The organism is Streptomyces sp. NPDC001927 (assembly GCF_053594455.1).
Window position 1 is genome coordinate 222,652 of sequence record NZ_JBSFEN010000014.1, and the last position, 43,300, is coordinate 265,951.

The window sequence follows — 43,300 nt, forward strand, 5'->3', positions numbered from 1 at the left end:
ACCCGCAACGGGAAGCCCTACAACATCTCCGTCGCCCGCAAAGCCTCCGTCGCCCTCATGGACCTCCGCGTCGGGCCCAAGTCCTGAACGAGGGTCAGGGTGTGCGGGTGACCGGGTCGCCGATGTGGTGGACGTGGACCAGGTTCGTGGAGCCGGGGACGCCGGGCGGGGAGCCGGCGGTGATGACGACCGTGTCGCCCTTCTTGCAGCGGCCGATGCGGAGGAGTTCCTCGTCGACCTGGGCGACCATCGCGTCCGTGGAGTCGACGTGCGGGCCCAGGAAGGTCTCCACGCCCCACGTCAGGGTGAGCTGGGCGTGGGTCGCCGGGTCGGGGGTGAAGGCGAGGAGGGGGATGGGTGAGCGGTAGCGGGAGAGGCGCTTGACGGTGTCGCCGGACTGGGTGAAGGCGACGAGGAACTTCGCGCCGAGGAAGTCGCCGATCTCGGCGGCGGCGCGGGCCACGGCTCCGCCCTGGGTGCGGGGCTTGTTGCGTTCGGTGAGGGGCGGGAGGCCCTTGGCCAGGATGTCTTCCTCCGCGGCTTCCACGATGCGGCCCATCGTGCGGACCGTTTCGATGGGGTAGCGGCCGACGCTCGTCTCGCCGGAGAGCATGACCGCGTCGGTGCCGTCGATGACCGCGTTGGCGACGTCGCTGGCTTCCGCGCGCGTGGGGCGGGAGTTCTCGATCATGGAGTCGAGCATCTGGGTGGCGACGATGACCGGCTTGGCGTTTCGCTTGGCGAGTTTGATCGCGCGCTTCTGGACGATCGGGACCTGTTCGAGGGGCATTTCGACGCCGAGGTCGCCGCGGGCGACCATGATGCCGTCGAAGGCGGCGACGATGTCGTCGATGGCGTCGACGGCCTGGGGCTTCTCGACCTTGGCGATGACGGGGAGGCGGCGGCCTTCCTCGTCCATGATGCGGTGGACGTCTTCGATGTCGCGGCCGCTGCGGACGAAGGAGAGGGCGATGATGTCGGCGCCGGTGCGCAGGGCCCAGCGGAGGTCGTCGATGTCCTTTTCGGAGAGGGCGGGGACGGAGACGGCGACGCCGGGGAGGTTGAGGCCCTTGTGGTCGGAGACCATGCCGCCTTCGACGACGCGGGTGTGGACGCGGGGGCCGTCGACTGCGGTGACTTCGAGGGTGACGCGGCCGTCGTCGACGAGGATGCGTTCGCCGGTGGTGACGTCGGCGGCGAGGCCCTTGTAGGTGGTGCCGCAGGTGGTGCGGTCGCCCTCGTGGTCTTCCACGGTGATCGTGAAGTCGTCGCCGCGTTCAAGGAGTACGGGGCCTTCGCGGAAGCGGCCGAGGCGAATCTTCGGGCCTTGAAGGTCGGCGAGGATGCCGATGCTGCGGCCGGTCTCGTCGGCGGCCTTGCGTACGCGGTGGTAGCGCTCCTCGTGTTCGGCGTAGGTGCCGTGGCTGAGGTTGAAGCGGGCGACGTCCATTCCGGCTTCGACCAGTGCCTTGATCTGGTCGTACGAGTCGGTGGCGGGCCCCAGGGTGCAAACGATTTTCGCTCGGCGCATGGTTCGAGCCTAGGCCTTACCGGCGGGTAGTTGAGGGGCCGGGCATGGCCGTTCAACAACCTTTGCGTGAAAGGTTATTGACAAGTCTTGAATCTGTGCGGGTGGGTGCTCCGATGAGCATGTCGAGGGGGGCCTGAAGCCCCCCGGGTGCCTCCTGTTACAGCTTCGGTGGGGCCATCGTGAAGCGGGCGATGACTTCTGCGGTGACGGTCTGGCGTTGGGGTTCGAGGTCGAGGGGTGGGGGTGTGTCGGCGGATTCGGCGAAGGCGGCCATGCGCATGCCTCGGCCTCCGAGGGGTGGGGGTGGGGTGAGTTCGGTGTCGGAGAGTTCCAGGAGGGCCGTGAGGGTGGTGCCGAGGGCCTCCGCGTAGGCGCGGGCACGCTGGACCGCCTCGCCGACTGCCGTGCGGCGGGCTTCGGCGTAGGCCGGGGAGTCGGGGCGCAGGGCCCACCAGGGGCCGTCGACGCGGGTGAGGTCGAGGTCGGCGAGGCGGGTGGTGAGTTCGCCGAGGGCGGTGAAGTCGGCGAGTTCGACGGTGAGGTGGACGTGGCCCTGGTAGGCGCGGACGCGTTCGCCGCGGCCGTGTTTGCTGGGTTCGGGGGTGATGGAGAAGGCGCCGGTCTCCAGTTTTTCGATGGCTTCGCCGTAGGTCTTGATGAGGTCGAGGGTGTGGGTGTTGCGGCGGGTGAGGTCGGCGAGGGTGGCGGCGCGGTCGGTGCCGCGGGCGCTGAGGGTGACGGAGATGTGGGCGATCTCGGGGTCGACGTCGAGTCGGGCTTCGCCGCGGACGGCGACCTGGGGTGCCTCCGAGGTCGGGTGGGGGGTTGTCATGGCTGGCTCCCTGGTGCGGGGGTCGGCTGGTGGGGGTGTGCGTTGTTGTGGTCCCTGCCACTTTCGCACTTCGGGGCCGTAAACCTCTGTTGCCGGTGGGGTGGGTGGGGCCAGAATCTACGCGCGTTGTGCGCCCGTGCTTCTGCCACCCCCACTGGATCTTGGAGATCGCATGTCGTTGAACCGTCGGACGTTTCTGGAGAGTTCCGTCGCCGTGGGGGCGGGTGCCGCGCTCGCCACGGGGGTGGCCGCCGGCCCCGCTCAAGCCCACGGACCGGCGGCTCGGCGGTATTCGTTCACGGTGATGGGGACGACGGATCTGCACGGCAATGTCTTCAACTGGGACTACTTCACGGACAAGGAGTTCGACGACAAGGCGCACAACGATGTCGGCCTCGCGAAGATCTCCACGCTGGTCGATCAGGTGCGTGCGGAGAAGGGGCGGCGCAACACGCTCCTCATCGACGCGGGTGACACGATCCAGGGCACTCAGTTGTCGTACTACTACGCGAAGGTCGACCCGATCACCGCGCGCCGGGGTCCGGTCCATCCGATGGCTCAGGCGATGAACGCGATCGGGTACGACGCGGCGGCGCTGGGCAATCACGAGTTCAACTACGGCATTCCCGTGCTGCGGAAGTTCGAGGAGCAGTGCGATTTCCCGCTGCTGGGTGCGAACGCGCTCGATGCGAAGACGCTGCGGCCGGCGTTTGCGCCGTACAGCATGCATCGGCTGCGGACGCCGTGCGGGCGGGATGTGCGGGTGGCGGTGCTCGGGCTGACGAATCCGGGGATCGCGATCTGGGACAAGGCCAATGTCAGCGGGCGGATGGTCTTCCCGGGTCTGGAGGAGCAGGCCGCGAAGTGGGTGCCGAAGCTGCGGTCGATGGGTGCCGATGTGGTCGTGGTGTCGGCGCATTCGGGGTCCAGTGGGACGTCGTCGTACGGTGATCAGCTTCCGTACGTGGAGAACGCGGCCGGTCTGGTGGCGGAGCAGGTTCCGGGGATCGACGCGATCCTGGTGGGGCATGCGCACACGGAGATTCCCGAGTACCGGGTGAGGAACAAGGTGTCGGGGAAGGACGTGGTGCTGTCGGAGCCGTTGAAGTGGGGGCAGCGGCTGACGCTCTTCGATTTCGACCTGGTGTGGTCGAAGGGCCGCTGGGTGGTGGAGAAGGTCGGTGCGCGGGTTCTGAACTCCAACGCGGTGGAGGAGGACCCGGAGATCGTGGGGCTGCTCGCGGACGAGCACAAGAAGGTCGTCGCGTACGTCAATCAGGTGATCGGTTCGTCCAGCGCGACGATGGCGACGGTGGAGGCGCCGTGGAAGGACGAGCCGATCATCGATCTGATCAACCATGTCCAGGCGGAGACGGTGCGGGCGGCGCTCGCGGGTGGTGAGTACGGTTCGCTGCCGGTGCTGTCGCAGGCGTCGTGCTTCTCGCGTACGGCGGCGATTCCGGCCGGCCGGGTGACGATCCGGGACGCGGCGGGGCTGTATGTCTTCGAGAACACGCTGGAGGCGCGGCTGCTGACGGGGGCGCAGCTCAGGGACTATCTGGAGTTCTCGGCGCGGTACTACGTGCGGACCGCGGCGGGGGCGCCGGTGGACACGGCGAAGCTGACGAACGCGGACGGGATCCCGGACTACAACTACGACGCCGTGTACGGGGTGACGTACGAGATCGACATAGCGAAGCCGGCGGGTGAGCGGATCGTGAATCTGTCGTACGACGGGCGGCCGGTGGATCCGGCGGCGCGGTTCGTCTTCGCGGTGAACAACTACCGGGCGAGTGGTGGCGGGGCGTTTCCGCATGTGGCGGGGGCGCCGCAGTTGTGGGCGAATTCGGACGAGATCCGTAACACGATCATTCAGTGGGTGAAGGCGAAGGGGGCGATCGACCCGGGTCAGTTCGCTTCGGTGGGCTGGAGGCTGACCCGGGACGGTGTGCCGGTGTTCTGATCGGCCGCCTGCGGTTTCAGTTCTGTGTGAGGGGCGTCAGCGCCTGGCTCTGGGCCGGGATGCGTGGCGCCTCTCGCTGTTCGAGGCCGAAGGTGGTGAAGGCGGTGCGGCGGGGCAGGGGGTAGGGGTCTTTGCCGGTGAGGGTGTTGAGGATGGTGGCGCTGCGCCAGGCGGCGAGGCCGAGGTCGGGGGCGCCGACGCCGTGGGTGTGTTTTTCGGCGTTCTGTACGTAGACGGAGCCGGTGACGGAGGCGTCGAGGACGAGGCGGTACTCGGTGTCGATGCGGGCGCGGCCGGCGGAGTCGTGGCGGAGGTAGGGGTCGAGTCCGGCGAGCATGCGGTCGACGGGGCGTTCGCGGTAGCCGGTGGCGAGGACGACGGCGTCGGTGGTGAGGCGGGAGCGGGTGGCCTGCTGGAGGTGTTCGAGGTGGAGTTCGACCTTGGTGGTGGCGACGCGGCCGGCGGTGCGGACGCGGACTCCGGGGGTGAGGACGGCGTCGGGCCAGCCGCCGTGGAGGGTGCGGCGGTAGAGCTCGTCGTGGATGGCGGTGAGGGTGTCGGTGTCGATGCCTTTGTGGAGTTGCCATTGGCGGGGCAGGAGTTCGTTGCGGGTGGGTTCGGCCAGGGCGTGGAAGTAGCGGGTGTAGTCGGGGGTGAAGTGTTCGAGGCCGAGCTTGGAGTACTCCATGGGGGCGAAGGCTTCGGTGCGGGTGAGCCAGTGGATCTTCTCGGCTCCTGCGGGGCGGGCGCGGAGGAGGTCGAGGAAGATTTCGGCGCCTGATTGTCCTGAGCCGATGACGGTGACGTGGTCGGCGGCGATGAGTCGGGCGCGGTGGTCGAGGTAGTCGGCGGAGTGGATGACGGGGACGTGGGGGGCGTCGGCGAGGGGTTTGAGGGGTTCGGGTACGTACGGTTCGGTGCCGACGCCGAGGGCGACGTTGCGGGTGTAGGTGCGGCCGAGGGCTTCGGCCTGGCCGTCGGCGTCGAGTTGGGTGAAGTCGACTTCGAAGAGGGAGCGTTCGGGGTTCCAGCGGACGGAGTCGACCTGGTGGCCGAAGTGGAGGCCGGGGAGTTGGTCGCTGACCCAGCGGCAGTAGGCGTCGTACTCGGCGCGCTGGATGTGGAATCTCTCGGCGAAGTAGAAGGGGAAGAGGCGTTCGCGGCTGCGGAGGTAGTTGAGGAAGGTCCAGGGGCTGGCGGGGTCGGCGAGGGTCACCAGGTCGGCGAGGAAGGGGACTTGGAGGGTGGCGCCTTCGATGAGGAGGCCGGGGTGCCAGTGGAAGGCGGGGCTCTGTTCGTAGAAGGCGGTGGCGAGGCCGCCGGGGACGCCGTGGGCGAGGGCGGCGAGGGAGAGGTTGAAGGGGCCGATGCCGATGCCGACCAGGTCGTGGGGCTGGTCGGGGTCGTGGGGGGACTGCTGGGGGTGGGGGTGGTGTGGGGTGCTGCCGGTCATCGGTCGGTGCTGCCTTCCACGAGGTCCAGGAGGTGTTGGAGGTCGCCGGGGGTGGCGTGGGGGTTGAGGAGGGTGGCTTTGAGCCAGAGCCGGCCGTCTTCGTGGGCGCGGCCGAGGACGGCGCGGCCTTCGGTGAGGAGGGTGCGGCGGATGGCGGCGACGGTGGTGTCGTCGGCGTCGGTGGGGCGGAAGAGGACGGTGGTGAGGGTGGGGCGTTCGTAGAGCTGGAGGCCGGGGGTCTTGTCGATGAGGTCGGCGAGGTGGTGGGCGAGGGCGTGGACCTGGTCGACGAGGGCGCCGAGTCCGCTGCGGCCGAGGGCGCGGAGGGTGACGGCGATCTTGAGGATGTCGGGGCGGCGGGTGGTGCGCAGGGAGCGGCCGAGGAGGTCGGGGAGGCCGGCTTCGGTGTCGTCGGCGGCGTTGAGGTAGTCGGCGGTGTGGGTGAGGGCGGTGAGGTCGGTCTTGTCGCGTACGGCGAGGAGTCCGGCGGCGACGGGTTGCCAGCCGAGTTTGTGCAGGTCGAGGGTGACGGTGCGGGCGCGGTCGAGGCCGGCGAGGAGGGGGCGGTGGGTGTCGCTGAAGAGGAGGGGGCCTCCGTAGGCGGCGTCGATGTGGAGGTCGGCGCGGTGGGCGTCGCAGAGGTCGGCGATCTCGGGGAGGGGATCGATGCGGCCGGTGTCGGTGGTGCCTGCGGTGGCGGCGACGAGGAGGGGGCCGTGGAGGTCGGTGAGGGCTTCGTCGAGGGCGACGGGGTCGAGGGTGCCGTTGGGGGTGGGGACGGTGACGGGTTCGGGGAGGCCGAGGAGCCAGGCGGCGCGGTGGAAGGAGTGGTGGGCGTTGGCGCCGACGACGGTCTGGAGGGCGTGGCCGGGGTGGAGGCGCTGCTGCCGCTCGCGGGCGAGGAGGAGGGCGAGTTGGTTGGCCTCGGTGCCGCCGGTGGTGACGAGGGCGTCGGGGGTGGGGGCGTCAGGGGTGGCGCGGGTGCCGGCCGGGGCCTCGCGGGTGGCCGCTCCCGGGTAGACGGTCGCCGCGAGGACTTCGGTGAGGAGGGCTTCGAGGGCTGAGGCGGCGGGGGCCTGGTCCCAGGAGTCCATGGAGGGGTTGAGGACGGAGGCGGCGAGGTCGGCGGCGGCGGCGAGCGCGAGGGGCGGGGTGTGGAGGTGGGCGGCGCAGAGGGGGTGCGCGGGGTCGGCGGCGCCTTCGGCGAGGGCGCGGGTGAGGGCGTGCAGGGCGGCGGTGGGGTCGGTGCCGTGGGGTGGGAGCGGGTCCCCGAGCGCTTCGCGTACGCGGGCGGTGACCTGGTCGGGGCCGCCGGGCGGGAGGGGGCCGCCGCGTGCCGCGGTGCCCTCGTGGAGGGCGGTGAGGACGGTGTCCAGGAGGGGGCGCAGGGCGGTGGTGTCGCTCGCGAGGGGCGGCGTGGTCGGGGTGGTCGCGGCACACATGGCACCACCCTGCCGGGGGTTTTGTGGGTTTGTCCGGTGAGTGTGCCGGGGTAACCCGAACGGGGGATGGCGGCCGGAGCGCGGGGGCTACCGGGGCCGGCGCCCCCGCGCTCCCGCGCCTACTCGTCGTAGACGATGTCCTCGACCGGGTGGGTCCAGCGGACCTTGCCGTCGTCGACCTCGATGATCAGGTCGAGGCCGGTGCTGAAGTGTCCGGTGGAGAGGATGGTGAACCGGTCGGCCTTGCGGCGGAGGTAGTCGAGGAAGCCGCCCAGTGCCGGGTTCCCGTCGTTCTCGAGCACGTACTCGCCGAGCCGGCGGAAGAACTTGGGGTAGATGACGTCCTTGTCGACCTCGGGCGGCTCGACCACGAGCGTGTTGCTGTGGGTCTTGTCCAGCGGCCACACGCCCTCGCCGTCCGTGCGGGCCTTCGTGGCCGTCGCGGTGAGTTCGGCGCGGAGGTCGGGGAAGAGCGTGCGGTAGAAGATCGGGTAGGCGAAGCCCTTGGCGAGCAGCTGGTGGTTGACCGTGTCGCGCACCATCTCGGGGGTGACGAAGACTTCGCCGTTCGGGCCCGCCTGGGGCCCGTCGCCGGGGCCGGTGAAGGCGATGCAGCGGCCGGGCTTGTCGGCTCCTCGGGTGAGGACGTAGCCGCGGACCGCGGTCGGGTTGGTGGGGGCCTTGACCGTTCCGTTGGGTGTGCGCTGGACGGGGTCGAAGCCGAGGAGGCGGAGCAGCTCGGCGGCGGCCGCGTCGGCGGGGATCTTGGGCTGGTGCAGCTCGGGTCCGCTGACGAAGGGCGGTTTGAAGTGCGTTTCGAGGGCGTCGATGCCCTCCAGGCGCAGATTGGCGCCGCCGGGGCCGCGGATCACGATGGGGTGGGGGCCGGGGACGGTGCTCCAGACGGCCGGGTCGTCCGGGTAGAAGCGGACCGTGTCGCCGTCCGGGCGGGTCCCGACGACGCTGCCGTCCGGGCGCGTGTCCACGAGCCGGAATTCGCCTTTGATGCTGAGGTACGGCATGAGGGCCTCGCAGACGCCTGCGGGAGTGGGTGGGTGAGCAGGGTGCCCCTTCTCCCACTATGCGTCCGTGCCGTCGGCGGGTCCTGTTGGCGGTTCAACCTCTCCGGTGGGTGAGGTCGAACCGCCGTCCCGTGTACGGGCTCGGTCAGGCATCGCGGACTTTCAGGGCTCGGCGGAGGTCGGCGAGTTGGTCGACGAGTTTGCGGTGGAGGGCGGGGGTGAGGTTCTCGTCCGTGAGGTGGGCCTCCCCCAGGGCGAGGGAGTCGGCGTCGATCGCGTGGGCCGGGAAGGCGTGGCGGCCGGCGGCTTCCGCGATGGCGGCGCCTCGGCGGGCGCCGAGTGCGGTGGCGGCCGGGTAGTAGCGGGGGATGTACTCCCGTACCAGGTCGGCCTGTTCGGGCTGCCAGAAGCCTTGGGCGGTGGCGGTGAAGAGGTAGTTGGAGAGGTCGTCGGTGTCGAAGAGGGCCGACCAGGCTGCGGCCTTGGCCTCGGGGGTGGGGAGGGCGGCGCGGCAGCGGGCGGCGCCTTCCTGGCCGGTGGCGCTGGGGTCGCGGGCCAGTTCCGAGTCGATGGTGGCGTTGTCGAGGGCGCCGAGGACGGCGAGGCGGGCGAGGATGCGCCAGCGCAGTTCGGGGTCGATCTCGGGGCCGCCGGGGACGCTGCCGTCGGCGAGCCAGCCGGCGATGGTGTCGGGCTGGGTGGCGCTGCTGATGTACGTACGGACGGCGGTGAGGCGCAGTCCGGGGTTGTCGCCGTCCTCGGTGCGGCGCAGGAGGTCGCGGGCGAGGCCGCTGAGGAGGGCGAGCGCGGCGGGGCGGTCGTCGGCCGGGAGGTACCGGTCGGCGATGTGGGTGCGGGCGAAGGCGAGGACGCCCTGCACGATGGCGAGGTCCTTCTCGTCCGGGAGGTGGGCGTCGGCGGTGGCCAGGTAGGCGCGGGGGTCGAGTTCGCCGTCGCGGACCATGTCGCGCAGGGTGTTCCAGACGAGGGCGCGGGTGAGGGCGTCGGGGATGCCGGCCAGGCCGCGTACGACGGTCTTCAGGGAGTCGTCGTCGAGGCGGACCTTGGCGTAGGTGAGGTCGCCGTCGTTGAGGACGACGAGGGTGGGGCGGGGGCCCGGGAGGTCGAGGGGCGCGGTCTGCGGGACGTCGATCTCGACGTGTTCGCGCGGGACGAGGCGGCGGCCGTCGACGAGGTCGCGGTCGAAGACGCCGACGGCGATGCGGTGGGGGCGGCTGCCGTCGTGGTGGACGGTGAGGGTGGTGCGGGTCTCGTCGCCGCCGAGTTCGGGGGTGAGGGTGTCGACGCCGGTGGTGCGGAGCCACTGCTCGGCCCAGGCGTGGACGTCGCGGTCGGTGGCGGAGGCGAGGTTGTCGATGAAGTCGGCGAGGGTGGCGTTGCCGAACTTGTGCCGCTTGAAGTGGGTGTTGATGCCGGCGAGGAAGTCCTTCTCCCCCATCCAGGCGACGAGTTGGCGCAGGGCGGAGGCGCCCTTGGCGTAGGAGATGCCGTCGAAGTTGAGGAGTGCGGAGGCGGTGTCGGGGACGGCGTCCGGGTCGGGGGCGACGGGGTGGGTGGAGGGGCGCTGGTCGGCGTCGTAGCCCCAGGCCTTGCGCTCGATGCCGAAGTCGATCCAGGTGTCGGGGAAGCGGTCGGCGCAGGCCTCGTTGACGGTCTGGTAGCCCATGTACTCGGCGAAGGACTCGTTGAGCCAGATGTCGTCCCACCAGCGGAGGGTGACGAGGTCGCCGAACCACATGTGGGCCATCTCGTGGGCGATGACCATGGCGCGGGTCTGGCGTTCGGTGACGGTGACGGCGGAGCGGTAGACGAACTCGTCGCGGAAGGTGACGAGTCCGGGGTTCTCCATGGCGCCGGCGTTGAACTCGGGGACGAAGGCCTGGTCGTACGAGTCGAAGGGGTAGGGCTCGTCGAACTTCTCGTGGAAGCGGTCGAAGCAGGCCTTGGTGATGTCGAGGATCTCGTCGGCGTCGGCGTCGAGGTGGGGGGCGAGGGAGCGGCGGCAGTGGATCGCGAAGGGCAGTCCGGCGTGTTCGGTGCGGACGGAGTGCCAGGGGCCGGCGGCGACGCAGACGAAGTAGGTGGAGAGGAGGGGGGTGGCGGCGGCCTTCCAGCGGCCGTCGGCCTGCTGTTCGGTGATGCCGTTGGCGAGGACGGTCCAGCTGTCGGGGGCCTTGACGGTCAGCTCGAAGACGGCTTTGAGGTCGGGCTGGTCGAAGGCGGCGAAGACGCGCTGGACGTCTTCCATGAAGAGCTGGGTGTAGACGTACGACTCGCCGTCGGTGGGGTCGGTGAAGCGGTGCATGCCTTCGCCGGTGCGGCTGTAGCGCATGGTGGTGACGGCGCGGAGCTCGTGCTCGCCCGCGGTGAGGCTGAGGGGGACCCGGTTGTCGTCGAGGGCGGCGGGGTCGAGGGGCTCGCCGTCGAGGTGCAGGGAGTGGAGGGTGACCGGTTTCAGCTCGACGAAGGTGTCGCCGGCGGTGCGGGCGGTGAACCGGATGACGGTCGTGGATTCGAAGGTCTCGTCGCCTGTGGTGAGGTCGAGGTCGACCGCGTAGTGCTGGATGTCGAGGAGGTGGGCACGGGTCTGCGCTTCCTCGCGCGTCAGTACGGGCATGGGGCCATGCTGCCCGATGGGGTGGCGGCGGGGCACGGGAGTTCCGCTGACAGCTCAGCGCGGTGTCGGTCGGGGGCTCCGGGGGCCCGGAGGTCAGGCGAGGCCCGCGCCTGTGACGTGGGCGAAGGCGGCGGTGATGCCGGGACGGTCGTAGCCGGTGGTGCTCTTCGCGCCGGTGGAGAGCAGGGTGTGCAGGAGCAGGCGCGCCTTGGCCGGGTCGAGGGGGCCTGCGGGGATGAGGCCGCGGTGGAGGAGTTCGTGCTCGGAGCCGGGGCCTCGGTAGGTGTGGGTGAGGGTGGCGCCCGCCCCGGTGCGGGAGGCGAGGACGACGGGGATGCGGGCGGCGAGCCGTTCCAGGGGGTCGACGAGCCAGGTGGGGACGTGGCCGGCGCCGAAGGCGGCGAGGACGAGGCCGTCGAAGCGAGTGTCGAGGTCGTCGAGGAGTTCGCCGCGGTCGCCGAGGGAGAGGGTGACGAGGGCGACGCGTACGGCCGGGTCGAAGCGGAGCGGGTGGATGGCGCTGGTGCCGGCGGGGCGGAGCAGGATGCGGGGCTCGCCCTCGACGACGCTGCCGAGGGGGCCCGCGCCCGGGGAGGCGAAGGTGGTGACGGAGGTGGTGTGGGTCTTGCGGACGAGGCGGGCGGCGTGGATCTCGTCGGCGAGGACCACGAGGGCGCCGAGGCCGGCGCAGCCGGGGTCGGCGGCGACGGCGAGTGCGGCGGCGAGGTTGGCGGGGCCGTCGGCGCCGGGCAGGTCGGGGCGGCGCATGGCGCCGGTGACGACGACGGGCTGGGGCGTCTCGCAGAGCAGGTCGAGGAGGAAGGCGGTCTCCTCCAGGGTGTCGGTGCCCTGGACCACGACGACGCCGGAGCCGGTGGCGAGGGTCGCGCGGACCTCGTCGGCGAGGGCGGCGAGGTCCTCGAAGGAGAGCGAGGAGCTGGGGAGGCGCCGGAAGTCGCGCAGCTCGACGTCGAGGCCGCCGGCGATGTCGGCGCCGAGACCCGCGAGGACCTCGGTACCGGTCATGCGGCTCGCGTCACCGCCGCGTGCGGAGATGGTGCCGCCGAGGGTGAAGACGGTGACGCGATGCATCCGACTGCTCCGTTCCTGATCCTGTACCTGTTCCTGATCCTGTCGAGCCGGGGCCGGCCGCCACGGCGGGGGCTCGGCCCCGGACTCGGTTCGCCGCGGGGCTCGGCCCCGGGCTCGGTTCGCCGGGGCTCTGCCCTGGGCTCAGTTCTGGGTTCCGTCCGCGATGGTCTCGTGGTGGCGGATCACCTCGGCGATGATGAAGTTCAGGAGCTTCTCGGCGAACGCCGGGTCCAGTTTCGCGTTCTCCGCCAGTTCGCGCAGCCGGGCGATCTGGCGGGACTCGCGGGCCGGGTCGGCCGGGGGAAGTTGGTGGCGGGCCTTGAGGACGCCGACCTGCTGGGTGCACTTGAAGCGTTCGGCGAGCATGTGGACGACCGCCGCGTCGATGTTGTCGATGCTTTCGCGCAGCCTGGTCAGTTCCGTCGCCACGGACTCGTCGATCTCGCTCATGAGCAGCGAGCTTAGACGGATCGGGAGGCGATCGTCGGTGGGTGTTCGGGATCCGGGATGCGGTCGCTCCAGCCGCCGGGGACGGCCCTGCCCTGCTGTTCGCGGAAGCGGACGGGTGCGGTGCCGACCCTGCGGGTGAAGAGCCGGGAGAAGTAGGCGGGGTCGTCGTAGCCGATGCGGCGGGCGACGGCGGCGACGGGCAGTTCGGTGGCGGCGAGGAGCTCCTTGGCGCGGCCGAGCCGGATGGTGAGCAGGTAGTCCTTGGGGCTGCAGCCCGCCGCGCGGCGGACGGCGGTACGGAGTTCGGCCTGGGTCATGCCGTGCCGGGCGGCGTGTTCGGCGACGGACAGCGGCTGGAAGGCGTCGCGGGCGAGGGCGGTGAGGACGGGGTCGCCGTCGGCGTTGGTGTCGGCGCGGGCGCGGCGCAGGGCGACGAGGAGTTCGTGGACGGCGGCGCCGGTCTCGACCTCCAGGAGCGGGTTGCCGCGGCGGGCCGCGCGGGCGATGCGGCCGATGGCGGCGCGGGGTCCGGCGGCGTCGGAGAGGGGGACGACGGGCCGGTCGGGTTCGATGTAGCCGAGTTCGGTGTAGGTGGTGGTGGCCGGTCCGGCGAAGTCGACGAAGGCCTCGTCCCAGCCGGTGTCGGGGTCGGCGGAGTAGTGGTGGGGGGTGCCGGGGGTGAGCCAGATCAGGGCGGGTGCCGTGATCGTGGTGCGGCGGCCGTCGGTGCCCCGGTACCAGCCGCTGCCGGCGCTGATGACGACGGCGACGTGGTGGTCGAGGGTGCGGGGGCCGACCGTGGGCAGGGTGCCGTGCTGGAGTCCGACGCCGAGGCAGACGAGCCCGAGGCGGTGGTGGACCGGGCTGGGCGTGAAGTAACGCATCCAGGTGTGGTACATCGGCCGTCGCCTGCCTCTCTGCCGCGTTCCGTCCCCCCGCCGCGGGAACGTTCTTCCGTCCAAACAGCGACGATCTTTGTCCATGGACCGGCCCACCGCCAGAGGGCGAAGGTGAGCGCATGAGCACGTTCGCTGTGGGTGACGAGGACTTTCTGCTGGACGGCCGGCCGGTACGGCTGCTGTCGGGGGCGCTGCACTACTTCCGGGTGCACGAGGAGCAGTGGGGGCATCGGCTCGGGATGCTCCGCGCGATGGGCCTCAACTGTGTCGAGACGTACGTGCCGTGGAACCTGTACGAGCCGGAGCCCGGCCGGTACGGGGACGTGGCCGCGCTCGGCCGTTTCCTGGACGCGGTGGCGGCCGCCGGAATGTGGGCGATCGTGCGCCCGGGTCCGTACATCTGCGCCGAGTGGGAGAACGGCGGGCTGCCGCACTGGCTGACGGGGCCCCTCGGGCGGCGGGTGCGGTCGGCCGACGCGGAGTATCTGGGCCATGTGGAGCGCTGGCTCCGCACGCTGCTTCCGCAGGTGGTGGAGCGGCAGATCGGCCGCGGCGGTCCGGTGATCATGGTTCAGGTGGAGAACGAGTACGGGAGTTACGGCTCCGACCAGGGGTATCTGCGCCGGGTCGCGGAGCTGCTGCGCGACTGCGGGGTGGAGGTGCCGCTGTTCACCTCGGACGGCCCGGAGGACCACATGCTGACGGGCGGCTCGGTGCCGGGGGTGCTCGCGACGGCGAACTTCGGCTCGGGGGCGCGGGAGGCGTTCGCGACGCTGCGGCGGCACCAGCCGAAGGGGCCGCTGATGTGCATGGAGTTCTGGTGCGGCTGGTTCGACCACTGGGGTACGGAGCATTCCGTACGGGACGCTCAGGACGCGGCGGCGGCGCTGCGGGAGATCCTGGAGTGCGGGGCGTCGGTGAACGTCTACATGGCGCACGGCGGCACGAACTTCGCGGGCTGGGCGGGGGCGAACCGGGACGGTGGGATGCACGAGGGCGAGCTGCGGCCGACGGTGACCTCGTACGACTACGACGCGCCGGTCGACGAGGCGGGGCTGCCGACGGAGAAGTTCTGGCGGTTCCGCGAGGTGCTCGCCGCATACGCGGAGGGGCCGCTGCCCGAGGTGCCGGAGCCGCCGCGGCGGATCGCGGGGCCGGCGGCGGCGGAGCTCGCCGAGTGGGCGCCGCTCGCGGAGGTCCTGGAGGTCCTCGGCGACGAGGAGTCGGTGACGCCGATGCCGCCGACCTTCGAGGACCTGGGGGTGGACCGGGGTGTGGTGCGCTACCGGCTGGAGGTCCCCGGGCCCCGGCAGCCGTATCCGCTGGTCGTGACCGGGCTGCGGGACCGTGCGGTGGTGTACGTGGACGGGGTGCGGGCGGGCGTGCTGACCGCGGAGGAGGAGGCGCTGCCCGAGCCGGTCGCGGGGCCCGCGGTCGTGGAGCTGTGGGTGGAGTCGCTGGGGCGGGTCAACTACGGGCCCCGGCAGGCGGAGCCGAAGGGGATCACGGGCGGGGTCCGGCACGAGCGGCAGTACGTGCACGGGGTACGGGCCCAGGGGCTGCGGCTCGACGCCTTCGAGGCGGCGGCGGTGACGAAGGTCCCGTTCCGGCCGACGGCCGCCGAGGAGGTGCGCGGACCGGGTCTGTACCGGGCCGTGGTCGAGGTGGCCGGTCCGGGTGACGCGGCGCTCTCGCTGCCGGGCGGGGTGCGGGGCTTCGTCTGGGTGAACGGTTTCTGCCTGGGCCGGTACTGGGCTGTCGGCCCGCAGGAGTCGCTGTTCGTGCCGGGCCCGGTGCTCCGGGAGGGCGCCAACGAGGTGTGGGTGCTCGAACTGGAGGGCGGGGCGGCGGAGTCGGTACGGCTGGTGTGAACCCGTACGAAGGACGTGAACGTGCGTGAGCGGGTACGGGGCGGCGGTGCCCCGTACCCGCTCACGCGCGGTTCGTACGACAGCTACGACAGCTACGTACTACAGCTCCGTACTAGAGGGTCGCCGCCGCGGACTTGATCTGGGCCGCGAAGGTCGAGACCTCGGTGTACACGCCGGGGTAGTTCGGGCGGGCGCAGCCCTGGCCCCAGCTCACGATGCCGACCTGGATCCAGGCACCGGCGTTGTCGCGGCGGAACATCGGGCCGCCCGAGTCGCCCTGGCAGGTGTCGACGCCGCCCTGGGTGAAGCCGGCGCAGATCTCCTCGCCCTTGATGAGGTCGCTGCCGTAGGACTTGGCGCAGTCCGTGTCCGAGACGAACGGGACGGTGGCCTTGAGCAGGTAGCGCTGCTGGCCGCCGCCCTCGCGGGCCGCGCCCCAGCCGGCGACGGTGAACGTGCCGCTGTTGTACGCGGTCGTCTCGGCGATCTTCAGGGTGGGCACCGAGGTGATCGGCGAGGCCAGCTTGATCAGGGCCCAGTCCTTGCCCGAGCCGTTGTAGCCGGGGGCCTGGAGGACCTTGGTGGACTTGACCTTGATGGCGGCGCTGGACTGGAGGTCCACGACGCCGACGGTGGCGGTGATGCTGGTGTTGTTGCCGGAGCCGCTCACACAGTGGGCGGCGGTGAGGACGATCTGCGGGGTCAGCATCGAGCCGCCACAGCCCATGGAGAGCCGGACCATCCAGGGGAACTCGCCCTGCGCGGCGCGGGTTCCGCCGACGACGGGGGCGGGCGCGGCGGAGGCCGTGGTGGACGGCTGGAGGCTGACGGCGGCGAGGACGACGGCGCCGGCCGCGGCGATTCTCTGCAGGGCGCGGACGAACCTGTTCTTCTTCAAGTGTCTGCCTTTCGTGGGGGGGTTGGCCTTGATGGCATGTGCCCGTCAAGGCTTGGTCCGGATTATGGACATCGCCCGCCGGGGGCCACAAGGGCACGATTTCGGCCAGCTCCGGGGCTCCGAGCGGTGGCCTCGTACAGTGGGAGGAAGGGGGTGAGTCGTGCCGAACGGAAGCGGAGCCGGCGGAGCCGGTGGGTCCGGAGCGTCCGGCGGATCCGGAGCCTCCGACCGGGTCGTGCACGGGTTTCCCCATCTCGCCACGGTCCGTGCCGCGATCACCGCGCTGTACCGGCGGCTCTCGGCGGACGGGGTACGGCAGTACGCGGCGAGCGTGCCCGCGGCGGCCGTGGCCTTCTCCGACGAGGAGGACCTCCACCTCGGAGCGCAGCGGGTGGCCAGGGCCCTGGTCCACCACCTGCGGCTGCCCGAGGCGCGGATGATCGTGAGCTTCCGGACGATGCGTCACGCTGCGACCGTCGAACTCGCGGCCGGTCCGGAGTACTTCGTCGAGCTGAACGACCGCTTCCGCGACCACCGCGCGGACGTGGGTGCGGCGCTCGCCCATGAGGTCACCCACGTACTGCTGCACCGCCTCGATCTCGGCTTCTCCGGCACCCGGGACAACGAGATCCTCACCGATGTGGTGACCACCTATCTGGGGGCCGGTTGGCTGCTGCTCGACGCGTTCCGCCAGGACGGGATGTCGAGCCAGAAGCTGGGGTACCTGACGCCGGAGGAGTTCGGATACGTGCTGGCCAAGCGGGCGGAGGTGTTCGGGGAGGACCCCTCGCCCTGGTTCACCAGCCCGCGGGCGTACGAGGCGTGGACCCGGGGGCGGGAGGAGGCGGCCCGGGACTTCCGGCGGCCCCCGCTGGCGGCGGCCGGGTGGGCGGCGCGCCACCGGTACGCGAAGGACCGCCGCTACGGGCGGGCCGGGGCGGACGCTCCGTACGCCTTCGAGGGGAGCGGGGCCTCGGCCCGGGTCTCCTTCCCGTGCCCGGTGTGCCGGCAGCGGCTGCGGGTGCCGACGGGGCGTCGGGTTCGCGCCAGGTGCGGGGTGTGCGGGACGGTTCTGGAGTGCGACGCGTAGCGCGAAGCGCCCAGGCGGATATACCTGTTTGCGCCGTACGGCTCCTTCGGGTGAAGGTCGGCGCATGAGCACGTTGTTCGAGGCGATTCACGAGGGGGACGACGCCGTCGTGCGCGCCCTGCGGGCCGGGGCCTCCCCCGAGACGGCCGACGAGGAGGGGGAGACCCCGCTGTACCGGGCGTCCGTCGCGAACGAGCCGGGGGCCGTCCGGCTGCTGCTCGCCGCCGGGGCGGATCCCGGGCGGGGCAGCGGCGCGGAGGCCGGGGACCTGCCGCTGTGCGGGGCGGCCTGCGGCGGGCACGCGGACGTGGTACGGGCGCTGTTGGCCGCCGGGGCGGCGGCGGACCAGTCGGAGGCGTACGGCTTCACGGCCCTGGACTGGGCGGTGCGGCTCGGGCACGCGGAGACCGTACGGCTCCTGCTGGAACACGGCGCCGCGCCGAGCCGGCCGGGCCCCGACGGGCTGCCGCCGCTGGTGGCGGCGGCGCGGCGCGGTTCGCCGGCGAGCGTGCGGGCGCTCCTGGAGTTCGGCGCGGGCCCGGCCGAGGACGCGCTGCGCGAGGCGCGGCGCTGGATCGGCGTGGACATCGCGGAGGAGCTGCGGCGCGGGCTGCTCGACACGGGCGGGCCCGCGGCCGGCGGGGCCGAGGGGTCGGCCGAGACCGTCGTGCGGCGGGTGCGGGAGGACGGCGGGGTGACCGTCGTCGTGGACGTGCTGCGGGCGGACGGCGCGCCGAGCAGCGGCAACGAGCAGCAGACCGGGCACGCCGCGATCGCCACGCTCCTGGAGCGGGCGCTCGGGGTACGGGTCCCGCCCGAGGAGCTGGCCGCGCGGGCGCTGCGCTGCGGCGACCCGGACCTCGACGACTGGAAGGAGGCGGTGCGCACGTTGGGCGCCCGCGACGACGAGGAGTCCTTCCGGGCCGCGTCCGCCTGGTGCGCGAGCCAGGACCCGCTGCGCCGCGCCCTCGGCGCCCGTGTCCTGGGCGCCCTCGACGGTTTCACGCCCCGAGGTCTGCCGGTCCTGCGCCGCCTGGCGGCCCAGGCGGCGCGCGGCGAAGGACCCTCGACGCCCGGCACCGCCCGCGAGCCCGCGCTCTCCGTCGTCGTCGCGCTCGGCCAGTACGGGGAGCCGCAGGCGCTGCCCGAGATGCTGGGCCTGGCCGGCCATCCCGACATCGAGGTACGGCGTGCGCTCGGGTGCGCGCTGACCGGGCCCGTGCCCGCCGGGGACCCGGTGGCCGTGGCGACCCTGGTCGCGCTGAGCCGGGACCACGACCACGGGGTACGGGACTGGGCGACGCTCGCGCTCGCGGAGGTGCCCGAGGACACCCCCGTCCTGCGGGAGGCGCTCGTGGCGCGGCTCGCGGACGACGACGAGGACGCGGTGGCCGAGGCCGCCCGGGGTCTGGCGATGCGTCAGGATCCGCGCGCGGTCGAGGTGCTTGCGTCGCTCCTCGCCGACGGGGACCCGGAGGGCACCGCACGGGACACCGCGCTCGCCGCCGTCGAGTTCATCGAGGACCCCCGGGTCAGGACCCGCCTGGAGTGGACGACCCCGCGATGTCGTTGACCGCCGCCCACGCGAACGCCATCGCGGGGCCGATCGTCGCGCCCGGTCCCGGATAGGTGTCCCCCATCACGGCCGCCGAGCAGTTCCCGGCCGCGTAGAGGCCCGCGATGGCGCCGCCGTCCTCGCGCAGCACCCGTCCGTCGCCGTCGGTGACCAGGCCGCCCTTGGTGCCGATGTCGCCGGGGTGGACGGGGACGGCGTAGAAGGGGCCCTTGTCCAGCGGCGCGAGGTTCGGGTTCGGGAGCGTCGGGTCGCCGTAGTAGCGGTCGTAGACGGAGTCGCCGCGCCCGAAGTCCTCGTCGCGGCCGCGCGCGGCGAAGCCGTTGAAGCGGGCGATCGTGGCCTCAAGGGCGGGGGTCCCGATCCGGCGCGCCAGCTCCTCCACCGTCCCGGCCCGCTGGACGAATCCGTCCCACCGCTTGGGGAACGGCTGGCCGGGGAAGAGCCCGGCGAAGATGTACCGCGCCTTGGAGCGGGCGTCGAGGATCAGCCAGGACGGGACCGTCGTCGCCTCGGGCCGGTCGCAGGCGTACATGCGGTCGACGAACCGGTGGTACGGCGCCGCCTCGTTGGCGTACCGCTCCCCCGCCGCGTTCACGATCACCATCCCCGGGATGCCCCGGTCGGCGACGAGGAAGAACGGCTTCTCGCCCGGCGGGCAGACCGACGGCGCGCCCCACACCTTGTCGAGCAGGTCGGTCGCCGCGCCCAGCTCCTCGCCGATCCGCAGCGCGTCGCCGGTCTGGCCCTCCGAGGCGTGCGTCCAGGCCGTGGAGGTGGGCGCCGGGAGGTGCTTCTCGCGGAGCGCCTGGTCGTGCGAGAAGCCTCCGGAGGCGAGGACGACACCGCCCCGGGCCCGTACGGTCCGCCCGTCGGCCAGCTCCACCCCGGCGACCCGGCCGTCCTCGACGAGGAGTCCCGCGAGCGGGGCGTTCAGGCGGAGCTCGCCGCCGAGTTCGTGCAGCGAGAGCCGCATCCGGGCGATGAGCGCCTCGCCGAGGGAGAGCAGCGTGCGCCGGGTGAGCAGGGCGCCGACGGCCCGCGCGCCGACCCGGACGGAGGCGCGCCGCCCGGCCCAGGTGCGGGCGACCATGTTGAGGAAGCGGAAGTCGTACGAGGTCATGGTCAGCCCGTACGTGGGGAGGCCGGCCCGGCGCATGGTCGCCGCGAGCGGTCCGAGCCGCTTGAGGTCCACGATCCGCGGCTCGACCGAGCGCCCCTGCGCCATGCCGCCGAGGGCCTCGGGGAAGTAGTCGGCGTAGCCGGGCGTGTACATGAAGCGGACATGGGTGCGGTCGTGGAACTCCCGTACCATGCGCGGCCCGTGGGCGAGGTAGGCGTCCTTGCGCGCGGCGGGCACGCGCGCGCCGACGGTCGCGTCGAGATAGGCGCGGGCCTTCTCGTACGTGTCCCCGAGGCCCGCCTCGTCGAGGTGGTGGTTGCCCGGGACCCAGATCGCGCCGCCGGACAGGGCGGTGGAGCCGCCGTAGCGGTCGGTCTTCTCGACGACGAGGACGGTCAGGCCGCGCAGCCGTGCGGTGATCGCGGCGGCGAAGCCGGCGGCCCCGGAACCGACGACCACGACGTCGTACTCCTGACCGTGCTCCGGGCTCTGCCCCTGCTGCGGGCTCCGCCCTTCCTGCGGGCTCATCCGAACACCCCTGTCGCGTAGTCGCTGCGGTAGTAGAGGAGCGGTGTGCCGTCGTCGCGGGCCTCCAGGGCGAGGACCCTGGCCGTGACGACGTGATGGTCGCCGGCCTCGTGGACGGCGTGGACCGCGCAGTGCAGGGTCGCGAGCGCGCCCTCGATGTGGACGGCGCCGTCCTCGCTCGCGGTCCAGTCGACGCCGGCGAACTTGTCGGGTCCCGGGCGGCCGAGGGCCGCGCACACCGCGCGCTGGTCCTCGGCGAGGATGGAGATCCCGAAGTGCCCTGCGGCCCGGACGGCCGGCCAACTGGTGGAGGTCTTCGCCACGCACAGCAGCACGAGCGGCGGTTCGAGGGAGAGGGAGGCGAAGGACTGCACCGCGAGGCCCGCGGGCCGGCCGTCGCCGTCGAGGGCGGCGACGACCGTGATGCCGCTGGCGAAGTGGCCGAGGACCTCCCTCATCAGCCGTTCCAACGGTGGCCCCAGAGGCTGTCGGAGGTGATCTCCTTCGTGGTCCAGGTCGCCGGGTCGACGAGCAGTCCGTCCCAGCCGTACTCGACCTGGAAGCCGCCGGGCGCCTGGGCGTAGAAGGAGACCATGCGGTCGTTGGAGTGGCGGCCGAGGGTGGAGGCGATCGGGATGCCGGCCGCGTTCATCCGGTCCAGGCAGTAGCCGACGGCGTCGAGGGAGTCGGTCTCGACCATGAAGTGGACGATGCCGGGCGGCAGCGCGCCCGGGTAGAGGCCGAGGCTGTGGTGGCGGGCGTTGGGGCTCAGGAAGTTCATCCAGTAGAAGTCCTGGCCGGGTTCGCCGGTGGGGACGGCGACCGGCGGGAGCTTCATCCGGTCGCGGAGCTGGAAGCCGAGCAGGTGCTCGTAGAAGGTGACGGTCTCGTCCATGTTCGGGGCGGGCAGGACGACATGGCCGAGGCCGAGGTCCTGGCCGTTCGGGGCGCCGGTGACGAAGCGGTTGCCGTAGCGGGCGGGCAGCGGGCTGTGGTCCTGCGCCTGGCCCCAGTACAGCTCCAGCGGATTGCCCGCCGGGTCGTCCACGTGGATCAGGCCCTGGACGCGGCGCTCGGCGAGCGTGGCTTCGTCGGCGTGCTTGACGGGGAAGCCGGACGCCTCGAGCTCCTCGGCGGCCTCGGTGAGGGCGCGGGCGTTCGGCAGTTCGAAGCCGGCGGCGAGCAGCCGGTCGGTGGTCCCGGCGACGAAGCTGAGGCGGCGGATCCGGTCGTCGATCCGGGTGTGCAGGACGGTGTCGGAGGAGTCCTGGGCCTCGGCCATCCCGAGGATGTCGAGGGTGTAGGCGCGCCAGTCGGCGAGCGAGGTCGTCTCGATGCGGAGGTAGCCGAGCGAGCGGATGTCCATGGGAGGCGGGTCCTAACGCGAGGAGGAGCGGGGTGCCTGACGCGAGGAGAAGCGGGGCCTGGCGCTAGCGCTTGAAGAAGTCGAGGGCGAGGCGGTTGAACTCGTCGAAGCGTTCGACCTGTGCCCAGTGCCCGCAGTGCGGGAAGACGTGCAGCCGGGCGTCGGGGATGGTGCGCAGGGCGACGAGCGCGCCGTCGAGCGGGTTGGTGCGGTCCTCGCGGCCCCAGGTGAGCAGGGTCGGTTGCGTGATGCGGTGGCCCTCGCGCCAGAGCTGCGACTCCTGCGGCCAGGTGGCGAAGGCGGCGCCCATGCGGGCCGCGCCGAGCCGGGCGTCGGGGTCGGTGGCCTGGACGTACCGCTCCTCGACGAAGGCGTCGGTGACGATCGCCGGGTCGTACGCCATCGTGAGCAGGAACTCCCGCATCTGCTCGCGGCTCGGCGCGGGCGAGGCGTTGAAGGCGAAGAGGCGCTTGATGCCCTCGGTCGGGTCGGGCGAGAAGAGGTTGACGGAGATCCCGCCCGGGCCCATGAGCAGCAGCCGGTCGACCTTGTCCGGGTGGTCGATCGCGAGCCGCGTGGCGGCGCCGCCGCCGAGCGAGTTGCCGATGAAGTGGGCTTTCTCCAGGCCGAGTTCGTCCATGAGAGCGGCGACGGCGCGGGCGCTGAAGGAGAAGTAGTCGCGGTCCGGCGCGGTCTTGTCGGAGCGGCCGAAGCAGGGCTGGTCGACCAGGAGCGTACGGAAGTGCTCGGCGAACACGGGCAGGTTGCGGCCGAAGTTGGACCAGGCGGAGGCGCCGGGGCCGCCGCCGTGGAGCATGATCACGGCGGGTGCGTCGGCGGGACCCGCCTCGTGGAAGTGGAGGGCGAGGCCGCCCGCCTTCACCGTCCGGGAGGTGCTCTCGTACGTGAGCGCGGTCGCGGTGGTCACAGCATCGTGTCCTGGATGTCGAGGCCGAGCGCGGCCTGGCCGTAGAGGACGAGGGCCCGCTCGGGGTCGTTGGCGGCGTGGCCGCGTCCGGTGTGGACGTCGCGCCAGGCGCGCTGGACCGGGTTGGGGCCGGTGCGCATCGCGCTGCCGCCGGCGTTCTCCATGAGCAGGTCGACGGCGGCGACGGCCCGTTCGGTGGCGATGACCTGGTCGCGGCGGGCCCGGGCACGCAGCTCCATGGGCAACGGCGCGCCGGTGCGGGCGAGTTCGTACAGCTCGGTCATGTTGCGGGTGAGCTGGAGCCAGGAGGCGTCGATGTCGGCGGCGGCGCGGGCGATCCGGACCTGGGCGAAGGGGTCCTCGGCGACCTGCTGGCCGTAACTGACGCGGAACCGCTCGCGGGTGGCGGCCACATGGCCCTCGTACGCGCCCTCGGCGATGCCGACGATCGGGGTCGAGATGGTGGTGGTGAAGACGGAGGCGTACGGGAGCCGGTAGAGCGGCTCGGGGTGGGCGGCGAGGCCGGGCGCGTCGAGGGCGGTGACCGGGCCGAAGCTGAGCGCGCGGTGCTCGGGGACGAAGACGTCCTCGCAGACGATGTCGTTGGAGCCTGAGCCGCGCAGGCCGACGGTGTCCCAGACCTCGTCGACGCGGTAGGCGGTGCGCGGGACGAGGAAGGTGCGCATGTCGACGGGGCGGCCGTCGGCGTCGGTGACGAGGCCGCCGAGGAGGGCCCAGTCGGTGTGGTCGCAGCCGGAGGAGAAGTGCCAGCGGCCGGTGAGGGTGAAGCCGCCGTCGACGGGGGTGACCTTGCCGGTGGGGGCGTACGAGGAGCAGATCCGGGTGTCGGGGTCGGCGCCCCACACCTCCTCCTGCGCCTTCGGCTCGTACAGGGCGACGTGCCAGGGGTGGACGCCGACGACCGAGGCGACCCAGCCGGTGGAGCCGCAGGCCTTCGCGATCTCCTTGACGGCCGTGTAGAAGACGACGGGGTCGGCGGCGTGGCCGCCGTACGCGCGGGGCTGGAGCAGCCTGAAGAATCCGGTCGCGGCGAGCTCCTTGACGGAGTCCTCGGGGACCTTGCGGGCGGCCTCGGCCTGGGCGGCCCGCTCGCGCAGGGCGGGGGCGAGGGCGCGGACGGCCTCGAGGACGGCTCCGGTGGCGTCGCTCATCGCGTGTCCTCTCTCGGAGGGAATCGGGAGTGGCTGGACCGTACGCCGAGGTGTTCCGGAACGGCATAGGGGGTTCCCGCTGAGCGGGAAGAGCGGGGCGGGGAGAGCCGGCCTCGCACGAGGTGGCCCTGGAAGAACCGGCCCCTCAGAGCCGCCCCGCGCCCGCGAACTCGCGGGTAACCCGTTCCGCCGGGGAATCGAAGGGCGGGCTTCGCCTCGCGTTCACCGAGGGGTCATCGTGACCCCCCGTAATGCAGGAGTTGTATGGACAACAGTTGTTCATACATCTTGGCCCCGCTCCCCTTCCCCCATGGAGTACGCGTGACCTCCCCTGCCCGCGCCGCCGTCCTGCTCGGTGCCCTCGGTCTGACCGCCCTGTCGCTCACCGCCTGTGGCGCCGCCCCCACGAAGGGCGCCGCAGGCGCCGACGGGAAGAACCTCGCCACCGCCACCTCCGCCACCGAAGCCGGCGGCATGGACGCCCTGGTCGCCGCCGCGAAGAAGGAGGGCACGCTCAACGCGATCGCCATCCCGCGCGACTGGGCGAACTACGGCGCGATCATCGACGGCTTCACCGCCAAGTACGGCATCAAGGTGACCGTCGAGAACCCCGACGGCTCCAGCCAGGACGAGATCAACGCGGTCAAGTCCCGCAAGGGCCAGGACCGCGCCCCCGACGTGCTCGACCTCGGCGCCTCCTTCGCGCAGGCCGCCGGCGAGCAGGGCCTGACCGCGCCGTACAAGGTCGCCGCCTTCGACAAGATCCCCGAGTCGCAGCGCGACGCGCAGGGCCGCTGGTTCAACGACTACGGCGGCTACGTCTCCATCGGCTGCGACGCCAAGCGCGTCAAGGTCTGCCCGCAGACCTTCGCCGACCTGCTCAAGCCCGAGTACAAGGGCAAGGTCGCCCTCAACGGCAACCCGACCAAGTCCGGCTCGGCCTTCGGCGGCGTGTACGCGGCGGCGCTCGCCAACGGCGGCTCGTTCGACGACATCAAGCCGGGCATCGACTTCTTCGGCAAGCTGAAGAAGAACGGCAACTACAACCCGGTCGAGTCGACCCCCGCCACGATCGAGAAGGGCGAGACGCCCATCTCCATCGACTGGGACTACCTGAACGCCGGGTACGCCAAGCAGTTCGCGTCCAAGGGCATCGACTGGAAGGTCGCCGTCCCCTCGGACGGCGTCTACGCCCAGTTCTACTCGCAGGCCATCAACAAGGACGCCCCGCACCCGGCGGCCGCCCGCCTGTGGCAGGAGTACCTGTACAGCCCCGAGGGCCAGAACCTGTGGCTCAAGGGCTTCGCCCGGCCCGTCCTGATGCCGGCCATGGAGGCCGACGGCACGCTGGACAAGACGGCCGCCGCCGCGCTGCCGAAGGTCGCTGGCACGCCGAAGTTCCCGACCGAGCAGCAGACCGCCAAGGCCAAGGAGACCCTGTCGCAGGGCTGGGCCGCGGCCGTCTCCGGGTGACGCCTCGATGACTCCGCACTCCTCCACGACCCCGTCCGGGGCGGCCGGCGCGTCCACCGCGCGCACGGCCGCCCCGGCGGGGCCGGGGGCCGTCGGCTCCCCCATGGCCGACGGCTCCCCCACCCGCCCGGCGCCTGCGTTGACGCTGGTCAAGAGCACGGGCCCCGCCCCAGCGGAGCAGAAGCGCGAGAAGCGCCGCCCCCAGACGGCCTGGCTGGCCGCGCTGCCGCTGTTCCTGCTCGTCGCGCTCGCCTTCGGGCTGCCCGCGCTCGCCATGACCGACGGCGCCTTCACGGTCGCCGACGGCGGGTACGGCCTGGACAACCTGGAGCGGTCGGTCGACGGCGCGTACGCCACCGCGCTGCTCGGCAGCGTCAAGCTCTCCGCGCTCACCGCCGCCGCCGGCACCGTCTTCGGGCTCTTCCTCGCCCAGGCCGTGGTCTCCTCGCGCGGCCGGGCGCTGCGCGAGGCCGTCCTCACCGCGTCCGGGGTGCTCGCCAACTTCGGCGGCGTCCCGCTCGCCTTCGCCTTCGTCGCCACCCTCGGCAACGCGGGCGTGCTCACCACCGAGTTCGGCCTGGACGAGCACGGCTGGTCGCTGTACGGGTTCTGGGGCCTGGCCCTGACCTACCTGTACTTCCTGGTCCCGCTGATGGTGCTGACCGTCGCGCCCGCGCTCGACGGACTGCGCGTCCAGTGGCGCGAGGCGGCCCACGACAACGGGGCGACGGCCTGGCAGTACTGGCGCCACGTCGGCATCCCGGTGCTGCTGCCGTCCCTGCTCGGCGGTTTCGTGCTGCTGTTCGGCAGCGCGTTCGCCGCGTACGCGACGGCGGCGGCGATGGTCGGCAGCTCCGTGCCGCTGGTGACCCTGCAGATCGCGGACGCGCTCTCCGGCAACGTCCTGGTCGGCCAGGAGAACGTGGCGCTCGCACTGAGCCTCGACATGGTCGTGGTCGCGGCGCTCGTCATGGCCGTCCACCTCCCCCTCCAGCGAAGGAGCACCCGATGGCTCGCCTAGGACGTCCCGTCGTCCTCCTGGTCGCGGGGGTCTACTTCCTGGTGCCGCTGCTCGCGTCCGCCGTGTTCACGCTGGACATCCCCGGGCAGGGGCTCACCCTCTCCTCGTACACCCGGATCTTCGCCGCGCCGGGCTTCACCGGCAGCCTGCTGCTCTCGCTCGGGCTCGCGGCGGCGACCGTCGCGCTGGTCCTGCTCGTGACCGTCCCGGCGGCGGTCGCGGCCCGGCTCTCCGCGCCCCGGCTGCGGCCGGTCCTGGAGGTCGTGTGCACGCTGCCGCTGGTGGTGCCGCCGGTGGCGCTGACCGCCGGGCTCGGGACCGTGCTGCGCTGGGGCCCGGAGCACCTGTCCACGACCCCGCTCTACCAGACCTTCGTGGCCGTGCAGAACCCGGACTTCCCCTTCGTCCTGGTCCTCGCGTACGCGGTGATGGCGCTGCCGTTCGTCTACCGGGCGCTCGACGCGGGCCTGCGCTCCGTCGACCTGCGCACGCTGGTGGAGGCCGCCCGGGACTGCGGGGCGTCCTGGCCCCGCGCGCTGGTCTCTGCGGTGCTGCCGAACCTGCGCGGCGCGCTCCTGAACGGCTCGTTCCTGACGCTGGCGCTGGTCCTCGGCGAGTTCACGGTCGCCTCGCTGCTCGGCTTCCAGCCCTTCGCCGTGTGGATCGTGCAGGCCTCGGGCTCCGACGCCCGGCTCTCGGTGGCCGTGTCGCTGCTCAGCCTGCTGCTGACGTGGGTGCTGCTGCTCGCGCTGACCACCGTCGGCAACCGCCGCCGGCGCGCGCCGCGCGCCCCCCGCCCGGCCACGTCCCGTTCCGCCACGTCCCGTCCGTCCGAGGCCGCCGCGGCCTCCCGAGGAAAGACCCCCACCTCATGACCGTGACCGACACCTCCACGCGGACCGGGGCGGCGCTCAAGCTGCGCGGTCTGCGCAGGTCCTTCGGCTCCTCCGTCGCCCTCGACGGCCTCGACCTCGACGTCGCTCCCGGTGAACTCCTCGCCCTGCTCGGCCCGTCCGGCTGCGGCAAGACGACCGCGCTGCGCGTGCTCGCCGGTTTCGAGCGCCCCGACGAGGGCCAGGTGCTGCTCGACGGCGAGGACATCGTGCCGGTGCCCGCCAACCGCCGTGACACGGCGATGGTGTTCCAGTCGTACAGCCTCTTCCCGCACCTCACGGCCGCCGACAACGTGGCCTTCGGGCTGAAGATGCGCAAGGTGCGGAGCGCAGAGCGGCGCGCCCGCGCCGCCGAACTGCTCGACCTCGTGGGCCTCGCGGGCCACGGCGACCGCTTCCCGCACCAGCTCTCCGGCGGTCAGCAGCAGCGGGTCGCGCTGGCCCGCGCCCTTGCGCTGCAGCCCCGGCTGCTGCTGCTCGACGAGCCGCTGTCGGCGCTCGACGCCCAGGTGCGGGTGACGCTGCGGGAGGAGATCCGCCGGCTCCAGCTGGAGCTGGGCATCACCACCGTGTTCGTCACGCACGACCAGGAGGAGGCCCTGTCGATGGCCGACCGGGTCGCCGTGATGAACGGCGGCCGGCTGGAACAGTGCGCCACGCCGACCGAGTTGTACGAGCGGCCCGCGACGGACTTCGTCGCGGAGTTCATCGGCACCATGAACCGGGTGCCGGGCCTGGCGGCCGACGGCGGCCGCGAGGTCGAGGTGCTCGGGGTGACGCTGCCGGTCGAGGAGCCGGACGGGCGCACCGGGGACGTACGGGTGCTGCTGCGGCCCGAGGCCCTGGAGGTCACGGCCGGCGGCCCCGCACAGGTCACCGGCACGTCGTTCCACGGCCCGACGACCCGGCTGCGGATCGCGCTGCCCGACGGTACGGACGTCAAGGCGGACGTTCCGACGCACGCGGCGGCCGGTCTTACCCCGGGCACGGCCGTCTCTGTCCGTCCCCAGCCGCGGCCCGTGCTCCTCGCCTCCGCGGGAGGTGCGGCGTGAGGCGGCTGCAGGCGGTCCTCTTCGACATGGACGGCACGCTCGTCGACACCGAGGGCGTCTGGCTCGACGTGGTGGAGTCCGCCGCCGTGCGCCGGGGCCGGACCCTGGACGCCGAGCGGCGTACGGCGGTGACGGGCCGGTCGGTCGAGGACACGGCCGAGCTGCTGCACGCCCATCTGGACGCACCGGCCGACGAGTTGGCCGCCGAGCTGGGCGCGGACTTCGCGGCCCGGCTCGCGGTGGCTGCGGCGCCGCGGCCCGGCGCGCTGCGGCTCCTCGCGGCGCTGCGCGAGAGCCGGGTGCCGACGGCGCTCGTCTCGGCCTCGCCGCGGGCGGTCGTCGCGCAGGTGGCGAGCACCCTGGACGGGCACCGGTTCGACGCGCTGTTCGGCGCCGAGGACACCGCGCGGACGAAGCCCGAGCCCGATCCGTATCTGGCGGCGGCCGTGGCGCTCGGCGCCGAACCGGCGCGGTGCGTGGCGGTGGAGGACAGCCCGACGGGCGTCGCCTCGGCCGTCGCCGCGGGCTGCCGGGTGCTCGCGGTGCCGTCGACGGAACCGCTGGTGGACTTCGCCGGAACCGCGGGCGTCACGCTGGCGGACTCGCTGACCGAGGTCGACCCCGAGCTGCTGAACTCCCTGGTCGGGTGAGCCGCGCACATGGCAGGGTGGGCCTGTGAGTGAGGAACGGGGCAGGACGCCGCTGTATCTGAAGGTCGCCGGGGATCTGCGGACCGCCATCACGGCGGGCGAGTACGGCTCGGGGGCGAAGCTCCCCGCCGAGGACGAACTGGCGCGCCGCTACGGCGTGTCCCGGGGGACGGTCCGCCAGGCCCTCGCCGCGCTGCGCACGGACGGCCTGATCACCTCACGGCGCGGTTCGCGCCGGGTGGTCCTCGGCGGTCCGCGGCTGCACAGCTTCGGCGAGCTGCGCTCGTTCACGCGCTGGGCGCGCTCCCTCGGCGAGGAGCCGGGCGGCCGGATCGTGGCGGTGGACCGGGTGCCGGCGGACGCGGAGGAGGCGGAGAAGCTGCGCGTCGAGGAGGGCGCGCCGGTCTACCGGGTGCGCCGGCTGCGGACGCTCGCGGGTGCGCCGGTGATGGTGGAGCGGACGACGTATCCGGAGCGGATCGGGGTGCTGGTGGCCGGGATGCCGCTCGACACGGTCTCGCACTCGGAGCAACTGGAGCTGCACGGCGTGCTGTTCGCGGACGCGCGGCACACCATCGACCTGGTGCCGGCCGACGCCGACGACGCGGAGCTGCTCGGCTGCCGGGTCGGGGAGTCGCTGCTGCGGGAGCGCCGGCACTCCACGGACCCTGCGGGGACGCCGGTGGAGTGGTCGCAGGACCGCTATCTGCCGGGGACGGTGGCGTTCACGATGCAGAGCTCGACGGCGACGAGCGCGCTGGGCCGCAGGCTGGGCGCCTGAACATCCGTACATGACTGAACCCGGGGTCCGAGACCCCGGGTTCAGTCATGTGGGGGGGGTGTCACGCCGGGCGGAGCAGCGCCGCGAGCAGCGGGCGGAAGTGCTCGAAGCCGGGGGTCGGCAGCTCCGGGTCCTTCGCCTGCTCGTCCCAGCGGCGTACGGCGACGGCGTCGGCCGCGCCCGGGTGGGCCTCGAAGGCGCGCACCTGCTCGTCGTTCATCGGCCCGCCCTGGACGGCCAGGGTGTGCACGGAGGCCTCGGAGAGCAGGGCGAAGTAGCCGGGCTCGACGGCGCACAGGTACCGCTTGGCGGCGACGTGCAGCCGTACGGGTTCGGTGACTTCGGGGCCGAACCACTGGTCGAGCCAGTCGGCCCCGGTGTGGCTGTGCCGGTTGTCGGTGCCGTTCTCCATCAGGTCGCGGCCGGTGACGGCGCCCTGGAAGTGGCCGACGTCGTGCAGGAGCGCGGCGGCGACCAGGTGCGCGGGGGCGCCGGCCGCCTCGGCGAGGGCGCCGGCCTGGAGCATGTGCTCGGCCTGGGTGACGTCCTCGCCGAAGTACTCGGCGCTGCCTTCGCCCTCGAAGAGCGCGGCGAGGGTGTCGAGGGGGCTCTGGGGGTTCGGGGAGTTCGGGGAGTTCACGGCGTTCACTTGGCGGCCCCTTCCCGGCGCAGGACGGCGAGGGTGGAGGCGAGCCCGTCGATGTCGGCGTACGCGCCCTGGAGGTGCCGGTCGCCGGATTCGGCGAAGGCGGTCCTGGCGTGCAGCAGCCGGGTGTTGTCGAAGATCAGGCAGTCGCCGGGGGCGAGCCGGAAGTCCAGCTGGAGCTCGGGCCGCAGGAGCAGCTCGCCGAAGCGCCGGTAGGCGGCGTAGAAGGCGTCGAGCAGGTCGGCGGGAAGGGAGAGGGTGCCGATGGAGCGGTTGTTGAAGCGGATCTCGCGGAGCAGGTCGGTCGGGTCCGTACCGATCAGGGGCCGGTGGGCGCGGAGTTCGGTGCGCTCGTCGGCGAAGGCGAATGGGACGGGGACGCGGGTGAGGATCTCGTACGCCTCCGGGTCCTCGGCCCGCAGCAGCGCGGCGGCGTGGAAGCCGTCGACGAGGCCGGAGTCGCCGCCCTGGGCCGCGTTGGTGAGGCAGTGCAGGAGCTGGAGGGTGGGGACCGGGTCGCGGTAGGGGTTGTCGGTGTGCGGGGTGATCCGGGCGCCGGTGAAGGCCAGGTTGTTGGGGTCGGCCTCGACGCGGACCTCGAAGAGCTCGCCGTAGTTGGTCTCGCGTACGTAGCCGAAGGTGCGGGCCACGTCGAGGACCTGGCGGTCGCGCACGGGGACGCCGCGCAGCAGGACGAAGCCGAGGCGCAGGACGGAGTCGAGGGCGGCGGCGCGGACGGCCGGATCGGTGGTGTACGCGTCCCAGTCGGCCTCGGGGAGCCCGTCCGCGAACCGTTCGGCGGCCCACAGCTCCTTGTCGTCCTCGGTGCGCCCGTCGCCGGGGGCGGCGTCGGCGCCCGGCAGGTGGGCGCCGAGCCAGGCCTCGGGGTAGACGGAGCGGTGGCCGTCGGGGGCCCAGACGACCTCGCGGGCGGGGGCGCCGTCGGCGGTGCGGGTGTCGTGGACGGCGTCGACGGCGAGCGCGGCCGGGAGTTCGGTGATCTGGAACAGCTTCTGGCCGTTGCGGGGGTCACGGCAGTGACCGCAGGGACAGTTGTCGCGCAGCCAGAACGGCGGCGCGGTGGCGAGGGACGCCATGAGACTCTCCAAGTTGTACAGACAACTTTGCTTCGATCGAGAGCCTCGCAGCCGCGCATGACCAAGGGGTTACGGGCAACCCAACAGGCGGCCCGGCAGGCAGACCGGCAGGCGCCCGACGCCACCCCGTATATACCTATTAGAAATAGTGAGTGCAGCTGTCTTCCCCCGGGCGAGACCCGCGTGGCAGGGTCGGCGCCATCGGCGCAACGTCACGGAAACACGGGAGACGGCCATGACCGCTGAGCTCGTCGGCGTACAGACTCCTGCGCCTCCAGCGCCCTCTCTGCTGGAGAAGGCCGCCCGAGTGCTCGCCGCCTTCGAGGGGCCCGAGCCGAGGCTCTCCCTCACCGAGGTGATCCGCCGCTCCGGCATCCCGCGCTCCTCGGCGCACCGCATCCTCGACCAGCTCGTCCAGCTGCGCTGGCTCGACCGGGAGGGCCGGGACTACCGCATGGGCATGCGGATGCTGGAGCTGGGCGCACTCGCCGCCCACCACAACCGGCTGCGCCGGGCCGCCCTCCCCCGCCTCCACACGCTCCACGAGTCGACGGGACACCTGGTCCACCTGTACGTCCTCGACGGCACCGAGGTCGTCTGCCTGGAGCGGATCGGCGGCTCGGAGGACTCCACGGTCCCCTCCCGTACGGGCGGCAGGATGCCCGCGCACTCCACGGCCGCGGGCAAGGCCCTCCTCGCCTTCGGCGACCCGGCCGCCCTCACCGCGCTCCTGGCCCACCGGCTCCGCCCGCTCACCCCGCGGACCCTGGTCAACCCGGTCGCCCTCCGCTCCGAACTCGCCGCGGCCCGCGAGCGGGGCGTCGCCTTCGACCGCGAGGAGACCTACCGGGGCGTCTCCTGCGTGGCCGCGCCCCTGCGCGGCGCGGGCCGGGCGATCGCCGCCGTCTCGGTCTCGGGCCACGGCATCCACCGCGACCTGGACCGCCTCGCCCCGGCGGTCCTGGCGTGCACGCGGGGCGTGTGGGGCGACCTGTTCGGCCCGGGCCGCGCGGCCGCCGCCCCGCAGGCCGCGCCGCCCGCGCCGAAGTCGCGGGTGTCGGAGGGGGAGATGGACGCGATGATGGGGTGGCTGCGGTTCAGCGAGTGGATGTAGTCGACGCCACGAGCAGCTCGACCATCCGGCGCATCACCGGTACCGGTAGCGAGGGGTTCCTCGCGGCGTCGCGGGCGGTCCGCGGGTCGCGCAGCAGCCGGAGCAGGACGTCCTGCGGGATGGCGGGGTTCCGCGCGGCGAGGGTCCGTACGTGGGAGTCCGGGTCGTCCAGCAGACGAACCGCCGCCGAGGGAGGAAGCCTCCGGTCCTCCGCCGCGTCCCGCCGCACCTCCTCGGACTCGTCCCGGCTGAGCGCCTCGACCAGCTCGGGCGTGGACTCCGGGTCGCCCAGGGCGAGTCGGCGCAGTCGCGGGTTCGGGTCGGTGGCGTAGCGGAGCAGTCCGGCGCGCGGGAAGTTCGGGTTCGTGCGCGGGCGACCGGGGAAGCTGAGGCTGCCGTCCCACCAGTGCCAGACCTCCAGGAGCATGTCCGGAGGCGCGTCGTCGCAGGATTCGGCGAGGAAGAGCCGTACGGTCCGGTCCTCATCGCGGGAGAGCCGTTCGGCGACGTCCGGCGGGAGGTGCCGGGCACGGGCCACACTGCTGCGGACGTACGGGTGGCTGGAGGCGGCGAGCCGGCGCATGGCCTCCGGGTCGTCGTGGAGCGCGGCGACCCAGGGCAGGGCGTAGGGGTGCCGGTCGCCCGGCGGGATCTCGACGCGGACGGCGGCCCGCTGCTCCTCGGTGAGGTCTGCCCGCAGGGCGACGACGTGCCGAACTCCGTCGCCCTCGTCGCGTGCGAGCACGGCGACCGCGGCGGGGTCGAGACGCGGATTGCCCGCCAGCCGGGCCCGGACCGCCGGATCCTCGTGCCGGGCGAGGCGGGCGGCCAGTCCGGGTGTGAGCCTGCAGGTGTCGAGTACCCGACTGTCGAACTGCTCGAAGGCAGCCTCGTCCAGCGGGTGGTCCTGATGGTGGCGCAGCAGGGCGGCCGTACGGACATGGTCGTCGGGGTCGGCGAGCAGCCCTTCGCGTACGGACCGAGCAAGGTGCGGCCAGGCGGGATCGCAGGCAGCCGCCCGGACGGCGGGGACAGGATCGGCGGCGAGGGCGCGGAGCCGGGGCGCGGGCAGTCCGCGCAGCCTGGCTGCCTCGGCCCGGACCAGCGGGGATGCGTCGGCGGCGAGCGCTTCGTGGCCCGCGGCGGTCAGCGGGGCGCCCCCGAGCGCGGCGTCCTCGACGAACAGGGCTCGCCGTGGACCGCTCGTCTCCGCGAGGAGGAGGCGGGTCCACTGCTCGGCGGTCAGCTTCGGGCGGGCGTCGAGCAGGACGGCGCGCACCTTCCGGTCCGGGTGGCCGGCAGCGGCTTCGAGGACGGCCGGCGGCAGATCGCGCCGGAAGAGGAAGTGGGGTTCGACGTCCAGCAGCCGGATCAACAGGTCTTCGGGTGTCGCCCGGTTGAAGCCCAGCCCCCAGCCGTCGACCGGCTGCCCCACGTCATCGAGTGTCATGCGCACCATCGTGCCCGGTCCGCGGCCGGACGGGCGTGGGGGAAGGTCCGGCCGCGGACCGGGGGCTGAGGTGTCGTGCGTCAGCAGCCGTGGTCGACGAGGTCGAACGAGGCGTAGTGGTCGGCGGTGTAGTAGTCCTCCTGGGACGACTCGCCCGTCACGATGCGGCGCGCGCCCCGGTTGGAGGAGCCCGGCGTCTTGACCGTGTACTCGTGGTAGTAGCCGGTGGAGTGCGCCGGGAGGATGCCTTCCCGGTTCTGGAAGACGGTGCCGTCCTGGCGGTACGGGAACGGGCCGCCCTGCTCGATCAGGCGGAGGGTGTCGTGGGCCTGGGAGGGGAGGTCGGAGTAGCAGATGTCGCCGACGGCGGCGGCCGCGAACGCGGACGCGGCCGGGGCGGCGGAGGTCGGGGCGACGGCCGCGGTGGCCGGGGCGCCGAGGAGGAGAGTCGAGACGAGGGCGGCTGCGCCGCCGATGGCTGAGATTCGTGGGGGGATCCTCATGGCTCGATGATGACGCGCGTAGAAGAGGCTGCGACAGCCCAACTCCCTTCAATTCGACGGACGTTAACTTCATCCGCACGTTGTGGGGACGGTGTGCGCGGCCCTCACTCGTACGTCACGTCCACCCGCTCGCCGAGCGGCACCGCCTGGCAGGCGAGGACGTACCCCTCGGCCAGATCCGACGCGTCCAGGACCTCGTTCCGGGCCATCTTCACCTCGCCCGCCGTGACCCGGCAGGCGCAGGCCGCGCAGGCGCCCTCGCGGCAGGAGTACGGGGCGTCGACGCCGGCCGCGAGGAGGGCGTCGAGGAGCGGGGTGGCCGGCCCGCCGGTCACCCGGTGGACCCGGCCGTCCAGGCGGACCTCGGCGGTGTAGGAGACCTCGCTCTCCACCGGCTCCTCGCGGGTGAAGACGTCCTCGGCCAGGGAGAAGTACCGCTCGCGGTGGACCCGACGCCCGCCCGCCGACCGTACGGCCGTCTCCGCCGCGTCCATCAGCGGGGCCGGGCCGCACAGGTAGGTGTCCCGGGCGGCGTACGGGGCGAGGGCGGGGGCGAGGAGCTCGGCCGTGGGCAGGCCCTGGAGGGACTCCAGCCAGTGGGTGAGGGCGAAGCGTCCGGCGAAGTCCTCGGCCAGGTCGCGCAGTTCGTCGCGGAAGACGACGGAGTCCTGGTCCCGGTTGGCGTACAGCAGCGCGACCCGCCCCTCCCCCGCCACCAGGGCCGACTTGGCCAGCGAGATGACGGGGGTGATGCCGCTGCCGCCCGCGACCAGGAGCAGATCGCGGCCGGGGACGGCCGGGGTGAAGGTCCCGGCGGGCGGCAGCACCTCCAACTCGTCCCCGGCCGCCACCCGTTCGCACAGCCAGCCGGAACCGCGCCCATCCCGGACCTTCTTGACCGTGATCTTCGGGGCCTCGCCGGTGTGCGGCGAGCTGGCGAGCGAGTAGCAGCGTGCGCCGCCGTCGGGCAGCCGTACGGTGAGGAACTGGCCGGGGCGGTACGGGAAGTCGGCGTCGAGGACGAGGGAGACGGCGTCGGCCGTCTCCCGGATCACCTCGGCGACCCGCACGCGCAGCCCCCTAGACGACATCCGCACCCGTCACCTCCAGCGCGCCGCTCGCCACCGCCGCCTCGATGGAGCCGCGCAGCTCCCCGCACGAGCGGACCCGGCCGGCGGGCTCGCCCGCAGCGACGCGCGCCCGGATGACCGGGCACGCGTCCGCCGAGGGGCCCGACCACTGCACGGAGGTGTGCGCGGGGCTGAACTTCTCGCACAGCACCCGGTTCCCGCACGCGGCGCACTCCACCGGCCGCATCACCGCGCGCGCCTTGCCAGGTTCTCGGCCACCTCGGTCTCCCACGCCTGGTTGGCCCGGGTGGTGTCGATCTCGAACTCGAACCGCTCGACCATCTCGTCCTTGACGTCGGCCGCGTCCACGTAGAACTGCTCGTACCAGCGCCGCAGTTGGTAGACCGGACCGTCCTCCTCGCTCAGCAGCGGGTTGTCGATGCGGGTCTTGTTCCGCCAGACCTCGATGTCCTGCTCGAAGCCGACGGCGAGGCCGGTGGTGAACAACTCGGCCGCGTCGGCAGCCTGTTCGTCGGTCATGCCGGGCAGCTTGCGCACGGTCGTCCCGTAGAGGAGGACGAAGCTGTCGGCGCTCACCGGGTAGTGGCAGTTGATGAGGACGCTCTCCATCTCCGCGCCGCCGCCGATGTCCGACCAGACCCGGTCGATCATGTAGGAGGGGCCGTAGTAGGAGGCGTCGGAGCGCAGGGGTGCGCTGAGGTTGCCGAGGTCCATGTCCCGGCGTGGGGTGGACTCCAGGTACTGGCTGGCGATGTGGCCTTCGAAGACGTTGGTGAAGCGGGTCGGGAAGGCGTAGTGCACGTAGTAGAAGTGCGCCATGTCCACGACGTTGTCGACGATCTCGCGGCAGTTGGAGCCGTCGACGCGGGCGGTCTTCCAGGACCAGTCGGACCACTCGCCGCTGTCGAGGCCCTCGATCTCGGGGATGGTGACCTCGGGCGGCGGCGGGTTGCCCTCGGGGTCGTGCCAGACGAAGAGCTGCTTGTTCCGTTCCAGGGTGGTCCAGGCGCGGGTCTTCGCGCGCGGCGGGACGCGACGGGCGTACGGGATGCCGGCGCAGCGGCCGTTGCCCGACCAGCGCCAGTCGTGGAAGGGGCAGGCGACGGCGTCGCCCTTGACGGTGCCGTGGGCGAGGTTGCCGCCCATGTGGGGGCAGTAGGCGTTGAGGACGTGCAACTGCCCGTCCTCCTGGCCCTGGAAGACCACGAGTTTGGTGCCGAAGGCCTCGATCTCGTGGGGCTCGCCGTCCTGGAACTCCCGGGCGAGCCCGAGGCAGTGCCAGCCGCGCGCGAACCGGGCGGGCGGGGCGGCGGCCCGGATGACGCGGGGACCCTGCTCGGCGGCTTCCGGCAGGTCGACGGTGGTCATGGCGCGGTCGCCGGTGGTCGTGGCACGGTCGACGGTGGTAGTGGCGCGGTCGACGGTGTTCGTGGGGCGGTCACCGGAGGTCATGGGGCGGTCACCTTCTCCTTGGCGAGTTCGACGGCGATGTCGATGAGCTGGTCCTCCTGGCCGCCGACGAGTCGGCGTTCCCCGGCGCGCAGCAGGATCTCGGCGCCGGAGACGCCGTACCGCTCGGCCTGCCGGTAGGCGTGCTTGAGGAAGCTGGAGTAGACCCCGGCGTGCCCCATGAGCAGGGCGAGCCGGTCGAGCCGGCACTCCTCGTCCATGACGGGCCGGACGACGTCCTCGGCCGCGTCGATGATCTTCAGTACGTCGATGCCGGTACGGATCCCCATCTTCTGGCAGACGGCGACCAGGGCCTCGACGGCGGTGTTGCCCGCGCCCGCGCCGAGGCGGCGGGTGGAGCCGTCGATCTGCCGGGCGCCGGCCCTGATCGCGGCGATCGAGTTGCCCGTACCCAGGGCGAGGTTCTCGTGGCCGTGGAAGCCGACCTGGGCGTCGTCGCCGAGTTCGGCGACGAGGGCGGCGACCCGGTCGGCGGTCTCGTCCATGACGAGGGCGCCGGCGGAGTCCACGACGTACACGCACTGGCAGCCGGCGTCGGCCATGATCCGGCCCTGGCGGGCGAGGAGTTCGGGGGTGGTGGAGTGGGCCATCATCAGGAACCCGACGGTCTCCAGGCCCATCTCCCGTGCGAGGCCGAAGTGCTGGACCGAGATGTCGGCCTCGGTGCAGTGGATGGCGATCCGGCAGACGCTCGCGCCGTTCGCCTGCGCGGCGCGGATGTCGTCCTTCACGCCGAGCCCGGGGAGCATGAGGAAGGCGATCCTCGCGCGCCGGGCGGTGGCGACGGCGGCCTTGATCAGCTCCTGTTCGGGGGTCTTCGAGAAGCCGTACGTGAAGGAGGAGCCGCCGAGCCCGTCGCCGTGGGTGACCTCGATGACGGGGACGCCGGCGTCGTCGAGGGCGGCGACGACGGAGGTCACGTCCTCGACGGTGAATTGGTGGCGCTTGGCGTGGGAGCCGTCGCGCAGGGAGGTGTCGGTGACCCGGATGTCGTAGGCGTCCGTCGTCATGCGTGGCTCCGCTTCGCGAACTCTTCGCCGACCTTCGTGGCGGCGGCCGTCATGATGTCGAGGTTCCCGGCGTACGGCGGGAGGTAGTCGCCGGCGCCCTCGACCTCCAGGAAGATGCCGACGCGGGCCATGCCGCCGTTGACGTCGGACGGGTCGTCGAACTGCGGCTCGGCGCGGAGCCGGTAGCCGGGGACGTACTCCCGCACCTCCTCGGCGACCTGCTTGACGGAGACGGTGATCGCCTCCCGGTCGGCGTCCTCGGGGATCGCGCAGAAGACGGTGTCGCGCATGATCACGGGTGGGTCGGCGGGGTTGAGGATGATGATCGCCTTGCCCCGGCCGGCGCCGCCGACGGTCTCGATGCCGCGCGCGGTCGTCCGGGTGAACTCGTCGATGTTCGCGCGGGTTCCGGGTCCCGCGGAGACGGAGGCGACGGACGCGACGATCTCGGCGTACGGGACGGGGACGACCCGCGAGACGGCGTGGACCATGGGGATGGTGGCCTGGCCGCCGCAGGTGATCATGTTGACGTTGTCGCCGTCGAGGTGGTCCGTCAGATTGGCGGGCGGGACGACACCGGGCCCGAGGGCGGCCGGGGTCAGGTCGACGGCCTTGATGCCGAGGGCGCGGTAGCGGGGCGCGTTGGCGCGGTGGACATACGCGGAGGTCGCCTCGAAGACGAGGTCCGGAAGTTCGGCCCCGTCGAGGAGCCGGTCGACCCCGTCGGCGAAGGTGTCGAGCCCGAGCCGGCGGGCCCGGGCGAGCCCCTCGCTCTCCGGGTCGACCCCGACCATCCAGCGGGGCTCGATGTGGGGTGAGCGAAGCAGCTTGTACAGCAGGTCGGTACCGATGTTGCCGGAGCCGACGATGGCGGCGGTGAGGGTGGTCATCGTGCCTCAGCAGAAGGAGAGGGAGACGGAACCGAGCCCGGTGAACTCGGCGGTGTACGTACGTCCTGCCGTGACGTCGACGGCGCGGGTGCAGGACCCGGGCAGGACGAGATGGCCCTTCTTCAGTCGGACGCCGAAGCGGGCGACGGTCCGGGCGAGCCAGGCGACGGAGTGGGCGGGGTCGCCGAGGACGGCGTCGCCCCGGCCCTCGGCGAGCGGCGCCCCGTCCTCGTAGAGCCGTGCCTCGACGCTCTTGGGGTCGATCTCGCGCGGCGGGCGGCCCTCGCCGATGACGAACCCGGCGGAGGAGGCGTTGTCGGCGATCGTGTCGCCGATGGTGATGCGCCAGTCGGCGATCCGGCTGTCGATCAACTCCAGGGCGGGCACGACCCGTTCGGTGGCGGCGAGGACGTCGGCCGGGGTGCAGCCCTCGCCGGGGAGGTCGTCGCCGAGCACGAAACCGGTCTCGACCTCGATGCGGGGCGCGCAGTAGCGTGCGACGGGGACGGGCCGGTCGGAGCGGAGCTCCATGTCGTCGAGGAGATGGCCGTAGTCGGGCTCGTCGACGCCCATCATGCGCTGCATCACGGGCGAGGACAGGCCGACCTTGTGCCCGACGACGGTGGCGCCGGCCGCCTGCCGGTCCCGGATGTTGAGCAACTGGACGTGGTACGCGTCCTCGACGCCGAGGCCCGGGAAGGTCTCCGTGAGGGGCACCACGGGGGTTCTGCCGCGCTCGGCGTCGCGCAGCCGCTCGGCGGCCTGCCGCCGGAGCCGGTCGGTGAGCATCGCCGCTCCTTCCGGGGGGAGGTGGGATGGGTGCGCCGACCGTAGGCCGGTGGGGCGGCGCCGGGGGAGCGCGGATTCCCGCTGGCCGGGAAACCGCCGCCTCGCGCATTGCGGGCGCCTCACGCGCCTCTTCACGCCCCCAACAGGCGTGATTACGGTACGTGATGACACGGGCACATCTTGTGACAAGCGCATGGCCGCGAACCCCTGGAGAGATCCATGTCGCACATCACCGGCACGGTCCAGACCCTGTCCCCCGCCGTCGTCATCGGGCCCGCCTCGGGCGCGCCCCCGACCTCGCCCGGCATCTGGGCGCTCGACTTCCCGTACGCACCCGCGCCCTCGGGCACCAAGTACGTGGTCCTGCACTTCCAGGGGGTGAACCTGCCGGCCGCCAACCGCCTGGAGGTCGAACTCGGCTACGGAAGAGACGTGTTCACCGCCGCCCACGGGACCGAGTTCTGGTCCCGTCCGGTCAATGTGTACGCACTCCCCGGCGGGCGCGTGCCCATCCGGTACGTCACCGACGGCGCCACGACCGGCGGGGCCACGCTCGACCGGTACGCGCGCGGTGAGCGGCACGCGGGCGAGCAGGACCCCACGGCGTTCTCGAACAGCGACCCGTTCCTCGGCGATCCGGTGTACACGGAGCCGAAGTACGACCCGTTCTGGTTCTGCAGCACGCCGCCGAACTGGGAGAACGCGGCCTGCGCGACCCCGGCTTCGGACGTGCGGGCCCGGGTCGCGAAGAGCGTCGGCATGATCGTGGCGACGCACCACGGCCACTTCTTCTCGACGTGTTCGGTCACGCTCGTCGAGCCGAACGTGGTGCTCACGGCCGGGCACTGTCTGACGGACGTGGCCGGGGAGGCCGCCTCGGCGTCGGTGACCTTCGACTACGCGACGGACTGCGCGGGCGCCCGGCCCGCGGGGTACGTGGCGCGGTTCCACAAGGTCGTGGAGGTGCTGCGACACCGCTACGACCGGGACGCGGGCCTGGACTACTGCCTGCTGCGCATCGAGGTGCCCCCGGAGGGGCTCGGGATCACGCCGATCCCGATCAGACCGGATCTGCCGGGCGCCGGAGAAGCCGTCTTCGGCGTGCACCACCCCAACGGGGCGGTGAAGAAGCTCAGCCCGCCGCACGCCTCGTTCGGCGGGATCATCGGCAGCGCGACGATCGGGGTGGACGTCAACGTCGACGTCTCGGGCGGCAGCTCGGGATCCGGGCTCTTCGACGCCGCGGGCCGGGTGATCGGCGTGCTGTCCCACGGCAGCCGCTGCTTCCTGAGGTACTCCCCCACGGCGACCATCCTCCGCGACCTCGCCACTCCGCCGGGGCCGCCCGCGAACCGGGACGTCATGGTGGTCGTGGACCGCTCCGGCAGCATGACGGAGACGGCCGGGACGGGCCGCGACCGTACGAAGATCGAGGAGGCCCGGGACGCGGCCTCGCTCTTCGTCCGGCTGGTCCGGGCGGGCACCGGGAACCGCCTCGGGCTCGTCTCCTTCTCCACGTCCGCGAGTTCACCCGTCGACTTCGCCCTGGCGCCGGTCACCGACGCGACGAAGACGGCGCTCGCCGGGCCGCCGCCGTTCTCGAGCGGTGTGGTCGGCGGGCTCTCGCCCGGCGGGATGACGACGATCGGCGGCGGACTCGACGCCGCGCGCGGCCAGTTCCCCGCGCCGGGCACCAACCCGCGCGCCGTGCTGCTGCTCACCGACGGGCTGCAGAACACCCCGCCGATGATCGCCGACGTACGCGGCGGCCTCGCCGGGATCGACGTCAGCGCGATCGGATTCGGCACGGAGACCAGCCTGGACGGGGCCCTGCTCACCCAGCTCACGCAGGAGCTCGGCGGGCTCTACACGCGCGCCGGGAACGGTCTGGCGCTGAAGAAGTTCTTCGGCCTGGCCTTCGGCAACATCTTCGAGTCGGGCGCGCTCTTCGACCCCGAGTTCGACATGCCGGCAGCGGTGCGCCGCAGCGACCTGATCCCGTTCCACGTGTGCGGGGAGGAGTCGCTGACCGTGGTGGTCGGCTGGGACAACGTGGAGGGCGAGCTCGGCGTCGGGCTGCTCACGCCGTCCGGCCGCGTCGTGTCGGTGACGCCCGAGAACGGGGTCGTCTCGGAGCGCGGGCACACCTGGACGTTCCTGCGGGTGCCGTTGCCGTACGGCGAGGAGCGCGACGGACAGTGGCGGGCGCAGGTGTTCCGGCCGGGCGGCGGCGAGATCCCGCCGCCGGGAGTGGACCTGCGGTTCTTCGTACAGGTGGTGGCCTCCGGCGGGCCGAGGCTCGACCGGTTGGCGGGCCCGACCCGCTTCTACACGGGCGACACGGTCAATCCGATGGTCTTCCTGCGGTACGAGGAGGGCGGCAGCCCGCACCACGCGCGGGTCGACCTCACGGCGACCCGGCCGACGGCGGGCGCCGGGAACATCCTGACGGAGGCGGGGCTCCAGGCGCCCGTGACCGTGGACGGCGACACGATCCCGGCCCGGCACGCGACGCTGCGGGCCCTTGAACGGGCGGCGGGGAGACCGTTGTTCACGTACACGAGCCAGACGTTCCCGCTCTTCGACGACGCCGCGCACACCGAGGGGGCCTTCGAGGCGGGCGGCCTCTTCGGCAACCCGCAGACCGAGCTGCTCACGGTGGAGGGCAACTACACGTTCCACGCCCGGGCGGTGTACGGCGAGGGGTGCGTCTCGACCCGGGAGACCCAGTGGACGGTGCACGTCGACGTCTCGGTGGACCCGGGCCGTACGACGGTCACGGTCACCGGACCGCCCGACGGCGGCGGCACGCTCACGATCGTCCCGCGCGACCGCTACGGCAACCACGTGGGCCCCGGCCACATCGACGACCTCCCGATCACGGGGGCGCCCGGCACGACGATCACGGGGCCGGTCAGGGACAACGGCGACGGCAGCTACACGATCCCGGTGACCTGGTCCGTCCCGGGCGCCCCCGGGGTCATCGTCGCCCAACCGGGGCGCCCGCCGGTGGTCGTGGCTGCCCCGGCGGCCCCGCCCCCGGGCGGCGGCGACCCCTGCGAAGCGACCCTCCGCCGCCTGCTCAAGGCCCTCTGCCGCTGCCTGGGACGCCCGCCGCACGGGCCGTGCGGGTGCGGGCCGCACGGGCCGGGTGGACCGGGCGGGCCGGGTGGACCGGGTGGACCTGGTGGGCCCGGTGGACCTGGTGGGCCTGGCGGGCCTGGCCCGTGTGGTCCGCACGAGCCGGGTAAGCCCGGTGGGCCGCACGAGCCGGGGAAGCCGGGTGGGCCGGGCAAGCCGGGTAAGCCGCACGGTCCCGGCGACCCCGACGGCTCCGGCGGCTCCGGTGGCTCCGGCGGCCCCGGCAAGCCGAAGCCGCCGCGCCCGGGCGGCGGTTGCTGCGGCTCCGCCACGGGGCGATGATGCCCGAGGACGGCCTGGAGCAGCTCCGCCGGCATGACGCGATCCTTCTCGGCGCCGTCGGCTACCCGGGCGTGCC

The 43,300-nt window shown here is 72.7% G+C and carries 38 protein-coding genes (1 of these 38 cut by a window edge); 13 read left to right on the forward strand and 25 right to left on the reverse strand.

Annotation, left to right across the window (positions count from 1 at the left end; translation table 11 throughout):
* Positions 1-87, forward strand: the 3' end of a protein-coding gene (locus ACWCO8_RS33375; RefSeq protein ID WP_451035345.1) for a helix-turn-helix domain-containing protein. Its footprint begins 513 nt before the window's first position; 87 of the gene's 600 nt are visible here — the last part of the coding sequence; its start codon lies off the left edge, out of view; its stop codon occupies positions 85-87.
* Between the two features lie 7 nt (positions 88-94).
* Here ACWCO8_RS33375 and pyk read toward each other — a convergent pair whose 3' ends face one another.
* On the reverse strand, positions 95-1,531 hold the full coding sequence (gene pyk / locus ACWCO8_RS33380; RefSeq protein WP_362013968.1) for a pyruvate kinase: 1,437 nt from the start codon (positions 1,529-1,531) through the stop codon (positions 95-97).
* Between the two features lie 157 nt (positions 1,532-1,688).
* Positions 1,689-2,363, reverse strand: a complete 675-nt coding sequence (locus ACWCO8_RS33385) for an SIMPL domain-containing protein (protein ID WP_451035346.1) — start codon at positions 2,361-2,363, stop codon at positions 1,689-1,691.
* A 172-nt stretch (positions 2,364-2,535) separates the two neighbouring features.
* On the opposite strand from ACWCO8_RS33385, the gene ACWCO8_RS33390 reads away from it, so the two are divergent.
* Positions 2,536-4,326, forward strand: coding sequence for a bifunctional metallophosphatase/5'-nucleotidase (locus tag ACWCO8_RS33390; RefSeq protein ID WP_451035347.1), 1,791 nt, complete (start codon positions 2,536-2,538; stop codon positions 4,324-4,326).
* 16 nt (positions 4,327-4,342) lie between these two features.
* Here the strand turns inward: ACWCO8_RS33390 and ACWCO8_RS33395 are convergent, their stop codons facing one another.
* The 7 genes from ACWCO8_RS33395 to ACWCO8_RS33425 form a co-directional block, all read right to left on the reverse strand.
* Positions 4,343-5,779: a lysine N(6)-hydroxylase/L-ornithine N(5)-oxygenase family protein gene (locus ACWCO8_RS33395; RefSeq protein WP_451035348.1), complete on the reverse strand. Its 1,437-nt coding sequence runs from the start codon at positions 5,777-5,779 to the stop codon at positions 4,343-4,345.
* Entirely contained in the window at positions 5,776-7,221 is a 1,446-nt protein-coding gene (locus ACWCO8_RS33400) for a pyridoxal phosphate-dependent decarboxylase family protein (protein WP_451035349.1), read from the reverse strand. The genes ACWCO8_RS33395 and ACWCO8_RS33400 overlap by 4 nt, the downstream gene beginning before the upstream one ends.
* Before the next feature lie 119 nt (positions 7,222-7,340).
* Positions 7,341-8,207 carry a nuclease gene (locus ACWCO8_RS33405; RefSeq protein ID WP_451035350.1) on the reverse strand — a complete coding sequence of 289 codons (867 nt, stop codon included), beginning with the start codon at positions 8,205-8,207 and terminating at the stop codon, positions 7,341-7,343.
* Positions 8,208-8,388: 181 nt separating this feature from the next.
* Positions 8,389-10,881 carry an aminopeptidase N gene (gene pepN, locus ACWCO8_RS33410; protein ID WP_451035351.1) on the reverse strand — a complete coding sequence of 831 codons (2,493 nt, stop codon included), beginning with the start codon at positions 10,879-10,881 and terminating at the stop codon, positions 8,389-8,391.
* Between the two features lie 93 nt (positions 10,882-10,974).
* Entirely contained in the window at positions 10,975-11,973 is a 999-nt protein-coding gene (locus tag ACWCO8_RS33415; protein ID WP_451035352.1) for an asparaginase, read from the reverse strand.
* 141 nt (positions 11,974-12,114) lie between these two features.
* Positions 12,115-12,423: a chorismate mutase gene (locus ACWCO8_RS33420; RefSeq protein WP_362013955.1), complete on the reverse strand. Its 309-nt coding sequence runs from the start codon at positions 12,421-12,423 to the stop codon at positions 12,115-12,117.
* Positions 12,424-12,434: 11 nt separating this feature from the next.
* On the reverse strand, positions 12,435-13,322 hold the full coding sequence (locus ACWCO8_RS33425; protein ID WP_451035353.1) for an AraC family transcriptional regulator: 888 nt from the start codon (positions 13,320-13,322) through the stop codon (positions 12,435-12,437).
* A 119-nt stretch (positions 13,323-13,441) separates the two neighbouring features.
* Between ACWCO8_RS33425 and ACWCO8_RS33430 the strand changes: the two genes are divergently transcribed.
* Entirely contained in the window at positions 13,442-15,193 is a 1,752-nt protein-coding gene (locus tag ACWCO8_RS33430) for a glycoside hydrolase family 35 protein (protein ID WP_451035354.1), read from the forward strand.
* A 112-nt stretch (positions 15,194-15,305) separates the two neighbouring features.
* Here ACWCO8_RS33430 and ACWCO8_RS33435 read toward each other — a convergent pair whose 3' ends face one another.
* A complete protein-coding gene (locus ACWCO8_RS33435) occupies positions 15,306-16,091 on the reverse strand; it encodes a S1 family peptidase (RefSeq protein ID WP_362013949.1) in 786 nt (261 codons plus the stop codon).
* 235 nt (positions 16,092-16,326) lie between these two features.
* Here ACWCO8_RS33435 and ACWCO8_RS33440 point away from each other — a divergent pair, with 235 nt between their 5' ends.
* Together ACWCO8_RS33440 and ACWCO8_RS33445 are read left to right on the forward strand one after the other, a co-directional pair.
* The gene (locus ACWCO8_RS33440; protein ID WP_451035381.1) at positions 16,327-17,181 is read left to right on the forward strand and encodes a hypothetical protein; all 855 of its coding nucleotides are present in this window, start codon (positions 16,327-16,329) and stop codon (positions 17,179-17,181) included.
* Positions 17,182-17,245: 64 nt separating this feature from the next.
* Entirely contained in the window at positions 17,246-18,754 is a 1,509-nt protein-coding gene (locus ACWCO8_RS33445) for an ankyrin repeat domain-containing protein (RefSeq protein ID WP_451035355.1), read from the forward strand.
* Here the strand turns inward: ACWCO8_RS33445 and ACWCO8_RS33450 are convergent.
* The 5 genes from ACWCO8_RS33450 to hsaA all read right to left on the reverse strand — a co-directional run bounded on the left by ACWCO8_RS33450 (position 18,714) and on the right by hsaA (position 23,871).
* The gene (locus ACWCO8_RS33450) at positions 18,714-20,405 is read right to left on the reverse strand and encodes an FAD-dependent oxidoreductase (protein ID WP_451035356.1); all 1,692 of its coding nucleotides are present in this window, start codon (positions 20,403-20,405) and stop codon (positions 18,714-18,716) included. The two genes, ACWCO8_RS33445 and ACWCO8_RS33450, sit on opposite strands and share 41 nt — an antisense overlap.
* The gene (locus ACWCO8_RS33455; protein WP_451035357.1) at positions 20,402-20,863 is read right to left on the reverse strand and encodes a flavin reductase family protein; all 462 of its coding nucleotides are present in this window, start codon (positions 20,861-20,863) and stop codon (positions 20,402-20,404) included. The genes ACWCO8_RS33450 and ACWCO8_RS33455 overlap by 4 nt, the downstream gene beginning before the upstream one ends.
* On the reverse strand, positions 20,863-21,771 hold the full coding sequence (locus ACWCO8_RS33460; RefSeq protein ID WP_362013941.1) for a VOC family protein: 909 nt from the start codon (positions 21,769-21,771) through the stop codon (positions 20,863-20,865). The genes ACWCO8_RS33455 and ACWCO8_RS33460 overlap by 1 nt, the downstream gene beginning before the upstream one ends.
* A 64-nt stretch (positions 21,772-21,835) precedes the next feature.
* Entirely contained in the window at positions 21,836-22,699 is an 864-nt protein-coding gene (gene hsaD / locus ACWCO8_RS33465; RefSeq protein ID WP_451035358.1) for a 4,5:9,10-diseco-3-hydroxy-5,9,17-trioxoandrosta-1(10),2-diene-4-oate hydrolase, read from the reverse strand.
* Complete coding sequence (gene hsaA / locus ACWCO8_RS33470; RefSeq protein WP_451035359.1) at positions 22,696-23,871, reverse strand: 3-hydroxy-9,10-secoandrosta-1,3,5(10)-triene-9,17-dione monooxygenase oxygenase subunit; 1,176 nt, start codon at positions 23,869-23,871, stop codon at positions 22,696-22,698. Before hsaA ends, hsaD begins: the two co-directional genes overlap by 4 nt.
* Before the next feature lie 321 nt (positions 23,872-24,192).
* Between hsaA and ACWCO8_RS33475 the strand changes: the two genes are divergently transcribed.
* The 6 genes from ACWCO8_RS33475 (at position 24,193) to ACWCO8_RS33500 (ending at position 29,741) form a co-directional block, all read left to right on the forward strand.
* Positions 24,193-25,344 carry an ABC transporter substrate-binding protein gene (locus ACWCO8_RS33475; protein ID WP_451035360.1) on the forward strand — a complete coding sequence of 384 codons (1,152 nt, stop codon included), beginning with the start codon at positions 24,193-24,195 and terminating at the stop codon, positions 25,342-25,344.
* A 103-nt stretch (positions 25,345-25,447) separates the two neighbouring features.
* Entirely contained in the window at positions 25,448-26,365 is a 918-nt protein-coding gene (locus ACWCO8_RS33480) for an ABC transporter permease (protein WP_451035382.1), read from the forward strand.
* Positions 26,353-27,240 carry an ABC transporter permease gene (locus ACWCO8_RS33485; RefSeq protein WP_451035361.1) on the forward strand — a complete coding sequence of 296 codons (888 nt, stop codon included), beginning with the start codon at positions 26,353-26,355 and terminating at the stop codon, positions 27,238-27,240. Before ACWCO8_RS33480 ends, ACWCO8_RS33485 begins: the two co-directional genes overlap by 13 nt.
* A complete protein-coding gene (locus tag ACWCO8_RS33490; protein ID WP_451035362.1) occupies positions 27,237-28,310 on the forward strand; it encodes an ABC transporter ATP-binding protein in 1,074 nt (357 codons plus the stop codon). Before ACWCO8_RS33485 ends, ACWCO8_RS33490 begins: the two co-directional genes overlap by 4 nt.
* On the forward strand, positions 28,307-28,960 hold the full coding sequence (locus ACWCO8_RS33495) for an HAD family hydrolase (RefSeq protein WP_362013927.1): 654 nt from the start codon (positions 28,307-28,309) through the stop codon (positions 28,958-28,960). The genes ACWCO8_RS33490 and ACWCO8_RS33495 overlap by 4 nt, the downstream gene beginning before the upstream one ends.
* A 25-nt stretch (positions 28,961-28,985) precedes the next feature.
* Positions 28,986-29,741, forward strand: a complete 756-nt coding sequence (locus ACWCO8_RS33500; protein WP_362013925.1) for a GntR family transcriptional regulator — start codon at positions 28,986-28,988, stop codon at positions 29,739-29,741.
* 61 nt (positions 29,742-29,802) lie between these two features.
* On the opposite strand, the gene ACWCO8_RS33505 is transcribed toward ACWCO8_RS33500, so the two are convergent.
* Positions 29,803-30,390, reverse strand: coding sequence for a phosphonate degradation HD-domain oxygenase (locus ACWCO8_RS33505; protein WP_451035363.1), 588 nt, complete (start codon positions 30,388-30,390; stop codon positions 29,803-29,805).
* Positions 30,387-31,484 carry a 2-trimethylaminoethylphosphonate dioxygenase gene (gene tmpA, locus ACWCO8_RS33510; protein WP_451035364.1) on the reverse strand — a complete coding sequence of 366 codons (1,098 nt, stop codon included), beginning with the start codon at positions 31,482-31,484 and terminating at the stop codon, positions 30,387-30,389. Before tmpA ends, ACWCO8_RS33505 begins: the two co-directional genes overlap by 4 nt.
* 235 nt (positions 31,485-31,719) lie before the next feature.
* On the opposite strand from tmpA, the gene ACWCO8_RS33515 reads away from it, so the two are divergent.
* Positions 31,720-32,598, forward strand: a complete 879-nt coding sequence (locus tag ACWCO8_RS33515; RefSeq protein WP_451035365.1) for an IclR family transcriptional regulator — start codon at positions 31,720-31,722, stop codon at positions 32,596-32,598.
* On the opposite strand, the gene ACWCO8_RS33520 is transcribed toward ACWCO8_RS33515, so the two are convergent.
* From ACWCO8_RS33520 to ACWCO8_RS33555, 8 genes are all read right to left on the reverse strand, one after another.
* Positions 32,582-34,048, reverse strand: coding sequence for a PE-PGRS family protein (locus tag ACWCO8_RS33520; protein ID WP_451035366.1), 1,467 nt, complete (start codon positions 34,046-34,048; stop codon positions 32,582-32,584). The genes ACWCO8_RS33515 and ACWCO8_RS33520 overlap by 17 nt on opposite strands.
* Positions 34,049-34,128: 80 nt before the next feature.
* A complete protein-coding gene (locus tag ACWCO8_RS33525; RefSeq protein ID WP_451035367.1) occupies positions 34,129-34,551 on the reverse strand; it encodes a ribonuclease domain-containing protein in 423 nt (140 codons plus the stop codon).
* 104 nt (positions 34,552-34,655) lie between these two features.
* Positions 34,656-35,642, reverse strand: a complete 987-nt coding sequence (locus tag ACWCO8_RS33530) for a 2Fe-2S iron-sulfur cluster-binding protein (protein WP_451035368.1) — start codon at positions 35,640-35,642, stop codon at positions 34,656-34,658.
* A complete protein-coding gene (locus ACWCO8_RS33535; RefSeq protein ID WP_362013912.1) occupies positions 35,632-35,868 on the reverse strand; it encodes a hypothetical protein in 237 nt (78 codons plus the stop codon). Before ACWCO8_RS33535 ends, ACWCO8_RS33530 begins: the two co-directional genes overlap by 11 nt.
* The gene (locus ACWCO8_RS33540) at positions 35,868-37,094 is read right to left on the reverse strand and encodes a Rieske 2Fe-2S domain-containing protein (RefSeq protein ID WP_451035369.1); all 1,227 of its coding nucleotides are present in this window, start codon (positions 37,092-37,094) and stop codon (positions 35,868-35,870) included. Before ACWCO8_RS33540 ends, ACWCO8_RS33535 begins: the two co-directional genes overlap by 1 nt.
* A complete protein-coding gene (dmpG, locus tag ACWCO8_RS33545) occupies positions 37,091-38,122 on the reverse strand; it encodes a 4-hydroxy-2-oxovalerate aldolase (protein ID WP_451035370.1) in 1,032 nt (343 codons plus the stop codon). Before dmpG ends, ACWCO8_RS33540 begins: the two co-directional genes overlap by 4 nt.
* The gene (locus ACWCO8_RS33550; protein WP_451035371.1) at positions 38,119-39,012 is read right to left on the reverse strand and encodes an acetaldehyde dehydrogenase (acetylating); all 894 of its coding nucleotides are present in this window, start codon (positions 39,010-39,012) and stop codon (positions 38,119-38,121) included. Before ACWCO8_RS33550 ends, dmpG begins: the two co-directional genes overlap by 4 nt.
* Before the next feature lie 6 nt (positions 39,013-39,018).
* Complete coding sequence (locus ACWCO8_RS33555) at positions 39,019-39,801, reverse strand: 2-keto-4-pentenoate hydratase (protein WP_451035372.1); 783 nt, start codon at positions 39,799-39,801, stop codon at positions 39,019-39,021.
* Positions 39,802-40,560: 759 nt separating this feature from the next.
* Between ACWCO8_RS33555 and ACWCO8_RS33560 the strand changes: the two genes are divergently transcribed.
* Positions 40,561-43,224: a trypsin-like peptidase domain-containing protein gene (locus tag ACWCO8_RS33560; protein WP_451035383.1), complete on the forward strand. Its 2,664-nt coding sequence runs from the start codon at positions 40,561-40,563 to the stop codon at positions 43,222-43,224.
* Positions 43,225-43,300 lie beyond the last annotated feature (76 nt).

Excerpts from the sequence above, each read along its gene's own strand:
- ACWCO8_RS33515 (WP_451035365.1), top strand. The coding sequence starts at position 31,720 with ATGACCGCTGAGCTCGTCGGCGTACAGACTCCTGCGCCTCCAGCGCCC.
- ACWCO8_RS33530 (WP_451035368.1), bottom strand. The coding sequence starts at position 35,642 with ATGTCGTCTAGGGGGCTGCGCGTGCGGGTCGCCGAGGTGATCCGGGAG.
- ACWCO8_RS33550 (WP_451035371.1), bottom strand. The coding sequence starts at position 39,012 with ATGACCACCCTCACCGCCGCCATCGTCGGCTCCGGCAACATCGGTACC.
- ACWCO8_RS33420 (WP_362013955.1), bottom strand. The coding sequence starts at position 12,423 with ATGAGCGAGATCGACGAGTCCGTGGCGACGGAACTGACCAGGCTGCGC.
- ACWCO8_RS33395 (WP_451035348.1), bottom strand. The coding sequence starts at position 5,779 with ATGACCGGCAGCACCCCACACCACCCCCACCCCCAGCAGTCCCCCCAC.
- tmpA (WP_451035364.1), bottom strand. The coding sequence starts at position 31,484 with ATGGCGTCCCTCGCCACCGCGCCGCCGTTCTGGCTGCGCGACAACTGT.
- ACWCO8_RS33480 (WP_451035382.1), top strand. The coding sequence starts at position 25,448 with ATGGCCGACGGCTCCCCCACCCGCCCGGCGCCTGCGTTGACGCTGGTC.
- pepN (WP_451035351.1), bottom strand. The coding sequence starts at position 10,881 with ATGCCCGTACTGACGCGCGAGGAAGCGCAGACCCGTGCCCACCTCCTC.
- dmpG (WP_451035370.1), bottom strand. The coding sequence starts at position 38,122 with ATGACGACGGACGCCTACGACATCCGGGTCACCGACACCTCCCTGCGC.
- ACWCO8_RS33560 (WP_451035383.1), top strand. The coding sequence starts at position 40,561 with ATGATCGTGGCGACGCACCACGGCCACTTCTTCTCGACGTGTTCGGTC.
- pyk (WP_362013968.1), bottom strand. The coding sequence starts at position 1,531 with ATGCGCCGAGCGAAAATCGTTTGCACCCTGGGGCCCGCCACCGACTCG.
- ACWCO8_RS33540 (WP_451035369.1), bottom strand. The coding sequence starts at position 37,094 with ATGACCTCCGGTGACCGCCCCACGAACACCGTCGACCGCGCCACTACC.
- ACWCO8_RS33485 (WP_451035361.1), top strand. The coding sequence starts at position 26,353 with ATGGCTCGCCTAGGACGTCCCGTCGTCCTCCTGGTCGCGGGGGTCTAC.
- ACWCO8_RS33455 (WP_451035357.1), bottom strand. The coding sequence starts at position 20,863 with ATGAGGGAGGTCCTCGGCCACTTCGCCAGCGGCATCACGGTCGTCGCC.
- ACWCO8_RS33555 (WP_451035372.1), bottom strand. The coding sequence starts at position 39,801 with ATGCTCACCGACCGGCTCCGGCGGCAGGCCGCCGAGCGGCTGCGCGAC.
- ACWCO8_RS33430 (WP_451035354.1), top strand. The coding sequence starts at position 13,442 with ATGAGCACGTTCGCTGTGGGTGACGAGGACTTTCTGCTGGACGGCCGG.
- ACWCO8_RS33400 (WP_451035349.1), bottom strand. The coding sequence starts at position 7,221 with ATGTGTGCCGCGACCACCCCGACCACGCCGCCCCTCGCGAGCGACACC.
- ACWCO8_RS33460 (WP_362013941.1), bottom strand. The coding sequence starts at position 21,771 with ATGGACATCCGCTCGCTCGGCTACCTCCGCATCGAGACGACCTCGCTC.
- ACWCO8_RS33385 (WP_451035346.1), bottom strand. The coding sequence starts at position 2,363 with ATGACAACCCCCCACCCGACCTCGGAGGCACCCCAGGTCGCCGTCCGC.
- ACWCO8_RS33520 (WP_451035366.1), bottom strand. The coding sequence starts at position 34,048 with ATGACACTCGATGACGTGGGGCAGCCGGTCGACGGCTGGGGGCTGGGC.
- ACWCO8_RS33445 (WP_451035355.1), top strand. The coding sequence starts at position 17,246 with ATGAGCACGTTGTTCGAGGCGATTCACGAGGGGGACGACGCCGTCGTG.
- ACWCO8_RS33490 (WP_451035362.1), top strand. The coding sequence starts at position 27,237 with ATGACCGTGACCGACACCTCCACGCGGACCGGGGCGGCGCTCAAGCTG.
- ACWCO8_RS33525 (WP_451035367.1), bottom strand. The coding sequence starts at position 34,551 with ATGAGGATCCCCCCACGAATCTCAGCCATCGGCGGCGCAGCCGCCCTC.
- ACWCO8_RS33450 (WP_451035356.1), bottom strand. The coding sequence starts at position 20,405 with ATGAGCCCGCAGGAAGGGCGGAGCCCGCAGCAGGGGCAGAGCCCGGAG.
- ACWCO8_RS33535 (WP_362013912.1), bottom strand. The coding sequence starts at position 35,868 with ATGCGGCCGGTGGAGTGCGCCGCGTGCGGGAACCGGGTGCTGTGCGAG.
- ACWCO8_RS33425 (WP_451035353.1), bottom strand. The coding sequence starts at position 13,322 with ATGTACCACACCTGGATGCGTTACTTCACGCCCAGCCCGGTCCACCAC.
- ACWCO8_RS33390 (WP_451035347.1), top strand. The coding sequence starts at position 2,536 with ATGTCGTTGAACCGTCGGACGTTTCTGGAGAGTTCCGTCGCCGTGGGG.
- ACWCO8_RS33415 (WP_451035352.1), bottom strand. The coding sequence starts at position 11,973 with ATGCATCGCGTCACCGTCTTCACCCTCGGCGGCACCATCTCCGCACGC.
- hsaA (WP_451035359.1), bottom strand. The coding sequence starts at position 23,871 with ATGAGCGACGCCACCGGAGCCGTCCTCGAGGCCGTCCGCGCCCTCGCC.